The organism is Clostridium fallax (assembly GCF_900129365.1).
GTDB lineage: Bacteria > Bacillota > Clostridia > Clostridiales > Clostridiaceae > Clostridium_AH > Clostridium_AH fallax.
The window spans coordinates 1-57,671 of the sequence record NZ_FQVM01000002.1; the positions used below are offsets into that span (position 1 = coordinate 1).

General features: G+C 26.6%; 51 protein-coding genes, 1 pseudogene, 1 riboswitch and 1 other annotated feature (1 of these 54 running past the window's edge). Of the genes and pseudogenes, 35 read left to right on the forward strand and 17 right to left on the reverse strand.

From position 1 onward, the window contains the following. Positions 1-108: 108 nt before the first annotated feature. The 3 genes and pseudogenes from BUA70_RS01315 to thrS all read left to right on the forward strand — a co-directional run. A pseudogene (locus tag BUA70_RS01315) lies at positions 109-603 on the forward strand (response regulator transcription factor); the annotation flags it as partial. Continuing rightward, on the forward strand, positions 600-1,619 hold the full coding sequence (locus BUA70_RS01320) for an ATP-binding protein (RefSeq protein WP_072892429.1): 1,020 nt from the start codon (positions 600-602) through the stop codon (positions 1,617-1,619). The pseudogene BUA70_RS01315 and the gene BUA70_RS01320, both read left to right, overlap by 4 nt. A gap of 202 nt (positions 1,620-1,821) precedes the next feature. Beyond that, positions 1,822-2,050: a binding site (T-box leader), on the forward strand. A 58-nt stretch (positions 2,051-2,108) separates the two neighbouring features. Then, positions 2,109-4,019, forward strand: coding sequence for a threonine--tRNA ligase (thrS, locus tag BUA70_RS01325; protein ID WP_083573427.1), 1,911 nt, complete (start codon positions 2,109-2,111; stop codon positions 4,017-4,019). Positions 4,020-4,258: 239 nt separating this feature from the next. Here the strand turns inward: thrS and BUA70_RS01330 are convergent, their stop codons facing one another. Next, positions 4,259-4,888, reverse strand: a complete 630-nt coding sequence (locus BUA70_RS01330; protein ID WP_072892430.1) for a GNAT family N-acetyltransferase — start codon at positions 4,886-4,888, stop codon at positions 4,259-4,261. A gap of 124 nt (positions 4,889-5,012) precedes the next feature. Between BUA70_RS01330 and BUA70_RS01335 the strand changes: the two genes are divergently transcribed. The 6 genes from BUA70_RS01335 (at position 5,013) to BUA70_RS01360 (ending at position 10,676) form a co-directional block, all read left to right on the forward strand. Further along, on the forward strand, positions 5,013-5,825 hold the full coding sequence (locus tag BUA70_RS01335; RefSeq protein WP_244277563.1) for a MerR family DNA-binding transcriptional regulator: 813 nt from the start codon (positions 5,013-5,015) through the stop codon (positions 5,823-5,825). Positions 5,826-6,145: 320 nt separating this feature from the next. After that, positions 6,146-6,487, forward strand: a complete 342-nt coding sequence (locus BUA70_RS01340; protein ID WP_072892432.1) for a zinc ribbon domain-containing protein YjdM — start codon at positions 6,146-6,148, stop codon at positions 6,485-6,487. A 503-nt stretch (positions 6,488-6,990) separates the two neighbouring features. Next, a complete protein-coding gene (gene asrA, locus BUA70_RS01345; RefSeq protein WP_072892433.1) occupies positions 6,991-8,031 on the forward strand; it encodes an anaerobic sulfite reductase subunit AsrA in 1,041 nt (346 codons plus the stop codon). Continuing rightward, complete coding sequence (gene asrB, locus BUA70_RS01350) at positions 8,024-8,818, forward strand: anaerobic sulfite reductase subunit AsrB (protein WP_072892434.1); 795 nt, start codon at positions 8,024-8,026, stop codon at positions 8,816-8,818. The genes asrA and asrB overlap by 8 nt, the downstream gene beginning before the upstream one ends. Positions 8,819-8,832: 14 nt before the next feature. Further along, complete coding sequence (asrC, locus tag BUA70_RS01355) at positions 8,833-9,879, forward strand: sulfite reductase subunit C (protein WP_072892435.1); 1,047 nt, start codon at positions 8,833-8,835, stop codon at positions 9,877-9,879. Between the two features lie 338 nt (positions 9,880-10,217). Continuing rightward, the gene (locus BUA70_RS01360) at positions 10,218-10,676 is read left to right on the forward strand and encodes a peroxiredoxin (protein ID WP_072892436.1); all 459 of its coding nucleotides are present in this window, start codon (positions 10,218-10,220) and stop codon (positions 10,674-10,676) included. 306 nt (positions 10,677-10,982) lie between these two features. On the opposite strand, the gene BUA70_RS01365 is transcribed toward BUA70_RS01360, so the two are convergent. The 3 genes from BUA70_RS01365 to BUA70_RS01375 form a co-directional block, all read right to left on the reverse strand. Further along, positions 10,983-11,540, reverse strand: coding sequence for a hypothetical protein (locus BUA70_RS01365; RefSeq protein WP_242977363.1), 558 nt, complete (start codon positions 11,538-11,540; stop codon positions 10,983-10,985). 58 nt (positions 11,541-11,598) lie between these two features. Further along, positions 11,599-12,195, reverse strand: a complete 597-nt coding sequence (gene rpsD, locus BUA70_RS01370) for a 30S ribosomal protein S4 (protein WP_072892437.1) — start codon at positions 12,193-12,195, stop codon at positions 11,599-11,601. A 499-nt stretch (positions 12,196-12,694) separates the two neighbouring features. Continuing rightward, complete coding sequence (locus tag BUA70_RS01375) at positions 12,695-14,434, reverse strand: DUF4091 domain-containing protein (RefSeq protein WP_072892438.1); 1,740 nt, start codon at positions 14,432-14,434, stop codon at positions 12,695-12,697. Between the two features lie 848 nt (positions 14,435-15,282). Here BUA70_RS01375 and BUA70_RS01380 point away from each other — a divergent pair. Continuing rightward, a complete protein-coding gene (locus BUA70_RS01380) occupies positions 15,283-16,152 on the forward strand; it encodes a methionyl aminopeptidase (protein ID WP_072892439.1) in 870 nt (289 codons plus the stop codon). Between the two features lie 94 nt (positions 16,153-16,246). Next, positions 16,247-17,194 carry an L-lactate dehydrogenase gene (locus BUA70_RS01385; protein ID WP_072892440.1) on the forward strand — a complete coding sequence of 316 codons (948 nt, stop codon included), beginning with the start codon at positions 16,247-16,249 and terminating at the stop codon, positions 17,192-17,194. Positions 17,195-17,390: 196 nt separating this feature from the next. On the opposite strand, the gene BUA70_RS01390 is transcribed toward BUA70_RS01385, so the two are convergent. The 6 genes from BUA70_RS01390 to BUA70_RS01410 all read right to left on the reverse strand — a co-directional run bounded on the left by BUA70_RS01390 (position 17,391) and on the right by BUA70_RS01410 (position 21,191). Next, positions 17,391-18,407: an ABC transporter substrate-binding protein gene (locus BUA70_RS01390; protein WP_072892441.1), complete on the reverse strand. Its 1,017-nt coding sequence runs from the start codon at positions 18,405-18,407 to the stop codon at positions 17,391-17,393. Further along, positions 18,407-19,150, reverse strand: coding sequence for an ABC transporter permease (locus BUA70_RS01395; RefSeq protein ID WP_072892442.1), 744 nt, complete (start codon positions 19,148-19,150; stop codon positions 18,407-18,409). The genes BUA70_RS01390 and BUA70_RS01395 overlap by 1 nt, the downstream gene beginning before the upstream one ends. Further along, positions 19,147-19,317 carry a hypothetical protein gene (locus BUA70_RS13355; protein WP_341457280.1) on the reverse strand — a complete coding sequence of 57 codons (171 nt, stop codon included), beginning with the start codon at positions 19,315-19,317 and terminating at the stop codon, positions 19,147-19,149. Before BUA70_RS13355 ends, BUA70_RS01395 begins: the two co-directional genes overlap by 4 nt. 54 nt (positions 19,318-19,371) lie before the next feature. Continuing rightward, the gene (locus tag BUA70_RS12950) at positions 19,372-19,899 is read right to left on the reverse strand and encodes an ABC transporter ATP-binding protein (protein WP_341457281.1); all 528 of its coding nucleotides are present in this window, start codon (positions 19,897-19,899) and stop codon (positions 19,372-19,374) included. A 6-nt stretch (positions 19,900-19,905) separates the two neighbouring features. Further along, a complete protein-coding gene (gene tenA, locus BUA70_RS12955; protein ID WP_072892443.1) occupies positions 19,906-20,565 on the reverse strand; it encodes a thiaminase II in 660 nt (219 codons plus the stop codon). A gap of 101 nt (positions 20,566-20,666) precedes the next feature. Continuing rightward, positions 20,667-20,754: riboswitch (TPP riboswitch) on the reverse strand. Positions 20,755-20,822: 68 nt separating this feature from the next. Next, positions 20,823-21,191 carry an HsmA family protein gene (locus BUA70_RS01410; RefSeq protein WP_072892444.1) on the reverse strand — a complete coding sequence of 123 codons (369 nt, stop codon included), beginning with the start codon at positions 21,189-21,191 and terminating at the stop codon, positions 20,823-20,825. Positions 21,192-21,399: 208 nt separating this feature from the next. Between BUA70_RS01410 and BUA70_RS01415 the strand changes: the two genes are divergently transcribed. From BUA70_RS01415 to BUA70_RS01450, 8 genes are all read left to right on the forward strand, one after another. Beyond that, positions 21,400-21,702 carry a hypothetical protein gene (locus tag BUA70_RS01415; RefSeq protein WP_072892445.1) on the forward strand — a complete coding sequence of 101 codons (303 nt, stop codon included), beginning with the start codon at positions 21,400-21,402 and terminating at the stop codon, positions 21,700-21,702. A 214-nt stretch (positions 21,703-21,916) separates the two neighbouring features. Next, positions 21,917-23,218 carry a uracil permease gene (gene uraA / locus BUA70_RS01420; RefSeq protein WP_072892446.1) on the forward strand — a complete coding sequence of 434 codons (1,302 nt, stop codon included), beginning with the start codon at positions 21,917-21,919 and terminating at the stop codon, positions 23,216-23,218. Between the two features lie 199 nt (positions 23,219-23,417). Continuing rightward, positions 23,418-25,196, forward strand: a complete 1,779-nt coding sequence (locus BUA70_RS01425) for an aminopeptidase P family protein (RefSeq protein ID WP_072892447.1) — start codon at positions 23,418-23,420, stop codon at positions 25,194-25,196. Between the two features lie 210 nt (positions 25,197-25,406). Then, positions 25,407-26,456, forward strand: a complete 1,050-nt coding sequence (locus tag BUA70_RS01430; RefSeq protein WP_072892448.1) for an ABC transporter substrate-binding protein — start codon at positions 25,407-25,409, stop codon at positions 26,454-26,456. 23 nt (positions 26,457-26,479) lie between these two features. After that, a complete protein-coding gene (locus tag BUA70_RS01435) occupies positions 26,480-27,367 on the forward strand; it encodes a LysR family transcriptional regulator (protein WP_072892449.1) in 888 nt (295 codons plus the stop codon). 216 nt (positions 27,368-27,583) lie between these two features. Continuing rightward, positions 27,584-28,450 (forward strand): SDR family oxidoreductase, encoded by an 867-nt coding sequence (locus BUA70_RS01440; protein WP_072892450.1) that lies wholly within the window; start codon positions 27,584-27,586, stop codon positions 28,448-28,450. A 151-nt stretch (positions 28,451-28,601) separates the two neighbouring features. Continuing rightward, positions 28,602-29,051, forward strand: coding sequence for a GNAT family N-acetyltransferase (locus BUA70_RS01445; protein ID WP_072892451.1), 450 nt, complete (start codon positions 28,602-28,604; stop codon positions 29,049-29,051). 7 nt (positions 29,052-29,058) lie between these two features. Beyond that, entirely contained in the window at positions 29,059-29,832 is a 774-nt protein-coding gene (locus BUA70_RS01450; protein ID WP_072892579.1) for an SDR family NAD(P)-dependent oxidoreductase, read from the forward strand. A 96-nt stretch (positions 29,833-29,928) separates the two neighbouring features. On the opposite strand, the gene BUA70_RS01455 is transcribed toward BUA70_RS01450, so the two are convergent. Continuing rightward, positions 29,929-30,570, reverse strand: coding sequence for a macro domain-containing protein (locus BUA70_RS01455; RefSeq protein WP_072892452.1), 642 nt, complete (start codon positions 30,568-30,570; stop codon positions 29,929-29,931). A 400-nt stretch (positions 30,571-30,970) separates the two neighbouring features. Here BUA70_RS01455 and BUA70_RS01460 point away from each other — a divergent pair, with 400 nt between their 5' ends. Beyond that, the gene (locus BUA70_RS01460) at positions 30,971-31,579 is read left to right on the forward strand and encodes a DNA-3-methyladenine glycosylase (protein ID WP_072892453.1); all 609 of its coding nucleotides are present in this window, start codon (positions 30,971-30,973) and stop codon (positions 31,577-31,579) included. 85 nt (positions 31,580-31,664) lie between these two features. Next, positions 31,665-31,847, forward strand: coding sequence for a hypothetical protein (locus BUA70_RS01465; RefSeq protein WP_072892454.1), 183 nt, complete (start codon positions 31,665-31,667; stop codon positions 31,845-31,847). Positions 31,848-31,962: 115 nt separating this feature from the next. Here the strand turns inward: BUA70_RS01465 and BUA70_RS01470 are convergent, their stop codons facing one another. The 4 genes from BUA70_RS01470 to BUA70_RS01485 form a co-directional block, all read right to left on the reverse strand. Further along, on the reverse strand, positions 31,963-32,784 hold the full coding sequence (locus BUA70_RS01470) for an ABC transporter permease (protein ID WP_072892455.1): 822 nt from the start codon (positions 32,782-32,784) through the stop codon (positions 31,963-31,965). Next, entirely contained in the window at positions 32,785-33,747 is a 963-nt protein-coding gene (locus BUA70_RS01475; protein WP_072892456.1) for an ABC transporter permease, read from the reverse strand. 47 nt (positions 33,748-33,794) lie between these two features. Next, positions 33,795-35,360, reverse strand: a complete 1,566-nt coding sequence (locus BUA70_RS01480) for an ABC transporter substrate-binding protein (RefSeq protein ID WP_072892457.1) — start codon at positions 35,358-35,360, stop codon at positions 33,795-33,797. A 251-nt stretch (positions 35,361-35,611) separates the two neighbouring features. Further along, a complete protein-coding gene (locus BUA70_RS01485) occupies positions 35,612-36,094 on the reverse strand; it encodes a hypothetical protein (RefSeq protein ID WP_072892458.1) in 483 nt (160 codons plus the stop codon). A 610-nt stretch (positions 36,095-36,704) separates the two neighbouring features. Between BUA70_RS01485 and BUA70_RS01490 the strand changes: the two genes are divergently transcribed. The 5 genes from BUA70_RS01490 to BUA70_RS01510 all read left to right on the forward strand — a co-directional run bounded on the left by BUA70_RS01490 (position 36,705) and on the right by BUA70_RS01510 (position 43,275). After that, positions 36,705-37,031: a DUF1904 domain-containing protein gene (locus BUA70_RS01490; RefSeq protein ID WP_072892459.1), complete on the forward strand. Its 327-nt coding sequence runs from the start codon at positions 36,705-36,707 to the stop codon at positions 37,029-37,031. Between the two features lie 99 nt (positions 37,032-37,130). Next, positions 37,131-38,090 carry a DMT family transporter gene (locus BUA70_RS01495; RefSeq protein ID WP_072892460.1) on the forward strand — a complete coding sequence of 320 codons (960 nt, stop codon included), beginning with the start codon at positions 37,131-37,133 and terminating at the stop codon, positions 38,088-38,090. 334 nt (positions 38,091-38,424) lie between these two features. Continuing rightward, on the forward strand, positions 38,425-39,474 hold the full coding sequence (locus BUA70_RS01500) for a carbamoyl phosphate synthase small subunit (protein ID WP_072892461.1): 1,050 nt from the start codon (positions 38,425-38,427) through the stop codon (positions 39,472-39,474). A gap of 12 nt (positions 39,475-39,486) precedes the next feature. After that, complete coding sequence (carB, locus tag BUA70_RS01505; RefSeq protein WP_072892462.1) at positions 39,487-42,699, forward strand: carbamoyl-phosphate synthase large subunit; 3,213 nt, start codon at positions 39,487-39,489, stop codon at positions 42,697-42,699. Between the two features lie 300 nt (positions 42,700-42,999). Further along, on the forward strand, positions 43,000-43,275 hold the full coding sequence (locus BUA70_RS01510; RefSeq protein ID WP_072892463.1) for a hypothetical protein: 276 nt from the start codon (positions 43,000-43,002) through the stop codon (positions 43,273-43,275). A 37-nt stretch (positions 43,276-43,312) separates the two neighbouring features. Here the strand turns inward: BUA70_RS01510 and BUA70_RS01515 are convergent, their stop codons facing one another. Together BUA70_RS01515 and BUA70_RS01520 are read right to left on the reverse strand one after the other, a co-directional pair. After that, on the reverse strand, positions 43,313-44,425 hold the full coding sequence (locus BUA70_RS01515) for an HD-GYP domain-containing protein (RefSeq protein WP_072892464.1): 1,113 nt from the start codon (positions 44,423-44,425) through the stop codon (positions 43,313-43,315). Positions 44,426-44,641: 216 nt separating this feature from the next. Next, positions 44,642-46,543: a type I glutamate--ammonia ligase gene (locus tag BUA70_RS01520; protein WP_072892465.1), complete on the reverse strand. Its 1,902-nt coding sequence runs from the start codon at positions 46,541-46,543 to the stop codon at positions 44,642-44,644. A 326-nt stretch (positions 46,544-46,869) separates the two neighbouring features. Here BUA70_RS01520 and murI point away from each other — a divergent pair, with 326 nt between their 5' ends. The 9 genes from murI to BUA70_RS01565 all read left to right on the forward strand — a co-directional run. Next, complete coding sequence (murI, locus tag BUA70_RS01525; RefSeq protein ID WP_072892466.1) at positions 46,870-47,649, forward strand: glutamate racemase; 780 nt, start codon at positions 46,870-46,872, stop codon at positions 47,647-47,649. Between the two features lie 242 nt (positions 47,650-47,891). After that, positions 47,892-48,161: an STAS-like domain-containing protein gene (locus tag BUA70_RS01530; RefSeq protein ID WP_072892467.1), complete on the forward strand. Its 270-nt coding sequence runs from the start codon at positions 47,892-47,894 to the stop codon at positions 48,159-48,161. Between the two features lie 282 nt (positions 48,162-48,443). Beyond that, on the forward strand, positions 48,444-48,956 hold the full coding sequence (locus BUA70_RS01535; RefSeq protein WP_072892468.1) for a peptidylprolyl isomerase: 513 nt from the start codon (positions 48,444-48,446) through the stop codon (positions 48,954-48,956). A gap of 22 nt (positions 48,957-48,978) precedes the next feature. Next, complete coding sequence (locus BUA70_RS01540; RefSeq protein ID WP_072892469.1) at positions 48,979-49,344, forward strand: DUF3783 domain-containing protein; 366 nt, start codon at positions 48,979-48,981, stop codon at positions 49,342-49,344. A gap of 2 nt (positions 49,345-49,346) precedes the next feature. Continuing rightward, positions 49,347-50,027, forward strand: coding sequence for a helix-turn-helix domain-containing protein (locus BUA70_RS01545; RefSeq protein WP_072892470.1), 681 nt, complete (start codon positions 49,347-49,349; stop codon positions 50,025-50,027). Between the two features lie 282 nt (positions 50,028-50,309). Then, positions 50,310-53,837: a S8 family peptidase gene (locus BUA70_RS01550; RefSeq protein WP_278337222.1), complete on the forward strand. Its 3,528-nt coding sequence runs from the start codon at positions 50,310-50,312 to the stop codon at positions 53,835-53,837. Between the two features lie 66 nt (positions 53,838-53,903). Then, positions 53,904-55,253, forward strand: a complete 1,350-nt coding sequence (locus BUA70_RS01555; RefSeq protein ID WP_072892472.1) for a peptidoglycan-binding domain-containing protein — start codon at positions 53,904-53,906, stop codon at positions 55,251-55,253. 255 nt (positions 55,254-55,508) lie between these two features. Beyond that, positions 55,509-56,207, forward strand: coding sequence for a response regulator transcription factor (locus BUA70_RS01560; RefSeq protein WP_072892473.1), 699 nt, complete (start codon positions 55,509-55,511; stop codon positions 56,205-56,207). Further along, positions 56,182-57,671, forward strand: the 5' portion of a protein-coding gene (locus tag BUA70_RS01565) for a HAMP domain-containing sensor histidine kinase (protein ID WP_072892474.1). Its footprint extends 721 nt past the window's final position; the window shows 1,490 of its 2,211 coding nt (coding positions 1-1,490); its start codon is at positions 56,182-56,184; its stop codon lies off the right edge, out of view. Before BUA70_RS01560 ends, BUA70_RS01565 begins: the two co-directional genes overlap by 26 nt.

A 57,671-nucleotide genomic window follows, 5' to 3' on the forward strand; every position in this document is an offset into this window, starting at 1 on the left:
TCTTGATCATATCTTCTGCCCTTACTCATAATGGACACATCCTTTCTTAACTAAATATTATTTTACTTAGTTCGACTTAATGTGTCCACTACTTTATACTAACACCATGGTTATTATATATGTAGAGAGATACGTAAAAGATCAGATGTTCCAATCATAATAGTTACAAGCAGGGATAGTGAGGTAGACGAATTAATTAGTATGAATTTAGGAGCAGATGATTTTATTACAAAGCCTTATAACCTAGAAATATTATTATCTAGAATAACTAATATATTAAAAAGAATATATGGAAACCTAAAAACTAACAGCATATTAAATTATAAAGATTTTAAATTAAACCTTTCAAACGCAACAGTTATATATATGAATAAATCTTTAGAACTAACTAAAAATGAGGTTAAGATTCTTTGTTGTCTAATAAATAATAAGGGAAATATAGTAAAAAGGGATTCTCTTATGGAGTATTTATGGAAATCAGATTATTTTGTAGATGATAGTACTTTAACGGTTAATATTAATAGATTAAGAAAAAAACTTAAAGAGATAGGAATAGAAAATGCAATAGAAACAAGAAGAGGATTAGGTTATATAATGCCATGAATATAAGAGAATTTACTAAAGATAAAGAGCTGTTCTTAATAGCTAACATATTAATATTTATTGTGTTAACAATTATTTTGATTATTATTAATATCAAATTTATTATAATTTTATTTATATTTTGTATTTGGTTTTTGCCACTAATTTCATATATGGTTTTAGAATTTATTAAATGTAAAAGCTATTATAATGAAATTAATAGTATATTACAATCTTTAGATAGAAAGTATTTACTTCCAGAGTTAATAAAGGAGACCAATTTTATTCATGGTGAGAAAATTAACCATATACTTAAAGAAGTAAGTAGAGATATGCATGAAAACATAAAGTATTATAAGGACATGCAAATGGATTATAGAGAATACATAGAAACATGGATACACGAAATTAAAACACCAATAGCCTCTACAAAACTAGTAATTGCGAATAATGAAAATGAAGTAACTAATAAAATTGACTTTCAGCTTGATAGAATTGAGAGGTTTGTAGATCAGGTGCTTTATTATTCTCGAAGCAATAATGTTAGTAAGGATTATATTATAAAAAAAAATAATCTTGATGATTTAGTAAGAAATGTAGTAAAAAAAAATTATAGAGATTTTATTTATAAAAAAATAAAAGTGGACATAAAAGATATTAGTGAATTTATATATAGTGATGGAAAATGGGTTGAGTTTATTCTTAATCAGATAATAGGAAACTCTATAAAGTATTCAGCTAATAGAAATCCAATAATAATTATAGATTCAGTTAAAACAACTAATTCAGTACTGTTAACTATAAGTGATAACGGAGTAGGAATAGTAGATAAAGATATTAATAGAGTTTTTGAGAAGGGCTTTACCGGTGAAAATGGAAGGATATTTGGGAAAAGTACAGGAATAGGTTTGTATCTATGTGAAAAGCTTTGTTTTAAACTAGGATTAAAAATAAGTATTAAATCTGAGATTAATAAAGGAACTAAAGTTACATTAATATTTCCTTTGTCAGGTATGGAAACCTTTATAGATTACTAAGTATGGGGAAATTTACATATTTAAATATTAAAGTTAGGCAATTTAAAAGTTGTGGTTAAAATTAGCTTTCAGGAATATTTTGCAAATAATTAAATTTTTAATAAATTCATATAATTCAAATAAATATGTTTACAATATATTGTAAAAACTATATAATAAGTATTAATTAAGTTATTTTTATATATCTTTAAAATTTTATATGAAATTAGTAAAGAAGGGGAAGAGTATTATAGAATACAGTTTTTAGAGAGGGAATACCGTAGGCTGCAAGTATTTCTAAATATGACTATAAGAAAACTATCCTGGAGCTATGATTAATTAGCTATATTTAGTGAAATATCATCGGCGAAAGTCGTTAAGAATATAGAGAAGAATTGAATTGATTTAATTCAATTTGGGTGGAACCACGGATATTTGCATCCGTCCCAAGCTTTTGGGATGGGTGCTTTTTTTTATAAAAAACTTTAAATTTTAATAGGAGGTAGAAAAATGAGTATAAATATAAAACTTAATGATGGATCAATAAGAGAAATCAATGATAATTCAAGTGTTCTTGATCTTGCTAATTCAATAAGTAGAAACTTAGGCAAATCTGCAATAGTTGGGGAAGTTAATAAAACCTTAGTTGACTTAAATTATAAGTTAAAAAATAATGATGAGGTAAATATTATAACAAGGGATGATGAGAAAGCAGCTGAAGTTATTAGACACTCTACCTCTCATATTTTGGCACAGGCTGTAAAAAGAATATATAAAGATGCAAAACTTGCTATAGGACCAGCAATAGATAATGGATTTTATTATGATTTTGATATTGAAACTCCATTAACTACAGAGGATATAGAAAAAATTGAAAAAGAAATGAATAATATAGTAAGTGAAAATTTGAAATTTGAAAGAATAGATGTTTCAAGAGAAGAAGCAATCAAAATTATGAAAGAAAAAAATGAAGATTACAAAATAGAGTTAATAATGGATTTACCAGAGGGGCAAAATATTTCATTATATAAACAAGGAGATTTTATTGATCTTTGTAGAGGGCCACATATTCTATCTACAAAATATGCAAAAGCTTTTAAACTTATAAGTGTAGCTGGAGCATATTGGAGAGGAAATGAAAAAAATAAAATGCTTCAAAGGGTATATGGAGTGGCATTTGGAGACAAAAAACAATTAGAAACTCATCTTCATAATTTAGAAGAAGCTAAAAAAAGAGATCATAGAAAATTAGGAAAAGAATTAAAGTTATTTTCATTTATGCCTGAAGGACCAGGATTTCCATTATTTTTACCTAAAGGTGTAGTGCTTAAAAATACTTTAATTGATCTATGGAGACAACTTCATTCTGAAGCAGGGTATGTTGAGGTTGAAACACCAATAATGCTTAATAAAAAATTATGGGAAACTTCTGGGCATTGGTATCATTATAAAGAAAATATGTATACTTCAATAATTGATGAAGAGGAATTTGCACTTAAACCAATGAATTGTCCTGGTGGAATGTTAGTTTACAAATCAGAAACTCACTCATATAGAGATTTTCCAATGAGAGTAGGAGAAATTGGAAGGGTTCATAGACATGAGCTTTCTGGTGCATTGCATGGCCTTATGAGAGTTAGAGCATTTACTCAAGACGATGCGCATATATTTATGCTTCCAAATCAAATAAAATCAGAAATCAAAGGTGTAGTAGACCTTATTGATAAAGTATATTCTATATTTGGATTTAAATATAATATTGAGTTATCTACAAGACCGGAAGACTCTATGGGTAGTGATGAAGATTGGAATTTAGCAGAACAATCTTTAAAAGATGCTTTAGATGAACTTAATTTAGATTACAAAATAAATGAAGGTGATGGAGCTTTTTATGGTCCTAAAATAGATTTTCATCTTGAAGATAGCTTAGGAAGAACATGGCAATGTGGAACAATCCAATTAGATTTCCAATTACCTCAAAGATTTGAATTAGAATATATAGGTAGTGATGGAGAAAAGCATAGACCAATAGTTATTCATAGGGTAATATTTGGAAGTATAGAAAGATTTATAGGAATATTAATTGAACACTTTGCAGGAAAATTCCCAACATGGCTTGCTCCGGTTCAGGTAAAAGTATTACCTATATCAGATAAATTTAATTCTTACTCAGAAGAGGTAGTAAAAAAATTAAAATCAAATGGAATAAGAACTGAAATAGATGATAGAAATGAAAAAATAGGTTACAAGATAAGAGAAGCTAGAAATGAAAGAGTTCCATATATTATCGTCATTGGAGAAAAAGAAGAAAATGAAAAGAATATTTCATTACGTAGCAGAAAAAATGGCGATGAAGGAAGTACACAATTAGAAGATTTAATTGAAAGAATTTCTAAGGAAGTTACAAATAGAGATTTATAAATTATTTAAAAATCTAATTTATACAATTTTTAATTTTATAATAAAGAAATTATATAAAAATTCTTTATATAGAATGAAAAAGTATATTATTTAGATAAAGGAAGGCTTTTAAAAGCCTTCCTTTATATTTAGTTAATATAAATTTTTAAAATTATATAAGTATTTAATTTTAATCCTAGTAACTAATATAAGGATTCTAATATAAAGCTTTTAAGAATTTTTTTAATATATATTATTAATTAAAAGTTATAACTGTATAAAAATACATCAAGCTTTGCTTTTATTGAATTAAAACAAATTTCCTTTGTATCTAGTCGATTAAATTTTTGACTATCGTAAAATCCATAGTTACATCTAGTATCTGTATATAAGTATAAAGATTTTACATCCATATCTTTCATGTAATTAAATAAATGATTAATTAAGGTTTTTCCTATACCTAAGCCCCTAGATTCTTTAGACACAATAAATAATTGTATACAACCTTGAAAATAATCCTCTCTTCCTTTTATTATTTCTTTATAAGTATCTTTGATTTTTGAAAATTCCTTAAGAGCAATTATATTTTCTTTATCAGTCATGATTGATTTAATTTCAGTATAATCTTTATCCAGCATATTATTATATTTTTCTAAATGATTTTTATCTTTTTTTGCATTTCCTAAAATAATGCCTATGACTTTATTATTTTTTTCTGCTACTTTGCTAAATGAACTTTCATCAATACAGTCTTTTAGATAGAAATCTAAAGCTAAATTTAAAAGTTCTTTATCTTTAATGAAATTCTTGAAGCCAAATGCTTCACAAATTAATTCTTTAATTGTTTCATAATCTTTTTTTTCTAAATTCCTATATATAACTTTATCCATATTTACACCTATCCCTTCATAATTTTAACATTATATTTAGTATTTTTTGTAAATACATTATAATGATAATAATGTATACCCTAAGGGGAGAGTCAAGTATAATATTATAAAAAATATAAAGGAAATGATTAAAATGAAAAATTTATTTTCTATTGGTGAGGTTGCTAAAATTAAGAAAATTTCAATAAAGGCTTTAAGATATTATCATAAAATGGGGATTCTCATTCCGAGGTATATTGATAAATATACAGGTTATAGATATTATTCTATAGATCAATTTATTTATATAGATATTATAAAAGGTTGTAGAGCGTTAGGAACAAGTATAGTAGAACTTCAACAAATTTTTAAGGATTGTAACACAGACAAATTACTAAAATTTTTGAAATTAAAAAGAAGTGAAGCAGAAGAAAATATAACAAAAATGAATGAAATAATTAAAAATATTGATATATTAAATATAAGCGTTGAAAATTCTAAAAATATATTGAAAAATAATAAAATAACCATTAAATTTTTTGAGCAGCGTTATGTAATTACAGCTCCATGTAAAGAAGCAGGGAGTTTAAAAGAATTACTTTACTATTCAGATTTAGAAAAAACTATTGAAGATAATAATTTGAGAATATCTTTAGAGAGAGGAATTATATATAAGATTAATTCAGATGGTGATATAGAACCAAGATATGTTTTTAGTGGACTTGAAGAAAGTAGCAATATAAAAGTTAAAAATAATATAAAAATACTACCTAAGGGTAAATATCTAACTTTAGTTTATAATAGCAAAAATGAGGATGAACGTATAAGAAAAATGATAGACTATGCAAAAGAAAATAATTTAAAGATTAAAAGTTTTATAGAGGTAGAATTATTTAATGATTTATTTAATGTAGAATCATATAATTGTCAAATTCAAATGCTTGTAGAAGATTATTAATTATATATAGTAGAGTATTTTATATGAATAAATAATATAAAAATATACATATAAAATATATTTTTATATGGTAATAAATTTTGTAAGTAAAGTTATTAAAACCTTATAAATCAGTATAAGTAAATTTAATAAATTATACTTTGATCAAGCTTATAAAGAAGGTTTGCTAATATAATAATACTATGATATATTATATTAGCATATAAGGAAAAGATTATGTTGTATGAGTTTTAAACTTATAATTATATCTTATTAAACTTTAAAAGGAATTTCATAATAATTCTTATAAATTAAAATGAACAAATGGAGGAAATAAAATAATGATAAAGCTACCAAACTGTCCAAAATGTAATTCAGAGTATACTTATGAGGATGAAAATCTTTTAATATGTCCAGAATGTGCTCATGAATGGACTTTAGAATCAGAAAGTCAAAATGATGAAGAACAGTTAGTTGTAAAAGATTCAAATGGAAATATATTAAACGATGGGGATTCTGTAACAATAATTAAGGATCTTAAGGTAAAAGGAGCTTCATCTGCATTAAAAAAAGGAACAAAGGTAAAAAATATACGTTTAGTTGATGGGGATCACAATATTGATTGTAAAATTGATGGTTTTGGAGCTATGCAACTAAAATCTGAATTTGTTAAAAAATTATAAAAATCTTTTTATAAATCATAGTAGAATTTATAAATATATAAAATCACTAATATTAACATATATAAATTTTTTATAAAATTATTAGCAACAAAAAAGGTCAAGATATAATCTTGACCTTTTTATATTTATAGTTAATAAGTTAATCTTTTAGTTGTATAAAAGTTTTTTATACTTATAATAAACTTTATGTTTTATAAAAGTAATAACAATATCTCTAGATAACTATATATGGTCATTGATAAGGGCTATCAGTGGTTTTTGATTTTCTAAGTGGTTTTTAAATAATAGTTATTGTTTTAATGGAATTTTATATAGAAATACACTTAAAAAATTAGGAGTATTTTAATTTTATATATAACTAAATGCTTATTATTTATATAAATATTTTGAATTGGAATTATATAAAAAATAGGAGTAACATCAAGACATAGAGTCTATAAAGTTGTTAAAAAAAACACAATAAAGTTTATTTAGAAATTAATAAAAATTTTGGAGGTATTAACATGGGATATAAGTTAAAATTCCAAGAAGTTAACGATTTGTTTAAGGAACTTAAAAAAGAGTATAAAATTTATGCACCAAAAAGATTTACTAAACAAGGTAGATATTCAGATACAGATATAATAAAATACGATGAAATAAATTTAATAGAAGAAATAGTATATAAAGAGAAATCTACATATCCAGCAAAAGAAGTAGTTACACCAATAAATCAAACTTTATATTATTTTACAGAAGATGAATTCCGTGAAAGTAAAATGCCCCACAATAAAAAGATATTAATATTTGCAAGACCCTGTGATATAAATGCTCAAGAAAGACAAGATAAAATTTATTTAAGTAATGGTAATTTTCAAGATGAATTTTATAAAAGAGTTAGAGATAGAGTAAAATTTGTATGTATGGAATGTGTTGAAGGCTGGGACACTTGCTTTTGTGCATCAATGGGAAGTAATAAAACTAATAACTATAGTTTAGCAGTTAGATTCTCAGATGATTCTCTATTATTTAATGTAAATGATGATTCTTTTAAGAATTACTTTAATGATTCAGAAAAAGCAGACTTTACTCTTCAATTTATAAAAGAAAATAAGGCAAAAGTTACTATTCCTGAGATAAAAGATAAAGAGGTACTTGAAAAATTAAAGAAACATCCTATGTGGGAAGAATATAACAAGAGATGTATAGGATGTGGAAGTTGTACGATAGCTTGTAGTACATGTACATGCTTTACAACTAAAGATATAGCTTATAGTGAAAATGGAAAAGTTGGAGAAAGAAGAAGAGTAGCAGCTTCATGTCATGTAGACGGATTTGATGAAATGGCAGGAGGACACAAATTTAGAAATACCTTAGGTGATAGAATGAGATATAAGGTACTTCATAAAATACATGATTATAAAAAAACTTTTGGAGATAATCATATGTGTGTTGGTTGTGGAAGATGTACAGATAGATGTCCTGAAAATATTTCGATTACAGCAACTATTAATAAGGTAACTAAAGCAGTAGAAGAAATTTGTGGAGGGAATAATAATGAGTAAGAATGTATTAACACCAAAACCATGTAAAATTATTGATATAACAAAAGAAAGCAATATAGAACGTACATTTAGAGTAGAAACTGACATAGTTCCAAAACATGGTCAATTTTTACAAATATCTATACCAAGATTTGGAGAAGCTCCAATATCAGTTAGTGGAATTGGAGATGGATATTTAGATTTTACTATTCGTGCTGTAGGTAAAGTTACGGATGAATTATTTAAATTAGAGCCAGAGGATACTATTTTCTTAAGAGGACCTTATGGTATTGGTTGGCCTTTAGAAAAATTTAAGGGAAAAAATGTTGTTATAATAGCTGGTGGTACAGGAGTTGCTCCAGTTAGAAGTATGATAAATAAATTTTATGATGATCCAAGTTACGTTAAGAACTTAGATTTAATTTTTGGATTTAAAAATGAAAGTGGAATATTATTTCATAAAGAATTAGAAAAATGGAAAGAAAGATTTAATACAATATATACTTTAGATAACGGTGAAAAAGAAGGATGGGAAACTGGAGTAGTTACTGCCCATTTAGAAAAATTGCCTTTTAAAGATTTTGGAGATAATTATGAAGTAATTATAGTTGGACCTCCAATAATGATGCATTTCACAGCTTTAGATTTATTAAAATTGGGAGTTACAGAAGAAAAAATATGGGTTTCTTTTGAAAGAAAGATGTCTTGTGCAGTTGGAAAATGTGGACATTGCAGAATAGATGAAACTTATGTTTGTCTTGAAGGACCTGTATTTAATTATACTAAGGCAAAAACATTATTAGATTAGAAGGGGTGTTATGTATGAATCATGATATAGATATTAAAAAGGTAAGAACTAATTGTTATCGTCAATCTAAAGTGCCAGGAGAATTTATGCTTCAAATGCGTGTACCTGGGGGTACAACCAATGCTAAATATCTTGGAACAGTTCAAGAAATAGCTGAGAGATGGGGAAATGGTACATTTCATATTGGAATGAGACAAACTTTTAATATCCCAGGAATAAAATATGAAAAAATAGAAGAAGTAAATGCTTTTATTAAAGACTACTTAGAAGAAGTAGAGGTAGAGGAATGTGATTGTAATATGAAGCCTGATGATAACGGATATCCGACAATTGGTGCTAGAAATATTATGGCTTGTATAGGAAACACTCACTGTATAAAAGCTAATGTAAATACAAAGGAACTTGCTAAAAAAATAGAGAAAATAATATTTCCTTCAAATTATCATATAAAGGTTTCTGTATCAGGATGTCCAAATGATTGTGGTAAGGGGCATTTCCAAGATTTTGGGGTTATTGGACAAGCTAGAATGGTATATCATCCAGAAAGATGTATAGGTTGTGGAGCTTGTGTTAGGGCTTGTCAACACCATGCAACTAGGGTATTAAGCTTAAATGATAGAGGAACAATTGATAAGGATGCTTGTTGTTGTGTTGGTTGCGGAGAATGTGTTCTTGCATGTCCAACAAGTGCTTGGACTAGAAAGCCTGAAAAATATTATAGAATAGTTTTAGGTGGTAGAACAGGTAAACAAACTCCAAGAATGGGTAAAACATTTATAAATTTTGCAACTGAGGAAGTGGTATTGGGTGTATTTGGTAATTGGCAAAAATTCTCTCAATGGGCATTAGATTATAAACCAGAATATTTACATGGAGGACACTTAATAGATAGGGCCGGATACCATAAGTTTAAAGAAATAATTTTAGATGGAGTAAAACTTAATCCAGAAGCGCTAGTTGCAGATAATATATTCTGGGCAGAAACAGAATATAGATCAAACTTTAATGTTAAGCCTATAGGTATGCATAAAAGTATAGAATCAACTAGGGAAATTAGATAATAAGTTTATAAAATTAATTTGTTTAAACATATAAAAAGTAAAAAATCAATATTTATTTTAAAAGTTAATATAAAATTTTGGTAATGATTTTATATAATTATTGTAATAATTTATATTATATAAAATTCTATTATAAATATTAATAAATTCAAATTTCTAAATTACTATATTTAAAATCAATTATAAAATATTCTCTTTAAATAAGCTAATCACTTATTATCTATTATAATAAATGATTGGCTTATTTTGCTTTTATTAAAATTTATAGTAAAATTGAATTATAAAATAATTTATTATATAATAATAGTTATTATATAGAAGGTGTAGAAGGTGGTATTGTGGAAAATATAATTTTAGAAAAAGGAATGTTAGCTCCAGATTTTACTCTAATGGGTTCTGATGACAAGGAACACAAATTAAGTGATTATAGGGGTAAAAGGGTGATTTTATATTTTTATCCTAAAGATAATACTCCAGGGTGTTCCCTTGAAGCTCAGGATTTTAAAAATAATTATGAAAAATTTTTAGATAATAATACTATTATACTAGGAGTAAGTAGAGATTCTTTAAAATCACATGATAAATTTATAAATAAATACGAATTACCATTTATTTTACTATCAGATGAAAATCAAGAAGTTTGTAAACTTTATGATGTGTTGAAGGAGAAGAATATGTTTGGAAAAAAAGTACTTGGAATAGAAAGAAGTACTTTTGTCATTGATGAAGAAGGGAAAATAGAAGATATATATAGAAAAGTTAAGGTTAAAGGTCATGTAGAAAGTTTAATAAAATAAAAATTTATTTTAAAATTTAAGATAATAAATTTAATTCTTAGTATTTTTATATTAAATATCTGCATAATAAGTTAGAGCCATCTTTATAAAAGATGGCTCTTTATAATTAGGAAGATAAAATTTAATATGTAAATATAATAATTATATCGTAGAGTTTGTGAAAAAATTAAAATAATATAGGAATATTATTATTCAATATATTAATAAAGTTTTTGTTTAATAGCGGTGAATTAATAGAGTTTTCACAAGTGAATTTAAGTGTTTCTAAGCTCATTGAGATTTCTTCTTCTATAAATTCTTCAAATCTCAAAGTAAAGAATCCTTTATAAAATTAAAGATATCTGATGGGTGATTAAAAACCTTTATAAATAACTTTTTATTTGGATCATCATCCCATTTTGCATTAAATTCTTTGCAAAATTTATTAAGTTTTAAAGTAATAGATTCCTTATCAAAATTCCATAAACTATCTAAAAACTTATAATCATTCTCCATTTCTATTATAGAAGATTCTTTTGAATCAATATATTTTTTTACTTCATTAACGACTATTGTAAAACTTGAAAGAGGTATAGAAAAATCACTATAAGAATTATCAAACCATGTAAAAAAGGCTGTAGGTAGGAAAACGTGCTGTATAAAACCTAAAAGAGTATATATATTAGGATAAACAGCCCATCCATGTTTTAAAATGTTTTTATTAGTATCTAATATTCCTGTGTATATAAATTTAGAGTTTGTGGTTATATGAATATTATTAAAATGTCCCTTCCATAACGGAGATTCTTTAATGATTTTATTTTCCCAAAAATAATATTCTTTATAAAGCTTTTTTGCATAGTCATCTTTTGTTATTTGATTCAAGATTAGAGCCTCCTTTATTTTAGAAAAATCACGTTATATATATAACGTGATTTTAATTTTAAAGTTTTGAGTAAAACTCTACAACTAAGACATCATTGATTTCAATTGGAATTTCATCTCTTTTTGGATATCTTAAAAGTGTTCCAGAAAAAGTATTTTCATCCTTAGATATATAAGGATATTGATTTAATAAATTTAAAGAAAAATTATCTTTAAACATTGTATTTTTTTGAGATCTTTCTTTTAAAGAAATTATATCTCCTATATTTACGCTATAGGAAGGAATATCTACCTTCTGCCCATTAACTAAAATATGACCATGAACAACCATTTGACGTGCCTGTCTTATTGAGTTAGCAAAACCTAATCTATAAGTAAGGTTATCAAGTCTACATTCTAATTTTTTTATTAAGGCATAACCAGTTTGGTCTTTTTCCTTCATAGCTTTTTTCACGTAATTTCTAAATTGTTTTTCCATTACTCCGTAATATGCTTTTAATCTTTGCTTTTCAAGCAATTGAGTTCCATAAGCAGATAGTTTTTTATCACTTCTAGCAGTACCTGGAGTAGATCTTTTCATAGCCTTTGGGTGGCCAACCACATTTAATCCTAATCTTCTACATAATTTAAATCTAGGACCCATCATTTTTGACATAATTATCATCTCCTTATAAGATTGCCGCGATAAATTAAGCCTAAAAATAATATAGCATATAAGAATCAAAATGTAAATGAAAATCATTATCAATTTAATATTTTTTTGAATTTAATAAAATAAATAATTTTTTCTATAAGAAATTGCTATTTTTATATGTACATTTTTTGAAATATTATTAAAGCTAGATAAAAAGATTAAATATATAAAATAGATTTAATTTTATATTTTAAATACTAATAAAGAAAAAAATTGTATAGGGAGATTATATAAATCTTTCCATACAATTTTTAAAGGAAATAAAAAATGATTATTAAAATTTACAAGATGTAGGACAGGTACTACAGCAATTATTATATTTTAATGTTTCTTCCTTTACCTATCCCTAAAATAAAAGCAGTTGATTTAACTGGAGTTATCATATAAAAATCATTAAGAATTATTTTTTTTTATAAATTTAATACCTCTTTGAGGATTATAAATTTTTATAATTAGAAATCTATAATTTATTAAGGCTTTTTATTAAGTTATTTCTAAGATTAATATAATTTTCACCATCTAAGGAATAATTAAAGTCTATTTGCCTATTTTCAAGACATTTCATATCTTCTTTATTTCCTAACAAAGAACCTAGTTGATTTCTTATATAATCACTATTTAACCCTTTTTGTTCCATAATTTTTAAAATCATATAATCCTGGATACCGAACTTAAGATTTTCCCATCTTACTGAAGAAATAGGTTTCATATTTTTACCAGGATAAACAAAGAACATATCTCCAGCTGTCCAATTAGGATATTTATAACTAACTTCTTTAAATGGATTACTAGGCCAGATAGCGTAAGCCCATCTTAAAAATCCATGAAAGTTTATATAATAAGTAAACCAAGGTATTAATCTACTTTCTAGTAGTGGTGATTCTAAGAAAGTATTTAATTTTTTAGGAAAACAACAACTATACCAAGTGGCTTTTCCGTTTTTTGAAGAAAGTTTATCACCTAAATCTTTTATAGAAGTTATATTATTGATTATTTCATATGTGTTTAATGAAATATCTTGAATATTTTCGTTAAATTTTTCATAAAATTCTTGATTATGAATAGCGCATTTAAATTTTATGTTTTTATTTAAAGCACATTTATCAATAAAATTAACCCATTCTTTAAATAAATCGGAATTATTAGGTTCATCACTAATTATTCTAACTTTATCAAATATATTTAACTTATATAGATGATTGAATAATTGAGTTAAGTATTCTTTTAAATCATCTTTACAATCTATATAGGAATAAGCTTTTTCATTTTCATCATAATAAGAAATTCTTATAGGATCTTTATAGTCTTTTAATGGATTACCAAAACTAAAATTATCCCAGTTACCTATAATTCCAAATATATCTATTTCAGCATCTATTCCATACTTAAAACAAAGTTTTAAATATTTATCTAAGTTAGTAAAATCACAATAAATATGATTATCATTGCCTTTATAAACATTTACTATATTTAATTCAAATAAATTAGAAGGATTTTTAAACTCTTTATAGCAACCTTGCCCTGCCCAAGAATAATCAGAAACTATTAAGGTTATAACTTTAGCTCCTGATGAGGCTAGTTCTTTTAGGTTATTTTCTATAATAAACCAATGGTCGTCAGAAAAGTATTCAACATCATACATTCTTGCCCAGTTGCTTGGATGCTGCCATAAGTCTAGAAAAAAATCACTTTCAGAAATTTTAGGGATAGAAATGTTTAATATTTCTATATTAACCTTTATAGATGAAAGAATTTTCTCTTTCAAATAATCCTTGCTCTCATAAATGTCTATTTCTAAAGTAGTGTTACTTATATTTGAATCATTAGGAACAAATCCTTCTACCCAAATGGATTGATATTCATTTTTATTAATTAACAATGTTTTATTATTTAATATAGGATCAGATAGTAAATTTTTATTATCATCTTCTACATAACCTAAAAAAGATAGTTTTATATTTTTTAAGTAGCTATTATCTTTTACGGAAAATCTTAAACTATTAATTAAACCCTTATAACTTATATCCATTGAATTGCCAAGTTTACAGCAAAAATCCTCATCACAACTAATTAAGATTTGAAAAGCAAATTTTTCACCTTTACAAAGAGATAAACCCAAATTTTTACTAAATGTTACCATATTTTCTTTATGCTTGTAATGCTTAAAATAGGAATTAAATAGTCCATATTTAAAATTCATATAAATTCTCCTATTCAATAGAAATACTTAATATTTATTGAAATTCTTAATATGATTAAAATTAATGTATAGTATATTAAATTACTATAAAAAGTTTATATAAGTAGCAATATATAAATATATACTTAATATATATAAAATAATTATAAATCACTTAGTTATTAAGGTATATAAATCATATTTTAATTATAAGAAAAGTGTTTAAGGATTAAAAATAGGCAAAATCTATAGATTAATTTTTATTAATAGATATTGCCTATAGTATGTTGCATTTAGATAAAAATTAGTTAATTAAAATGTAACAAAAGTATTTTTGTAATCTTTTAAAATTATATTCTTATTTTTGTATTAGTTAGATGTGAATTTAGTGTAAATAGAAAAGATAAATGAAGATTCTTTTGAATAATTAATAATATAAAAAATATCAAACATATTGGAATAAATTTATGTCATAATCAGTAATTGCATAATTACCTGTAGTTATTTTATTTATATTAATTCAGAAATATTTAATAAAAGGACTATATTTTGGTGCAGTTAAAGAATAAAGGTTTTTTTATTATTAAGATTATATTTAAATAGAACTATTGCATTAAAAATAAATACTATAATATATTGGTTTTAATTTTAAATTTACTAATTAATATATTATATGTAGATCTTTTAGTAATTTAGTTTTATCTTTTTTAAATAACTTATTTAGATAATAATTATAAATATAGTATAAAATTTATTATAGAAACTATATTATAATATTTATAATTGAACAATACTATTTATAAAGGTATATAATATAGGTATATTAAAGTTTTTATAAATATAGCTAATTATGATAAGGAGCGATTTAAATGAAATTAAGTAGAAATGATGAATGCTGGTGTGGAAGTGGATTAAAGTACAAAAAATGCCACATGGAAATGGATGAAAAATTAGCTTTATTAAAAGCTCAAGGTATTGAGGTACCTTCAAGAGATATAATAAAAAATAAAGAACAAATTGAGGGAATAAAAAAGAGTGCTGCTATTAACAATGCAGTTTTAGACTTAGTTGCTGAAAATATAAAGGAAGGAATGACAACTGAGGAAATAGATAAGCTAGTTTATGATTATACAGTAGCTCAAGGTGCTATACCAGCTCCTTTAAATTATTGTGGATTCCCTAAAAGTGTATGTACTTCAATTAACGAGGAGGTATGTCATGGAATACCTAGTGAAGATATAGTACTTCAAGATGGAGATATTATAAATGTAGATGTATCAACTATTTATAATGGTTATTATTCTGATGCTTCAAGAATGTTTATGATCGGAAATGTAAGTGATGAAGCTAAAAGATTAGTTGAAGTTACTAAAGAATGTTTATATAAAGGAATAGAGCAAGTAAAACCATGGGGATATATAGGTGATATAGGAGAAGCTATACAAGAACATGCAGAAAAAAATGGATACTCTGTAGTTAGAGATTTTGGAGGTCATGGTGTAGGGCTTAAGTTCCATGAGGATCCTTTTGTTTATCATTTTGGTAAAAGAGGAGAAGGTATGGTTTTAGTTCCTGGAATGGTATTTACTATAGAGCCTATGATAAATCAAGGAGAATATCAAGTATTTGTAGATGCAGATAATGAATGGACTGCTTTTACTGGCGATGGATCTTTATCAGCACAATGGGAGCATATGATTTTAGTTACTGAAGATGGTTGTGAAATATTATCTAAATAATATTTTTATTAAAAACTTATATAGTTGAAGAATAAAATAGCCAAGTATATAACTTATTAAATTTAATATAGTAATTTAATAAAGGAGTGATTTTATGTCAGTTAAGGCTAGAAAAGTTGCAATAGTTGGATGTGGATTAGTAGGATCTAGCTGCGCATATGCTTTGGTAAATCAATGTGTATGTGAAGAAATACTTATGATAGATATAAATGAAGAAAAGGCTAAAGGTGAAGCTTTAGATTTAACTCAATCTGTAGAATATATGCCTTTAAGGACTAAAATAAATGTAGGTACATATAAGGATTGTAAGGATGTAGATGTTGTTATAATTACAGCAGGACCACCTCCAAAAGCAGGTCAAACAAGATTAGATACTTTAGAAGTAAGTATTAAAATATGTGATTCTATAGTAAACCCTATTATGGAATCAGGATTTAATGGTTTCTTTATATTAGTTTCTAATCCTGTAGATATAATATCTTATTATGTATGGAAAATATCTGGATTGCCAAAGCAAAGAGTAATAGGTACAGGAACAGCTATAGATACTGTTAGGTTAAAAAACATACTTTCAAGATATTTAAATAATATAGACACAAGATCTATACAAGGATTTTCTTTAGGTGAACATGGAGACTCACAAATGGTACCATGGTCAAAAATTACTATAGCAGGTAAGTCATTTTTATCTTTAAAGGAAGAAAATCCTATTTTATCTAAATTAGATTTAGACTCCATTGTAAAGGAAACTGCTAAAGCAGGATGGGAAATATATAAGAGAAAAGGAACAACATATTATGGTATAGCAGGTGCTGCAGTTGGAATAATTAAATCAATATTCCATGATGAAAATAAAGTAATTCCTGTTTCAACTTTATTAGAAGGGGAATATGGACAAAATGATATATATATGGGTGTTCCAGCTATAATTGGGAAAAATGGAGTAGAATCTATTATAGATTTAGATTTAAAAGATGAAGAAAAAGAAAAATTTAATAAGTCAGCGTTAATTTTAAGAGAATATATATCTAAGATAAAATAAAAACATTACTATTAAAAAATAAAATATTTTAATATATATTTTATAAATATTATTAAAAAATAGAGAACTATAAAAGAAAGGTTAAATTTCTTTATAGTTCTTTTTATAATATGGAATCTATTTTGAAAGATTATTTAATTATATAAACTAAAAGGTAATTGTTAAAAAGCTAATTTTATAGTTTTTTATTTATATATTATTGATCAGTTTCAACATTTATAAAAACATCATCTACAGAAATTTTATTTTTTATAAATCCTTTATCATAAAGCCAATCTATATTTTGTTGCCAAACATCTGAAGATTGTGAAAGGAATTTTGAATTCTCATTTTCCATTTTAGGTAATAATATATTCATGCTCTCCTCTTCTATTTCCTTTGTTAATGGGAAGTTATCTTTTTGGTGATTATTTAATAATAAATCAAGGGAAGTATTTGGGCAATTTTTCATATAGTCAAAACCTTTTTTAGAAGCTTTTAAAAATTTCTTTATAATATCAGGATTTTTATCTATTGTATTATTGTTAGCTACAAATACTAATTCATATGAGTTTGGAACTCCATAGTCACAAGGGTAGAAGTAATTAACATCAAAGCCTTTATTAATCATTACAGGTACTTCATGATTAACCATTCCACCTGTAGTAGCATTTACTCTTTTAGTAGACATAGATGATATTATATCAAAACCTATATCAACTAAATTTATTCCATTAGGATCACCATTATCATTCTTTATCATATCCTTAATTACAGCTTCAGTTAATGGGTCCCCAGAGGATCCTATGGTTTTATTTTCTAAATCTTTTGGCCTATTTATATTTTGATCTTTTAAAGATATAACAACATTTAATTGAGATTGAATTATAGCTCCAACAGATTTAACAGGAACACCTTCATTTGCTATTGCGTTAATTAAATGTTGAGGATAATATATTCCTAAAGTTGCTTTACCTGCTCCAGTTAAGGCAAGTGGATCCGAAGAATTAGAAGGAAATTTTATATTAACTTTTAATCCTTCATTTTTGTAATAATCTTTTTCTATAGCATTATATATAAAACTATGTACTGCATTAGGATACCAATCTAAAACTAAATCTACCTCTTTCAGATTATCTTTTGAATTAACTTTCTTATCATCTTTATTACAAGATACAAGAGTTAAAGAAATTAGTAATATAAATGCCATAACTAAGTATTTTAAATTTTTCATTAGATTTCGCTCCTCAATTTTATTAGATTATTTTCTAATATATTTACTATAAAAACTAATACTATTGCTATAAGTGAAAGAATTAAAATCGGAGCAAAAACACCAGCTCCATTAAGTTGAGTCATCATTCTTTTACTAAAGTAACCAAGGCCTGCTTGAGCACCTAACCATTCACCAATAGCTGCTCCAATTAAACTTATAGGCACTGTCATTTTTAATGCAGAAAAAAAATAAGGTAATGATGATGGAAGTTTTAATTTAATAAATATGTCTTTTTTAGAAGCTCCATAAGTTAATAAAAGCTCTTCCATCTCTCTTTTTGTAGACTTAAAGCCATCATAAACGTTAACTGTAATTGGGAAAAAAGTAATTAAAACTGTAACTATTACCTTACTCCAAATTCCATAGCCAAACCATAATACAAATAATGGAGCTAAAGCAGTGATTGGAACAGTTTGAGTAGCTACAACTAATGGGTATAAAGCTCTTTCTAAAGATTTATTTAAATCCATAGATATTGCCAACCCAACACCTAAAATTACTGCAATAAATAATCCTATTATTGTAACTGATAAAGTTGCTTTTAAATGAACTGTAAATAATACATTTCTAAATTTTATTGTTTCTTCAATTATTTTTGAAGGAGAAGGTAATATATACATAGCATTAATATATCTAGCTAATACTTCCCAAACTAATAATAAAACTATTGAAATTATTATTGCTGGTGTATACTTTTTCATAAAATCACCTTCTGTTTTAATTCTTCTATAAGATTATCTTTTAGTAATAAAAATTCTTCTGCCTCGAGCATTTTTCTATTTCTAGGATATTGAAGAGGGATATTTATTTCTTTTAAATTTGTTATAGGATTATTATTTACAACAAATATTTTATTAGATAAAAACATAGCCTCTTCAACATCATGAGTTATAAATAAAATGGTTTTATTATATTTATACCATTAATCTAGTATCCATTCTTGTAGAGATAATCTTGTTATTGCATCTAAAGCACTAAAGGGTTCATCTAAAAGTAACACTTGAGAACCTGTTAGAAGTGTTCTTATAAAAGAAATTCTTTGTTTCATACCTCCAGATAAATCTTTAGGATATTTATCTTTATATTCATAAAGGGAAAATTTATCTAAAAGTTCTTCGGCTTGTTTTTTAGCTTGTTTTTTAGAGATTCTTTTTACTTCTAATGGAAGACAGGTATTTTCTAAAATTGTTCTCCAAGGAAGAAGTAAATCTTTTTGAGGCATATAGCCTATAGGAGATTTTAGATTTTTTATATCTTCATTATTTATGTAAATGCTTCCAGTAGAAGGTTGTTCTAAAGATGATATTAATCTAAAAATAGTACTTTTTCCACAGCCACTAGAGCCTATAATACTTATAAAATCACCTTTATTTATTTTAAAAGATAAATCCTTAATTATGTCTTTTTTACTATTAGAGTATTTAAAAGTGACTTTGTTGAATGTTAACATAATTTATTACATCTCCTTTTTGTAAGCCATATCCCAAAACATGTATTCATATTTGCTTGTTATTATGAATATTTCTTTTAAGATTTCAAGTTGTTCTTTTGGACAGTTTTCTGTTATTTGGTCTAATAAGTTTATATTCCAAATAACTGTATCCTTATATGATTTAGATGTATATCCTTTAATCCAATCACCATAAAATTCATGTTCAGTAGACCCTGGAATCTTACTTAATCTTTCTCCGATAATTTGATAACTCCATCCACAGGATAATACAGTTACTGCTATTTCAGCTAAGGAACCAGTTGTAGCCTTTGACAGCATATAGCTTGTATAAGATGTGTTTGACAGTGAAGGTTTAGAATTTTTCAGTTCTTCTTTTGTTATATTTAATTTTTTCATATAACCATTATGTATACTCATTTCATTATTTAGTATGTCGTTTACCATGTTTGAGAATTCTCTCATGGTTTCTTCATTTGTTGATTTTATAATACCCATAGCAAAAACTTTGGCATAGTCTAAAAGATATAAGTAATCTTGAACTGTGTAAAATCTAAATTTATCTATATCTAAAGTTCCATGACCAATGCCTTGAACAAAAGGATGATTACAACAATCTTCCCAGATATCTTTTACACTTTCATATAAGTATTGTGATGTTTTCATAAATAATCCCCCTAAAATTTAAAATATAAAAAACCACTTTCAAAAGAAAGTGGTTTAAATAACAAAAAATATAAAATTTCTAATAAAATTAATATAATCTATGCTATATAAAGCCACTTCCCTACGCTAGTATTAACTAGATCAGGTTATAAGGGTAATTCTCAGCATTACGCACCCCTAGTAGCATAATATTCAATTAACAAATATTATTATAACATTACTTTTTAGAAATAGTTACATTTTTTTATTTTATATTATTAGGCAACATGGACTAATGCCCCAGATAAAAATGGTATTAACCAAATAATCCATACTATAATACTAAATTTATGAAAGTTAATCATCATTTTAGTATTTTTCTTAGCTAAAACTATACCTGCCCATATAGCATGTATTAACATTAGAATTATAGCTAGTCCTCCAGTGATTGCGTGAAAATTAATACCTATATTGCCTGAAGAAGCTATTTGACCCATTAGATATGTTCCGGTTGTATCGCAAATAAGTCCTAGTAAAAAGAATATTAAATGCCAAAGTTTTAATGTACCTTGAATTTTTTCGCTCCAAACTCCTATAGTATAAAATACTAAAGCTGATGTAATAAATATAATTGCATAAATAAGCATATATAAGACCTCCTCTGAAAAAGTATATTTTTATGAACCATGTTCATATTATATCAGCATGAAATTTAAAATTCAATAGAAAATTTAGACATTGTTAAATAATAATGATTTTTAATTGTAGTAAAATTATTATTATAATTTATAGAGAATTAATTTATTTTGGCTTATAATAATCAATAAATATATAATAGAATAAGAGGTGAATTATATGGGAAAAAGAAATAGCGCTAATAATAACTTATTAAGAACATATAAGGATAAAACATCTCCTAAAGTATATGCAATTTTAGTTAAGTTAGTTAATGAAGATAAAGAAAATTTAGCAGAGGATGTACTTAAAGTTGATTATTTAATTACTTATGCTAATACTAGTATAAAAGCAAAGGATTTTAGGGAAGCTAGGGAAGTCTTAGCTAGAGTAGAGGAAAGATTAAAAAAATTAGATGACAATGAAGTTGATATAAGTCATTTAGAATATCTTTATAATAACTTAAAAAAGCAGTGTAAATAATATTATCAAAAAATACCTTGAAACAAAAATGTGTTATGATATAATTAAAGAAATGAAAAAAGACCTTTAAACTAGTCCAGAGAGGCTGTAAGGAGAGATTTAGTTATAATATTTGTATCTGTTTATGCAGACTTCTTACAGTTGTAAGAAGTCTTTTTTTATAATAAATATAAACTTTTAAACTAGTCCAGTGAGACTAAAAAGGGGGATACATATGCAATTAACAGCAAAAACATCTAGGGAACAATCTTTAAATCAAACAAAGGATTTTATTAGTATAGAGGACAAAGTTCCTTTAGGAAAAGCAATACCTTTAAGCATTCAACATTTATTTGCAATGTTTGGAGCTTCAGTTTTAGTACCAATTCTTTTAAACATCGATCCAGCCACTGTTCTTTTCTTTAATGGTATAGGAACATTATTATATGCCATCATAACTAAAAGAAAAATCCCAGCTTATTTAGGTTCAAGTTTTGCATTTATAGCACCAACAGCATTATTAATTAGTAATGGATATGGATTTCAATATGCTCAAGGTGGTTTTGTAATTTCTGGTGTTGTATTTTCAGCAGTAGCATTATTAGTAGGTGTATTAGGAATAGGATGGATAAATAAATTATTTCCACCAGCAGCTATGGGAGCTATAGTTACAATAATAGGATTAGAATTAGCACCAACAGCGGCAGATATGGCAGGTTTAACAGCATCTACAATAGACCCTAAGGCTATATTAGTATCTATGATTACATTAACAGCAGTAATATTATCATCAGTTTTATTAAGAGGATTTTTAAAGGTAATTCCTGTACTAATAGGTGTTACAATTGGATACTTAACTGCTTGGGCAGTAGGTATGGTAAATTTTTCAGAATTTAATAGTGCTAACTTTTTTGTGTTACCACAGTTTCATATAGCTAAGTTTGATATTAATTCAATAATGATTATACTTCCAGCAACTTTTGTTGTAATAGCAGAACATATTGGACATTTAGCTGTAACAAGCAATGTAGTAGGAAGAGATTTATCAAAAAATCCAGGACTTAATAAATCACTTTTAGGAGATGGATGTTCAACTATTATATCAGGATTCTTTGGATCAGTTCCTACAACTACTTATGGTGAAAATATAGGGGTAATGGCTATAACTAAGGTATATAGTACATATGTAATATGCGGAGCAGGAGTATTGTCAATAATACTAGGCTTCTCTGGAAAATTATCTGCACTTATAAGAAGTATTCCGAATCCGGTAATTGGTGGTGTTTCAATATTATTATTTGGAACAATAGCAACATCAGGATTAAGAACCTTTATAGATCAAAAGGTGGATTTTTCAAAATCAAGAAATCTTATATTAACATCAGTAATTTTAATAATAGGCTTAAGTGGAGTTAAGCTATCTTTACCAGGAACGGCTTTTGAGCTTAAAGGAATGGCTTTAGCTTCAGTAGTAGCAATAGCTTTAAACTTAGTATTTATAATATTTGATAAATTAGGAATAATGAATGGAAAATAATAAATATTAAAACTATAAAATGTGTTGATTATGAGTTTTCATAATTAACACATTTTTATTTTGAAATTTAAAGTTAGAAATACTTAAAGAATACAATAGATTAGGGGTTATTTATATAAAAGTATTAGTAAAGCTTTTAATAAGTAGTATAAAAACGTATAATAATATTAATGGAATATTTTACTAAGGGGGTTAAAGTATGAATATAAATGAAAGGATAAGTAAACTAAGAGATCTAATGAAAGAAAAGGGATTAGATGCTTTTATAATCCCAAGTAGTGATAATCACTTAAGTGAATATGTAGGTAATTATTTTAAATGTAGGGAATGGATATCTGGATTTACCGGATCAGCAGGTACTGTAGTTATAACAGATAAAGAAGCTCATTTATGGGTAGATGGAAGATATCATATACAAGCAGATAAACAAACTAAAGGAACTGAATATATAGTAGAAAAGTGGGGCGTTCCAGGAGTAGATAATTTTTCCTGTTGGATAAGTAAAAATTTAAAAAAAGATGATATAGTAGGGTTTAATGGAAAAGTTATATCCTATAAAACCTTTGAAGAATTAAAAGAAAAATTTGAAGCTAAGGGAATAAAAATAAAAGTTCAAGATGACTTAATAGATAAAATATGGAAGGATAGACCTTCTATGCCTTGCAGTAAATTATTTATTCATGATGTTAAGTATTCCGGAAAAGCGGCTAAAGAAAAAATTCAAGAGGTTAGGGAAAGGTTAAAAGAAGAAGGATTAACAGATTATTTATTGGCTTCTTTAGATGACATAGCTTGGCTTTTAAATTTAAGAGGAGATGATGTACCTCATAATCCAGTTTTCTTAAGTTATTTATTAATGTCAATGGATAATTGTACTTTATATATAGATAAAAGAAAAATAGATGATACTATAATTAACTATTTAAAAGAAAATGGAGTAGATGTAAAAGACTACGATGATATAAAAAATGATTTAGAGACCCTTAATAAAGATGGAAAGATAACTTTTGATGGAGCAAAAACTAATGTTTGGCTAGAAGAATCCATTCCAGACGGATTAAAAATAAAGGATAGAAGAAATATTACAACAGAATTAAAAGCTATAAAGAATAAAGTAGAGTTAGAGAATTTAGAAAATTGTCAAGTTAAAGATGGCGTAGCTATGGTTAAATTTATCTATTGGTTAACTTCTAATATAGGTAAGATTCCAATGGATGAACTTTTAGTATCAGATAAGCTAGAAGAAATAAGAAGGTCTATGGATAAAAATCTAGGTATAAGTTTTGATAGCATATCAGCCTATGGAGCTAATGCTGCAATGATGCACTATAAAGCAACAGAAGAAAATAAAACTAATTTAGAGCCAAGAAGTTTTTATCTAATAGATTCAGGTGGACAATATTTAGATGGAACTACTGATATAACTAGAACAATAGTATTGGGAGATTTAACAGAAGAAGAAAAAATGGATTTCACTTCAGTTTTAAAGGGAAATATAGATTTATCCTTAGCTGTATTCCTTTATGGAACTACTGGTTCTAATTTAGATGTTCTTGCAAGAAAACCTATTTGGGAGAGAGGATTGGATTATAGATGTGGTACAGGTCATGGTGTAGGATTTCTTTTAAATGTTCATGAAGGACCTCAAAGTTTTAGTATGATACCTAATACAGTTAAATTAGAAGAAGGAATGGTTATTACAAATGAGCCAGGAATTTATAAAGAGGGAAGACATGGCATAAGAACAGAGAATATGTTAGTAGTAAGAAAACACAACGAAACAGAATTTGGCACATTTTTAGAGTTTGAGCCTATAACCTATTGTCCTATAGATTTAAGAGGAATTAAAGTTAATATGTTAACAGACGAAGAAAAAAATTGGTTAAATGAATATCACAGTATAGTCTATAAGAAACTAAGTTCTCATTTAGATGGACAAGAATTAGACTGGTTAAAGGAAGCAACAAGGGGAATATAATAATAGATAATATATAATAATAAAGTTTATTATAAAGCACTAGATTTATTAAGCTTTAAAGCAGAAGAAAAGGTTGTTTTACTTCTTTTATGGCTAAAGAATCTAGTGCTTTTACTTCTAAATATAAATTAATTTTATTTGTTAATGGAATTATATACAGTGTTTATTTATAATATAAGGAGAAATTAACAATTTATTTAGGAGGAATTTATGAAAAAATTAACTAGAAGCTTATTTCTGTTAATATGCACAATTTTAGTAATAAATATTTTCATATCTTGCAATAAAAGTGAAGGTATAACCTTAGAAGTTTTTAACTGGGGAGAAAATATAGATATGGATTTACTAAAAGAATTTAAAAACAAATATGGTATAGACATAAATTATACAACTTATGATACTAATGAAGACATGTATATTGCAGTTAAATCTGGTAAAAGTAATTATGATATAGTAGTGCCATCTGACTATATGTTAGAAAGAATGGCTAACGAAGATTTACTACTTAAATTAGACAAATCTAATATACCTAACATAAACAAAATAGATGGTGATTTTTTAAATAGACCTTTTGACCCAGAAAATCAATATTCAGTTCCTTATATGTCAGGAACTATAGGCATTCTTTATAATAAAGATTTGGTAAAAGAACCTGTAGATAGTTGGAACATATTATGGGATGAGAAATATTCAAAACAAATATTTATTCTAGATGCACAAAGAGATGCTTTAGGAATGGCACTAAAAAAATTAGGGTACTCTTTAAATACAACAGATGATAAGGAATTACAGGAAGCAAAAGATGAACTTATAAAACAAAAACCTTTAGTTTTAGCTTATGTGCAAGATGAAGTGAAGGATAGGATGATAGCTGGAGAAGGGGCTTTAGCTGTTATTTGGTCTGGAGAAGGATTAAATCTTCAAGATGAATATCCATATCTTCAATATGTAGTACCAAAGGAAGGTACAAACTTTTGGGTAGATTCATTAGCAATACCTAAAACTTCAAAGCATAAAAAGGAAGCTGAACTATTTATAAATTTTTTATGTGAAAAGGATCCATCCCTTAGAAACTCTAAGCTTGTTGGATATACAACTCCTCAAATGGAAGCTAAAGAAGCTCAAGACGAACATATAAAAAATAATAAAAATGCATATTTATCTAAAGATATATTCAAAAAGTGTGAGAATTATAAGGATTTAGGAGAAAATATTAAAAAATATGATTATATATGGACAGAAGTTAAATCTGTCCAATAATAATATTGTATTAGGAGAGAACAATGAACGAAAGAAAGTTAAAAATATATTATGAAGTTGCAACATCTTTAAATATGACAAAGGTTGCAGAGAGAATGTTTATAAGTCAACCGTCTATTTCCCAAGCAATAAAAGAGATTGAAGAGGAAATGGATTGTATATTTTTTGAACGCTTAGGAAAAAAATTATATTTAACATATGAAGGTGAGGTATTTTTAAGCTATGCAAGAAGAATACTAAATCTTATGGAGGAAAGTAAATGTAGAATAAAAAGCTTTAAAAATATAGAAGCAGGATATATATCTATAGGAGCAAGTACAACCATAGGAGTGCATCTTCTACCAAGTATAGTAAGAAATTTTTCTAAAGAATATCCTATGGTTGATATATCTTTGGAGATAAAAAATACAGATGAAATAGTAAATATGATATTAGATAATACTATAGATTTGGGATTGATTGAAGGAGAAGTAAATTTAGATGAACTTATAATAAATGATTTTTATATAGATGAATTAGTTTTTATAGCTCCTTTAGAGCATCATTGGAAGGATAAAAAGTACTTAGATAAAACTGATTTTAATGATGAGACTCTTATTTTAAGAGAAAATGGTAGCGGAACTAGAATGATAGTTGAAAGAGCTTTAAAAAACAAGGGTATAATATACAATACTCATATGGAAATAGGCCATAATGAAGCTATAAAGAAATTGGTTAAGAATGGTTTTGGAGTATCTTGTATATCTAAACTTTGTATAGAAAAGGATGAAGAAAAAGATTTTATAATTAGAAGAATGAAAGATGGGAAAATCATTAGAAACTTTTACTTAGTTTATCATAAGGATAAATTTATAAGTAAATTACTTAATATATTTTTACAATATGTTAAAGAAAAAAGTTTATTTATTTAAAGAATAAAAATATATTATTATTTTATATGATTTTACCTAATAAGAAAGTCCTAACTTAAAATTTTAAGTTAGGACTTTCTTATTTTTAAACTTTAATCAAATTTAAGATTTTATAAAATGTATTTATTAGTTTAAGCAATATATTTGGATAAAAAAGAATTGAGATGGAATAATAATAAAGAATTTTAATGAAATTTATATTAAGGAGGTATTTTAATGAATAATAATTTTCCTAAAAGTTTTCCAGATCAATATCAGGATAAACATCCAGGAATAGAAAGTATTATGAACCCTAATCCTATATTTCAAATGGATGGATATAATATAAGTTCAAATAGATTAAAGGATAAAGTAGCAATAATAACTGGTGGAGATAGTGGAATAGGTAGAGCAGTATCTATTGCATATGCTAAAGAAGGAGCAAAAGTAGCTATAGTATACTATGATGAAAAAGAGGATGCTAAAGAAACAAAAGATATAATAGAAAAGGCTGGAGGTAATTGTCTTTTAATAGAAGGTGATATTTCTAAAGAAAATTTTTGCTGTAATGCAATAAAAGAAGTAATAAATTCTTATGGTGGTATAGATATATTAGTAAATAATGCAGCTGTTCAATATTGCAGAGAAAATATTCAAGATATTCCATCTGAGCAGTTTGTTAAAACTTTTAATATAAATGTATTTGGAACTTTTTATATGGTTAAAGCAGCATTACCATATTTAAAAGAAGGCTCTTCAATAATAAATACTACTTCTGTGGTGGCGTATCATGGTCATAAAAAATTAATTGACTATTCTTCAAGTAAGGGCGCATTAACTACCTTAACAAGATCTTTAGCTATAAATTTAGCTGATAAAGGAATAAGAGTTAATGCTGTAGCACCAGGACCTATATGGACTCCTCTAATAGTTTCAAGTTTTAAAGGAACAGATATAACAGAGTTTGGAGTTAATACCCCTTTAGGAAGGGCTGGTCAACCTGTAGAATTATCAGGAGCATATGTATTTTTAGCTTCTAAAGATGCATCATATATAACAGGAGAAACAATTCATGTTAATGGTGGAGAAATAATAAACGGATAAAATCAATTATATTTAAAATAAATTGTTATAAAAATTAGCTATTTTATAAAATAGCTAATTTTTTGTTTTTAATCAATGATTTAGTCTTATATAATTTTAAGATATAATTATAAATATAATAATAAATATTTGATTTTTATGAGGTAAGCATATGTATTTTGTGATAAAACATTTTAAAGAATTATCAATAAATGAATTATATGAGATAGTAAAATCTAGATTTGAGGTTTTTGTTTCTGAACAAAAAATAGTAGAGCAAGATTTTGATGATGTAGATAAGGAAAGTTATCATTTATTTGCTATTAAAGATAAACGAGTAATTGCTTATTGTAGGGTGATACCTTTGTCTAAGGAATATAATACTCCATCTATAGGTAGAGTTTTGGTTTTAAAAGAATATAGAAGAAAAAAACTAGCTTTTAATATTATGACAGAAGCGATAAGTTTTATAAAAGATAATTTAAAGAAAGAGGAAGTAACTTTATCAGCTCAAGAATATATAGTAGATTTTTATAAATCATTAGGATTTGTAGAAGCATCTAATAAATATATAGAGGCTGGAATACCTCACATAAAAATGAAGTTAAAACTTTTAATATGAGGTGAGAATTTTGGAGATAACATTAATAACTGGAGCCACTTCTGGGATAGGATATGAGTTAGCTAAATTATTTGCAAGAGATGGTAATAATCTTTTGCTAATAGGAAGAAATAAAAATAAGATGAAGGAAATAAAAGAAAGTTTAGAAGAAAATTATAAAATAAATGTCTTTACTTTAATAAAAGATTTAAAAAAAGAACAATCTGGGGAAGAAATATATAATTATGTGGAGAAAAACAATTTAATTGTGGACAATCTAATAAATAATGCTGGCTTTGGAAGTTTTGGATGCTTTAATGATATTGATAGAATTTGGGATTTAGATATGATTAAGGTAAATATATTTGCATTAACAAATCTAACAAAGTTATTTTTACCTAATATGATGAAAAGAAATAAGGGTGGAATATTAAATGTAGCTTCTACAGCGGCTTTTCAGGGAGGCCCTTTAATGGCGGTTTATTATGGAACTAAAGCTTATGTTTTGTCTATATCTGAAGCTTTGGCAGAAGAATTAGTAAATACAAATATTAAAGTAAGTGTTTTATGCCCTGGACCAGTGGATACATCTTTTCAAAGTGTTGCAAAGGTTAAAAAGTCTTCATTTGCAAAAGGTTATATGATGGAGGCTAAGTTTGTTGCTAAGAAAGGTTATGATGGATTTAGAAAAGGGAAAACTATAATTATTCCAGGATTTAAAAATAAATTACTAATACAAGGATTAAGAATATTACCGAGAAAATTAGTTAGTAAGGTAATTAAAAGGGTTAATAATGGTTAAATTATATAAAGGTAACTTTCAATATAAAAAGCTAATTTAGACTTTAATTTTCTAAATTAGCTTTTTATAACTAATAACTTATATTTAAATTAGTAATTAATCATTATCAACTAATGAATTATAGACATTAAATGTTTTTTCATCATAACAAACTATAATAACTTCATCCAAGCTATTATTTTTTTCTAAGAAAGATTTTATTGTATCAATGGCGATAGAAGCAGCTTCTTTTAATGGATAATTATATGCACCAGTGCTTATAGATGGAAATGCCACTGTTTTTAATGGGTTTTTTTCAATAATATTAAGTGCTTTTTTCTCGCAATTTTCTAGAGATAAATTATGACAACCATTAAATCTATGAAGTTTATTTTTTACTAAGTTAATACATTGATTTACGTATTCTTCCTTATAATTAGCGCAAAGTTTTAATGAATTTTCATAGGCATTTTTTAATTTAACGCTTTCATTAAAATTTCCACCTCTCCAAATAGGGCCAACAGCATGTATTATCCATTTTACACCATTAGAAGATAAATTATATGATTTTGTAATTTTTGCTTCTCCAGTCTTACAGCCATTTAAAGCTCTGCATTCATCTAAAAGTTCGCTTCCGGCAGCTTTATGTATAGCTCCATCTACTCCACCACCTCCTAAAAGAGATGTATTTGCTGCATTTACAATAGCGTCACAATTTTGTTTAGTTATATCACCTAATATAACAGAAATTTTAGACATGTAATCACCTCAAATATTTATTCTAACCAATATTATATAATACTTTTAAGAGGAAGTGTAACTAATGCAGGTTTTATTTTTCAATAAAAAAGACTATCTTAGGAGAGATAGTTTTAAGATAATCTTTTTTAAAAAAATTATGTATAGTAAGTTATCTATTAATGTGATCTTGTTTTTTGCTTTTTAAGATTTTTAAAATATTTGGTAGATAAGAATCATAATTTGATATTAACCAAGTTATAATAACAATAAATGAAACGAAAACTATGATAGACATATATTACATCCCTTCAAATTATTTACAAATATAATTATAATATTATAATATTTAAAAAGGATAACAAATTTATTAAATATTTCTAAAATATAACTTAATTTTAAGAGAGGAGATATTTTATTTATGAAGCTTGATAGAAAGTTTTTTGAAAGAGATACACTAATAGTAGCAAAGGAATTACTAGGCAAAATATTAGTGAGAAATAAAAATAATGAAATAATAAAATGTAGGATAGTTGAGACAGAAGCCTATATAGGGCCAATTGATAAGGCTTGTCATGCTTATGGCGGTAAAAAAACAGACAGAGTAAAACCTTTATATGGTAAAGCAGCAGTAGCATATGTTTATTTTATTTATGGATTGTATCATTGTATTAATATAACAACAGGACAAGAAGGTTCACCGGAATGTGTTTTAATAAGGGCTGTAGAACCAATACAGGGAATAGATTATATGAGTTTAAATAGATACAATGAACCATACGATAAAATTAATAGATATAAAAGAAAAAATTTATGTAATGGACCATCAAAAATGACTATGGCTTGTAATATTACAAAAGAAGATAATTGGGTTGATTTAACAGAAAGTGAAGATCTTTATATAGAAAATGATGAAAGTAAGTTTAATATAATAGAAGCCAAAAGAATAGGAATAGATTATGCGGAAGAGGCTAAGGATTTTCTTTGGAGGTTTTATATAGAGGGGAATCAATATATATCTAAAAAATAAAGATTAATTTATATAGCATTTAACTAGTTTTATATATATTTATTCTATTAAAGAATAAATATACTTATACAAGGAGATTACATATATGAGTATGTTATTAGTAACAATATTTCTTATTTTTATGTTTGGAAGGATAATATATGTAGATATGTATTTAGAAGATAAAGAGGAAGATATTAATTTAAGTGAATTTAAGTTTATGTATAAAGAAAAAGAGAACATAATAATATATTTTGATAAAGTAACTGGATACATATATGAATATTAAATAATTAAAAATTTACATATATATATTTAATAAAATTTTTAAAAGTTGATGGTAATTATAAATTAATTATCATCAACTTTTAAATAATATATAGGAATTAAAATATTTATATAAATTAGTTTATATTTAAGTTATCATTTAATTTATCACTTATAATAGTTAAGCTTAATATTGTAAGAAATATTAATAAACCGGGGAAAATAGCAAGATACAGATTATCAAATATATGCTTTTGAGCATCCTGAAGCATATTTCCCCAAGAAGCTAAAGGCAACTGAATTCCTAAGCCTAAGAAGCTTAAAGCGGATTCTGTTAAAATAGCATTGGCCACATTTAATGATGCAGATACTAATATAACACTTTTTAAGTTATATATTACATATTTAAATATTACAGTTATAGGTTTTAGTCCTAAAGCTTCTGCTGCCAAAAAGTATTCATTTTGTTTAATATTTATAGTTTCTCCACGCACTATTCTGGCTACATTCATCCAACTTAATAAGCCTATGATTATAATTATTGTAGAAATACTAGGTTTAAGATAACTATTTAAAACTATTAGAACTAAAAAGCTAGGAATACTCATTAGAAAGTCCAATAATCTCATTAAAAAGTTATCAAGTTTACCACCAATATAGCCACTTAACACCCCCACTAATGTACCTAAAACTATAGAGATAATCATTGAAACTATTCCTATGGTTAAAGAGATTCTTCCACCATAAAGAGCTCTAGAAAAATAATCTCTACCCAAATCATCTGTACCAAATATATGTGAAATAGTTGGTTTTTCCAATTTATTATATATATTTATTTTATTTGGGTCTGTAGAAATAAAACATGATGCAATTATAAGTAATACTATTAATGTTATAGTAATTATAGCGAAGGCGAAAAATTTATCTTTTTTTAATTGTAAATAAATTTTATTAAACATTTAAAATCCTCCTTTACTATTAACATTGATTTTAGGATTTAATATTATATATAAAGTATCAGATATTAAGTTTCCAATTATTAAAAATAAAGAGGAAAATAGTGTTATTGCCATTATTATAGGATAGTCTCTTGAAAATATAGAATCTATCATTAATCTTCCCATACCAGGCCATGAAAAGATTACTTCTGTAACAAAGGCTCCTGTAACTAATCTTTGTATGCTCATTCCTAGGATGGTTACAATAGGCGTAAGAGAATTTTTAAGTACGTGTTTAAAGAAAATTTTTTTATTAGATAATCCTTTTGATTTAGCAGTAGTTACATACTGTTTTCTCAATTCCTTATAAACACTACTTCTTGTATACCTTGTAAATACAGAAATATTATAGAGGCTTAATGTTAATAATGGTAATATGAGATGTTTTAAAAAATCTATTGGTGAATTATTGCCTATGCTATTCATTCCACTAGAAGGAAGAAGTTTAAGCTTTACAGAAAATATTGCTATAAGCATCATTCCTATCCAAAATGATGGAAGAGATAAACCAACGTAATTTAACACAGTGATTAATCTATCTATTAATGAATTCCTTTTTATTGAGCTAAATATACCTAAAGGTATAGAAATTATTACTGATAATATTAAAGAAGTTCCGACTAATAGAAGAGTGTTGTATAGTCGTTCCAATATTTGGGGTAATACTGGCATATGATTTATTAGAGAATATCCAAAATTACCAGTAAAAACACTTTTTAACCAAGAAAAATATCTAATAAAAATACTTTGGTTTAATCCCATATTATTTTTTAAATTTTCTATATCATCAAAAGACATAAGTGGAGTTATATAAGCATCTGAAGGATCACCAGGAGCTAATTCTAAAAGCATAAATGAAACTATAGAAATAAATAAAAGCATAGGAATTAAGCTTTTAATTCTTTTAAATATAATTTTTATCATAAAGTACCTCATTTAAAAGAGGGGAATAAAGTATCCCCAAAAAATTATTATTCAATATATAATTTTGACCAATCTTCAAACATGTTAGCGCTTATTGGTTTTGCATCGTCTATACCTTTTAAGTTCTTATTTGCAATCATTAAGTTTTGTTCATAATCAATAGTATATACAGGAGCATCTTGTGATATTAATTGTTGAAGCTTTATATAAATATTTTTTCTTTTTTCTGTATCTAACTCCTCTGCACCTTTTTCCCATAGAGAATCTACTACTTCATTACTATAATTAGTTTGATTGTGGAATCTACCAGTTTGATACATTCCTCTATAAGGGTTAGGTTCTAAACCCCATGCATATCCGTTAACTAAAATGTCATTATCTGTATTATCACTAAATAGAACTTTAAAAAAAGCTTTGCTTTCATAAGGAACTACTTCTGCATCTATACCAATATCTTTTAGTTGCTGTTGAGCAACAAGTGCATAATTTTTATGGGCAAATCGTCCAGTATTATATGCAATTTTTAGTTTATCTATATTAACGCCACTTTCAGCCAATAATTTTTTGGCTGTATCAATATTATGATCATAACCTTCTACATTTTCTTCAGCATAGAAATCTGCCCCAGGAACTAATATTGATTTTGCTTCTTGTGAATCTGTAGATCCATAAGCTGATTTTATCATTTCCTTCCTATCTAAGGCATATGAAATAGCCTTTCTAAATTTGTCATTTTTCATATAATCCTTATTTTGATTAAATACCATATAGTTTAATCTATCTTCGCTATAGGTATAGGTTTGAAAATTTTTATTATTTTTGGCTTTATCAAATAGTTCTACACTACCTTTCATAAATGTAATTTCTCCATTGTTTAATGCTGCCTCTTGAGATGCTTCATTTGGAATTATTTTTACTGCAATTTTATTAGCTTTAGGAGAACCATTGAAATAATCATTATATTTTTCAAATATTATTTTTTCACCTTTTTTCCATTCCTTAAATTTAAAAGGTCCAGAACCTATTGGTTCATTATTTTTTTCAGATTTTGCAATAGAATCTTCACCTTCATAAATATGTTTTGGTATAGGAGTTAATTTTGACATACTATATAAAAATGATGAACTAGGAACAGGTAAAGTTACCTTAGTTGTAAGATTATTTATTTTTTCTGCTGCAACAGGTTGTCCTTCTATTAGTAGGGTTTCTCTTTGACTAGAATTTTGCTTTTCATCTAATATGGTGTTAATTGTAAATACTATATCATCTGAAGTAATAGGTTGACCATCGTGCCATTTTAAGTCTTTTTTAAGGGTTATAATTAATTCTTTATTGTTATTAAAATCTATATTATCAGCTAGATAATATGTGATTTCTCCTTTCTTATAGGTATAAAGTGGTGAGTACATAATATTTGATACTGCTGTTGCTTCTCTTACATTTGTAAAAGCAGGATTTATTGTATCTGGATCACTAGGAATGGCAAAAACTATTGTATTATTTTCATTGTTATTTGAATTAGTAGAATCTTTTTGACCACAACCTACTAATACTGTCATTGATGCTACTATTAATCCTATGGTTAACATGTTTTTTATTTTTTTAAAATTCATAAAATACCTCCAAGTTCATTAAAAATTCAAATTTAATTAATATATTATACATATTGCTAAATTTTTACAATAACTATTTATATTATCTATAAATTTGTAAATATGTATAGAAATGATAAATAAATAAGACAGATAAAATTAAAAAAGTGTTGAAGTATAATAAAATCAACACTTTTTTACAATTTAATATATAGTTTTGGAATAATAAAATAATATAATACTATAATTGTTTTTAAATAATTATAGTATTATTAATAGCATATAAAGGAATCGATTCTTCTTAGATCAACGCCAAAATAAACCCATCTGAAACCAATCCATCGCCAGCCGGAAATAGATCTTCTATCTATAGAAGTTAAAAAAGCCCAATAACTAAATCCATTTCTTTGCCATATATAGGTGAATCTATATAAGCAAGGCCTTAAAGAGTTACTACTTATTTTTTGTTGACTAGGAGAAGATAAATTTAATTTCTGTACTTTTTGATTATTCTTTGATGGGGTAGAAAAGGGCGGAGGTCCAGCTGGAGGAATATTTAGTTTCATATTTGTGTTGGGGTTATTAAAGGGATAAGGTCTTTTTTCATCATTAGAATTATCATTTCTTAATTCTGGGGTATAAGTAAAGGGAATGTCTACTTCATATTCTCCAACTTCATCTATTCCTTCATCATTATCATAGAACCTAAAAAATTCTTTAGAAAAGTTGAAGTTATTATAATTTAAAGAATCCATAAAAAGCTCCTAATATAAGTTTTCGTAATATATTCATATGAATATTAAAGTATTTAAGTTACAAAAATAATATTAAAGATTATTTAGTTTACTATTAAATATACCAAAGTATGCATATCATATAAGGTTAAATAATTAATTTTGGCAAAGAAGTAGTAAAATAAAGTATTTTGTAGAAATTGAAAGTATTATAGGGATAAATTTTGCTAAACTAATTGACAAATAGATATGAATAGATAATAATATAAAAGACTTCAATAGGACAAAAGAAGTTAAATATTACAAACGAATGAAATACTTTCTAAAAATGAGGTGTTTCATTCCGTAAATTTAATATTGTTTTACTTAGAATTGCAATATTGATTACATAATATTGTAAGAAAAAGTTAGACAAGACATCAATGGGAATAGACATAAAATAAATTTTAGAGATTGTAAAATCTCTAAATAAGTTATTGCCAGGGCAAGGCAAGGTTGAAATTATTAAAGGTTACATAAATATTTATGTAACCTTTAATAATTTTTACGAATAATTTTTAAATAATAGTATTAATATGATAAAATTAATGTCTAAAGTAAGTTAAATTAAGTATATATGGGAGGATTTTATATGCCACAATTACAATTTAAAAGTATTAAAAAAGATGATATCTGTGCAATAAGCACAAAGCTTATAGATGAATTGCAAAAAGTTTTAGAATGTCCTAGAGATTATTTTACCTTAGAGATTATAAATAATAGTTATATATTTGATGGAAAAGAAGTGAATAGTTACCCTATTATAGAAGTTAAGTGGTTTGATAGAGGACAAGAGGTGCAAGATAAAATCGCAAAGATTATAACTAAAAATTTAAAAGAAATAGGATATAATTCAGTAGATATTTTCTTCACCATTTTAAAAGAAAATAACTATTATGAAAATGGAGAACATTTTTAGAAAAGAATATAACAATAATTAAAGTAAAGATTTTTATAAATTATTTTATTTAGAATTTTATGAGGGAACTGTTTGGTTAATAAAAGAAAGAGGTGAATTATGGAGAAGGAAAGTTTTTTTAGGAGTAATCGAGGTTGCATTTTAACATCTCTAATTTGTACAGTACTTTGGGGAAGTGCTTTTCCAGTTTTAAAGATAACTTATTCTGAACTTAACATGATATCAACTGACTATAATGGAAAGATATTTTTGGCTGGTATTAGATTTCTTTTAGCGGCCATAATGATATTTGCATATGTTAAATTTTTTCAGAAGGAGTCTTTACGAATAAAAAGGAAAGATTTTGGATGGATACTAATTTTAGGACTTTTACAAACAACTTTTGGTTACTTCTTTTTTTATAACGGTTTAGCAAATACATCAGCTATGAAAGGAGCTATTTTAGGAACCCTTGAAAACTTCTTAGTAGTTATTATAGCTCATTTTATTTATAAGGATGATAAAATAAATCATAGAAAGGTTATAGGGCTTACAACAGGACTTTTAGGTGTAATAATAGTGAATTGGGGTGGTAAATTCTCTTTAGATTTTAAGTTTAATGGAGAAGGATTTATGATACTTTCAGCAATTTGCTCAGCAGCTGCCACTTTTTTAGCTAAGGAGAAGGGAAAGAATATAAATATATTCCTTATGAGTGCTTGGCAAATGCTTTTAGGATCTATATTAATGGTTTTATGGGGAATTCCTGTTATTAATAATGGAGGATTAAATTTTACTCCTTTAGCATTTTCACTTTTAATATATTCAGCATTATTATCAGCAGTTGCATTTTCACTTTGGTATGTACTATTAAAATATCATAAGGCAGGAGATATAAGTTTATATAAATTTATGATACCAGTTTCTGGAGCTATATTATCTGTTATGTTTATACCAGAGGAAAGTTTAACTTGGAATGTAATTTTATCTTTAATATTAGTTTCTTTAGGAATAATCTTAATTAATAAAAAAAATACAGATAAATCTAAAAGAAATGCTTTAAGTAGTAAGGTTTCATAAGATAAATAGATTTAAACTGTAAATAAGTTACAAGTTTTTCTTGACATGTAATTAAAATAAAAATACAATGTATATTAAAGAATAAATTTTAGAAATAAAATACACTTTAAATTGGTCCCGTGAGGCCAGAAAGAGGTATAATAATGATGTATGTAATTTTTATACAAACAAACAAAACAGCTTTGTTTAATAATGAAAATCCTAGCGTTATATATAAAGGACAAGAAGAGATTGAAATCTTAATTTAATCTCTTTATTGTCCTTTTATTTTTATTTATAGCTAGAAAGACCTTTTAAAAGTGTATTTTACTTCATTTTTTTAGGAGGGCTACTTATGAAAGCAAAGCTTATTTTAGAAAATGGAACTATATTTAATGGAACTACTTTTGGTTATCTTAAGGAAACTGTAGGGGAAGTAGTTTTTAATACAGGAATGACTGGTTATGAAGAAGCTTTAACAGATCCTTCGTACTATGGTCAAATTGTAACAATGACTTATCCTTTAATTGGAAACTACGGAATAAATTTAGATGATATGGAGTCTGATTCTCCAAAAGTAAAAGGATTTATAGTTAGGGAAAAGTGTAATTATCCTAATAACTTTAGATGTGAGCTAGAAATAGATACATATTTAAAGCAAAATAAAATTTTAGGATTAGAGGGTATAGATACAAGAGCTTTAACTAAAATTCTAAGAAACAATGGAACTATGAAGGGAATAATAACGTTAGATACCTTTAATGATGATGAAGTTAAGCAAAAGCTTAAAAATTTCAATAATAAAAATGCGGTAAAGAATGTTACAACAAAAACCGTTCACACAATAGAAGGCAATGGAAAGCATGTTGCTATATTAGATTTTGGAATAAAGAGCAATATAATAAAAAGTTTTGTGCAAAGAGGTTGTAAGGTTACTCTATTACCAGCTTATACTTCATCAGAAGAAATATTAAAATTAGATCCAGATTTAATCTTTTTATCAAATGGACCTGGAGATCCTGAGGATTTATTAGAGCCTATTAAAAATATAAAGAATTTAGTTGGTAAAAAACCAATAGTTGGAATTTGTTTAGGACATCAATTATTAGCATTAGCTTTAGGTGGAAAAACAGAAAAATTAAAGTTTGGACATAGAGGTTGTAATCATCCAGTAAAAGATTTAGAAGAAAATAAAGTACACATAACATCTCAAAATCATGGGTATTATGTAGCTAAAGTACCAGAAGATATGGAGATTACTCATATAAGTTTAAATGATCAGACTGTTGAAGGTATGAAACATAAGAAATTACCTATATTTTCAGTTCAATTTCATCCAGAAGCCTGTCCTGGGCCTCACGATAGTGATTATATTTTTGATAAGTTTATAAGTTATGGACTTTAGGAGGTAGAGATTATGCCATTAAATAAAGAGATTAAAAAAGTTTTAGTTATAGGGTCAGGACCAATAATTATTGGTCAAGCAGCAGAATTTGATTATTCAGGAACTCAAGCCTGTGAGTCATTAAAAGAAGAAGGCGTGGAAGTTGTTTTAGTAAATTCTAATCCAGCTACAATAATGACAGATAAGGAAATAGCAGATAAAGTATATTTAGAGCCGTTAACAGTAGAATTTTTAGAAAAAATAATAGATAAGGAAAGACCAGATTCATTACTTGCAGGAATGGGCGGACAAACAGGATTAAATCTTGCAGTTCAGCTATATGATGAAGGTATTTTGGATAAATATAATGTAAAAGTAATAGGAACTTCTATAGAAAGTATAAAAGAGGGAGAAGATAGAGAGCTTTTCCGTGAAATGATGAATAGAATAGAGGAGCCTGTTATTCAAAGTAATATAATAACTGAATTTAATAAAGGATTAGAATATGCAGCGCAAATAGGATATCCAGTAATAGTTAGACCAGCTTATACATTAGGGGGAACTGGCGGTGGAATAGCTGATAATGAAGATGAATTAAAAGAAATATTAACATCAGGATTACAGTTAAGTACAATTGGCCAAGTTCTTATAGAGAAAAGTGTTAAGGGTTGGAAAGAAGTAGAATATGAAGTCATGAGAGACAAATTAGGCAACTGTATAACAGTATGTAACATGGAAAATATAGATCCAGTTGGTATACATACAGGAGATAGTATAGTAGTTGCACCAAGCCAAACCCTTTCTGATAAGGAATATCAGATGCTAAGAAGTGCATCCTTAAAAATAATAGATGCTATAAAGATAGAAGGTGGATGTAATGTACAATTTGCATTAAATCCAAATTCATTTGAATATGCAGTTATAGAAATAAATCCTAGAGTATCTCGTTCATCAGCTTTAGCATCTAAAGCAACAGGATATCCTATAGCAAAGGTTGCTGCTAAAATAGCACTAGGCTATACATTAGATGAAATTAAAAATGCAGTAACAGGAAAAACATATGCTTGCTTTGAGCCATCATTAGACTATGTTGTAGTTAAAATTCCTAAATGGCCTTTTGATAAATTTGAAGGGGCAGACAGAGCTTTAGGAACAAAAATGATGGCTACAGGAGAGATTATGGCAATAGGTAGTAATTTTGAGGCTGCTTTTTTAAAGGGAATAAGATCATTAGAAATAGGTAAATATTCCTTAGAAAATAAAAAGTTTAGAGAACTTAGTATGAGGGAGTTAAAAAAGAGAGTAATGACTCCAGATGATGAGAGAATGTTTGCTCTAGCAGAAATGCTTAGAAGAGATTATAGACTAGATAAAATATCTAAAATTACAGGAATAGATCCTTTCTTTATAAATAAAATTAAATGGATTGTAGATGAAGAGCAAAGATTAAAATTAAGCAAACTAGATGATTTAGATAAAGAATGGCTATACAAATTAAAGAAAAAAGGATTCTCAGATAAGGGAATAGCAGACATGCTAAAAGTTTGTCCTGATGATATATATAAATTAAGAAATATATGGAACATAAATCCCGCATATAAGATGGTTGATACTTGTGCTGGCGAATTTGAAGCTTTATCACCTTACTATTATTCAACTTATGAAGAGTATGATGAAATAGAGGTATCCAATAATAAAAAGGTTGTAGTAATAGGATCAGGACCAATAAGAATAGGTCAAGGAATAGAATTTGATTATGCTTCAGTTCACTGTGTTATGGCTTTGAGAAAAATGGGAATTGAAACAATAATAATAAATAACAATCCAGAAACAGTAAGTACCGATTTTAATATATCAGATAAACTATATTTTGAACCCCTAACAGAAGAAGATGTTTTAAGCATAATTGATAAGGAGAAACCAGATGGAGTTATACTTCAATTTGGAGGACAAACAGCTATAAAACTTGCTAACTTCTTAAAGGAAAAAGGAATTAAAACTTTAGGTACTACAGCAGAGCAAATAGATATGGCAGAGGATAGAGAAAAGTTTGATGAATTATTAGAGGAGTTAAAAATAGCTAGGCCTAAAGGAAAGGGAATCTGGAGTGTAGAAGAAGGATTAAAAGAAGCTGAGAGACTAGGATTTCCTGTACTTGTAAGACCGTCTTATGTTTTAGGTGGGCAAGGAATGGAAATAACTCATGATGAAGAAGAACTTATGTATTATTTATCAAATGCTTTTGAAAAAGATAAAAAGAATCCTATTCTTATAGATAAATATTTAATGGGAAGAGAAATAGAAGTTGATGCTATATCAGATGGAGAAGATGTTCTTATACCTGGAATAATGGAGCATTTAGAAAGAGCAGGAGTTCATTCAGGGGATAGCATTACAATGTATCCAGCTCAAAACCTAAATGACAAGATTAAAAAAGATGTTCTTGATTATACAACTAAGCTTGCTTTAAAAATAGGTATAAAAGGTATGATAAATATACAGTTTATAGAATTTGAGGGCAAACTTTATGTAATAGAAGTTAATCCAAGAGCATCGAGAACAGTTCCTTATATAAGTAAGGTTAGTGGAGTTCCTATAGTAGATTTAGCAACAAAAGTTATGGTAGGACAAAAGTTAAAAGATTTGGGGTATGGAACAGGTGTATATAGAGAGCCTAAATTAGTTTCTGTTAAGGTTCCAGTATTTTCAACTCAAAAACTTCCTAATGTAGAGGTTGCTTTAGGGCCAGAAATGAAATCTACTGGTGAAGTATTAGGAGTAGGAAGAAATATTGAGGAGGCTTTATATAAAGGATTTATAGCAGCTAATATGTATACTGGAAAAAGAGAAGGTACAATATTAGCAACTATAAATAAACATGATAAAGAAGAATTTATACCTATGGCTAAAGTACTTCATGATTTAGGATTTAAGTTTATAGCTACTAAGGGAACAGCAGAACTTTTAAAAGAAGAGGGAATAGAAGCTGTAGAAGTAAGAAAAATAAAAGAAGATAAGCCTAATATTTTAGATTTTGTGAAAGAGAAAAAGGTGGACTTAGTTGTAAATACTCCAACTAAGGTAAATGATTCTAAAAGAGATGGCTTCCATATAAGAAGAGCTGCAATTGAAAGAAATATAGGAGTTATAACAGCTTTAGATACATTTAATGCAATGGTTAAAGTTAAGCAAAGTGGTGTAGAAAATAAAAATTTAGAAGTATTTGATTTAGCATCAAAAGCATAAAGAATAAAATTTAAGAATATATTAAAGTCATATCATTAATTAAATAAAAATGATATGACTTTAATTTTTTTATAATAAAATTCTGTGCAAAAAAATATTATTTTTATAAATTTTATTTAAATAAATATAAAATAAAGTGAAATTTAATAAAAATTAAATTAAAATTTGACAAAGGAATTTATGTTCGCATATAATTGATTTGGTAGAACATAAGTTCTTTTAAAGTTTTTTTATTTATGAATAAATCTCCATAAATATTAATATATTAGGGTAAGGATAAAAAAGAGGGGGAGCTTTTAAATGAAAAAAAATGTTGGTATTTTTGTTAAAATAAATTATAAATTAGATGAGGAAACTAAAAAACATTTAAAAAATACTAGTTGTAAATATAGAGAAACAAATCTTTCTAGATATCTTTTATGTGGAGGAATATATAACAAAAATGGTGGAAGCTTTATATTCCAAGCTAATAGTTTAAAAGAGGCTGAAAATATAATTAAAAATAATCCTTTTGTAAATACAGCCTATTATTCATTTGAAATATTAAGTAAAAATTATTTGTCATTAAGTAATTAATAAATAAAAAAACTAAGTCTAAATAGACTTAGTAATTTTAAACGTTATATTCAACTGAACATATGACCAAAGAAAGTTCATCAACTAAATTAACTATAGAGTCTATAGAATTTAAGTTATTACTTTTAATAATCTTTATTTTTGGTCTTAAAGGATATTCATAATTATTTTCTATTACAATTCCTATGTCGCCGTTACTTAATTTTACAATAGTACCTTCATTAAATGGAATTACTAATTTAGAAAAAACTTTAACTATTTCATACTCAAATAAAGTACTAGAGCCTGCTAATATGTATTCAAAGGCTTCATTAGGAGATAAGGCCCTTTTACAAGGAATATCAGATGTTAATATATCATAGTAGTCTGCTAAAGAAACTATTTTGGAAAGCTTATTTATTTTTTCTGAATTTAGTTTATTTGGATATCCTAATCCGTCTACCCTTTCATGATGCTGCAATATAATCATTTTAACATTAGGAGATATATAAGAGGCTCCTTTTATATAATCGTAACCTTTCTTTGGGTGAGTTTCTATTAATTGAACTTCTTTATCAGTAAGTTTTTTATCTTTAAAAATTATATCTTTAGGTATAAATACTTTACCTATATCATGCAATAATGAACCTATGCAAAGATCTAAAAGTTCTTTTTTATTTAGCTTAAGTCCGATTCCTAGCACTAAAGATAAAATTGCCACGTTTACAGAATGTTGATAAGTAAAGTTATCCATACTTTTTATGTCAACAAGGTTTACTAATATATTTTTGTTAGATAAAACTTTATCTAACAATTCTTCTGCTAGATTTCTTAATGATAATAAAGAATCTCGTTTTTCTCTTAATATTAAATTTAGATTTTTTGCAGATAAATAAGCACCGTTAATTTTCATATTTTCAACATTATCAAATAGTTCTTTAATAATCTTTATAGATTTTTGCCTTAGTTCTGGCTTTATAATATCTTCTAATTCATGGTCGCTGTACTCATCTTGAATATATATAGAATATATATGGATATCCTTAATTTTCTTTATAAGATTTGAAGTTAAAGCAACTCCAGATTTTAATAAAGGTCTTCCTTGATCGTCATAAATAGTTTTGCCTAAAAAGCAACCATCTTTAACACATTCTATTGGAACAAGTCTCATTGAATCTACCTCTTTAAAAAATATAATTACTAATAATTAATTATACTACAATATTTTCTTTTCTTTCTATGATTAAAGAATTTTTATTAATATTTATGAAGTTAATTTACAATTTTTATGCAAAATTATACAAATAAAAGACTTATCCTTTAAAAGATAAGCCTTTAAATTTTAATTGATTAGTATATTAATAATATATATTTAAATTTTTTATGACTAAATATCTAATAAATTCTTTTTATAAGTTGAATATAAGTGTGATAAAATGGTCATTTTTTCATTTAATTCTAATTGAAGATCTGAAAGTCTTTCAAAATTATTTGCATTTATAGATTCTTTAATTTTAGTAAATAAGCTTTTATTTGTATAGCTATCTTTCATTATATAATGTCTTAATTCGTTAATGGCCATCCAGTTAGTTATATCTAAATCTAAAGCTTTATCTAATGAATGAAGTGCTCTACAAGCTCTAATTTCATTTATACAATTTGGAATCATTCTACCTGAGATTTCCGCAATCCATCTATCTATAACAGATACCTTAAAGCTATTAAGCAATTTATCACTAAATACTCCATCTTTTTTTAATATTTCTAATTTGCTTGGATATTTTTCAAAAGAAATTAGATTTTCATAAACTGTTGCAGGAGCCTTACCAAAGTATTTAACTCTTTCTTCCTCTGTAAAGTCTTCAAATACATCTTCTTCAGTCCTATATGCTCTCTCTTTTTCTAAGTATTCAGAAGCTTCTCCAGGAGCCTTAGATAATTCTTTTAATAGTTCATCACCAGTTTTATTATTTTGTATTGCATAACGAATACCATCAAGCATTGCAAGATATGATACTGCTATAACTAAATAGGTATTACTATGGGGATTTGGTGATCTTAATTCAAATCTAGTAGCTAATGGGTTTTCAGGATCTCTTATTAGCCCGGCCAATACAGTTCTATTTCTTGAAGGTATTTTAGGGCTTCTACCAAGTGAAGTAACTATACATATAGGGGCTTCAAATCCTGGCTTTAATCTTTTCAGTGAATCCATTGTAGCTGAAACAAAGGGATTTATTATTTCATAGTTATTAAGAAGACCCATTATAGCTCCATAACCTATATTACTTAAAAATTCATCCTTTGAGCCATTAAATAAATTTATAAATTTACCATTTTTTAGTTTTAAACCTACTCCTAAATGAACGTGTTCACCATTACCAGCAACTTCGTCTACAGGTTTAGCTAAGAATGTTACTTCTAATCCATTAAGTCTAAAGATTTCTTTTACAATTATTCTTACAAATAGTTCATTATCAGCAGCTTCTGTAGCACAAGAATATTTCCAGTCAATTTCAAGCTGTTCCATAATATGATTGAAATTACCGGAGGAATCTAATTTTGCCTTAACGCCACCTACTTCTTTATGACCCATTTCTGGCTCAAAACCATATTGTTCCATTAATATTAAGGTTTGCTCTAAAGCAGTTCTAACAGACCCTTTTGTTCTGGTCCAATATTGTTCCTTTAAAACTTGTGAAGTACATAATTCTTCTATTTGAGTTTTTTCATTAGGTGTTTTTACCCAAAATTCTAATTCAGTTGCAGATGTTACATTAACATCTTCTATATCATCAAATTTTATACCAAATTGATTAAGATTTTCTGGATGTTCTTTTAAAAGTTTTAATATATTTTTTTTGAATGTTGATATTGCATTTTTTAAGATGTGTCTAGAATCTACAGCTTTATTTTCGTGATAAAGGAAACAAGGAATTCTAAGGGTTCCAATAGGTTTATTTAAGATAGGATTTATAAAATCTGAGTTATAGTCTACAAACCAATTACAGTTTAAGTCTGCAATCATATCTATTTTAGCGTTATTTAAGGTAGCTATTTCAGGAAGAACAACTGAAGAACCGTCAGTTTGAACAGCAGTACCATGAAGAAATGAAGACATGTCGTCTATGAAGGATTTTATAGGAATTTTTTCATCTGTATCATTTCCTGCTAAATCTATTCCCACAAAGGATACGAATCTTATTTCAGGATGGGATTCTAGTATTTTTTTTAGTGTGGTTTCATCGTGATTTTCTTTTGGAATTATAAATAATAAATCTTTAAACATTATTTGCACATCCTTTCTTTAACTTATAAGTACGAATAATACTAGTTTAATTACTTTTCATATTTCGATATAATATATCAAAATTCTATTATAAGTAAAATCTACTGTCAATGAATAACTATACAAATGGAAAATCTTTAATTATATTACAAATGAAAAGGTTTTAAATGATTAAATTGTTATGAAATGTTTAAAATTAATAAAGATGTCAAGAGGTATAGTCGTATATAACTGTTTTATTAATATAAATAGAATATTTTATCTAGATTTATTTAAACTATAGGTATAAAATATTAATTAGTTATATTTCAAATGGAGTGATATCAATGGATTTGAATAGTAAGAAAAGTGCTATAGGTTTTTTTGATTCAGGTGTAGGTGGATTAAGTGTAATGAGAGAAGCTATAAAACTTATGCCAAATGAAAATTATATATATTTCGGAGATTCTAAAAATGCTCCTTATGGAACAAAGGATGTTAATGAAGTAAGAAGGTTTTCCTTTGAGGCAATAGAGTTTTTAAGAAAAAAAGGTGCTAAAGCTGTAGTAATAGCTTGCAATACGGCAACTTCAGTAGCTATTTCTGAATTAAGAGAGTATTATGGAGATTTTCCTATAATAGGTATTGAGCCTGCGTTAAAGCCAGCAGTAGAGTATAGTAATACAGGTAAAATAATAGTAATGGCAACTCCTATGACTTTATCTGAGAAAAAATTCAAAAATTTAATGAATAGCTATGATAGAAGAGAAGATATAATACCATTACCTTGTGCAGGATTAGTTGAGTTTATTGAAAGAGGAGATCTTCAAAGTATTGAATTAGAAAAATTTTTACAAGATAAGCTTAAAGATATAAATAAAGATGAGATTTCATCAATTGTTTTAGGATGCACTCATTATCCCTTTGTAAAAAATGAGATAAAAAAAATAGTTGGAAATGATGTATATATTATTGATGGAAGTCAAGGAACTGCAAAAGAACTAAAAAGAAGATTAAATATTATAGATAGATTAAATGACTGTGAAACTAAAGGCACAATTAAAATATTTAATTCTTCAGAAGATAAAGATATAATTGATTTAAGTTATAAATTATTAGAGATATAAAAAATATTAAAAATATAAGAAAAAACTTATGTTAAAGATTTTATTAGCATAAGTTTTTTATATATTTATTTTATGAAAAGTATGTGTATTTGTATATGTAATAATTAAAATTTAAAAAAATAATTAAAAATTTCACAAAAATTATTGTTAAATTGTTGACAAAATAAATGATAATTGATATATTATAAGTGAGGAAGAAATTATCAGAAAATTTTAAAAATAACAAATTTGAGGTGGTTTATATGAAAATTAAAGTAAAAGAGTTTTTAGGAGAAAATTTTGCAACAGAAGATGCTATTGTATTAAGAGAGTATGTAGAAGAAAATTTAAATAATGGTGTAGAACTTGATTTTGATGGCATGGGAAGAATTTCAACTTGCTTTTTACAATGCTTATTTACAGATTTAATATATAAACAAGGAAGAGATTTTATAAATTCACATGTTGGTGTTAAGAATTTATCAAACTATAGGGATTATTCAAGAGTTGTAAATGGAACAACTTTTAATTAATAAAGTAAAGTTAATATTTTAACAGAATGAAGTGTTCATCACCGCAGCGAAGAAGGTGTTTAGAATTTGATAATTAATAGTTGTTAAGACGTGTATATCATAATTGATAATACACGTCTTTTGCTTTTTATTATTTTAGTATAGTAATACTTATAAATTGTGCTACTGGTAGTAGTTCACAGTAAGAGTAAAATAATATATAATCAATTTAAGAGTAAGAGGAATTTAATAAAAAGATTTTGATAATAATATTAATATTTATTTTTGGAAGGAGATAATATTATGAATCCAATAGTTACAATAAAAATGAAAAATGGTGGAGTTATAAAAGCTGAGTTATACCCAGAGATAGCTCCTAATACAGTAAAGAGTTTTGTTAGTCTAATAAAAAAAGGATTTTATGATGGACTTATATTTCATAGAGTAATTCCAGGCTTTGTTATTCAAGGAGGATGTCCTGAAGGAAATGGAATGGGAAATCCAGGATACAGAATAAAGGGAGAATTTAGAGCTAATGGTTTTGAAAATAATTTAAAGCATACAAAGGGAGTTTTATCAATGGCAAGAGCTGCACATTTAGATTCTGCAGGTAGCCAATTCTTTATTATGACAGGAGATGCACCTCATCTTGATGGACAATATGCTGCATTTGGTAAGGTTATAGAGGGAATGGATGTAGTTGATAAAATAGTTAGTGAAAAAACCGACTTTAGAGATAAACCATTAGAAGATCAAGTTATGGAAAAGGTGACAGTTGAAGGTGCTGATGATTTAGGAGAACCAGAAACTTTATAATATGATTAAATAGGAGGGTATTATGCTAAAAAATAAAAAGAGTATATTACATTATGGTCTTTGCGATGATGAAAGAAAATGTTTAACAGATGGTGGGTATAAGCTTATAGAAATAACAGATGAAATGACTAATATGAAATTAGAAGCTATATTAGATGGATATAAATTTGAAACAGTAAATGAAAATATTCCAAAAGAGAAAGTAATAATATTTAATAACCTATCTGATGAAGAACTTAAGGATATTATAAAAATAATAAGAGCTGTTATACCAGGAGTAATATTAGCAGTAGTAACACCTACTTCAGCAAAGTGGGCATTTAAAGATTTATTAGAGCATCTTGTAGAGGAGAGAAATTGGTATAAGAGTCAGCAGAAAGGAAGATAACATTGAGTAGAGTTGGAGATAAAATAAAAGATAGTAGAATGAAGGCTGGATTATCTCAAAAAGCTCTAGCAAAAAAGCTTGGAGTAGCGGAAAAGTTTGTAAATGACGTTGAACTTGGAAGAAAGATAATTAATGAGTCATTAATACAAAGAATATCAAAGGTTTTGAATGTTGATTTAAATGATGTAAACATGGTAGTTACAGATGAAGATTTAAGGAAAGAAAAAGAGAGAGAAAAAAAAGAAAGATCAAAAAAACCGGTGAAATTAGAAGAAACTGATGAAGTTTGGAATCAAGCTTTTGGATCAGTTCTAAAGAATGTTCCTATTTATGATTACTCTTTAAGCAAGGTTTATGGTTCAAGATCTATGGCTGTAACTTCAAATAAAATAGAAGGACATGGAGCTAATAAAGTATTTTATCTTATTATAGAAGATGATGATATGATGGGTTTTAGAATAGCTAAAGGGGATATAGCCTTTTGTAATGTAATAAAAGAAGTAGAAAATAATAGTATATGTCTTTTAGAATACAATGGTAAAAGAGCCATTAGACAAGTAAAGAAATTAGATAATACTAAAGCCCTTTTAATTAGCAATAAAGGTTCAGTAAGAACAGAAACAGTTAATCTAAAAGAGGTAAATCCTTTAGCAAAACTTAATAAACTAGAAATTAAACTATAAAAATCCTAATAGGACTTCTGTAATTGCTTAAATTGAAAGTTAAAGTAATTACAGAAGTTTTTTATTTTTTACAAATTAATATGGAATTTTATAAAAATGCTTTTAATAATAATAGAATAAAATATTATTAAAAGGTATTGTGTAAAAGTAAGGTGATTTCTGTGGATAAGTATGTTAATAATATGTTATTTTATGTGAAAAAATGTGCATTATATTTATATTAACATTCTTTTATAAAGTGAATATTATATTATTGGAGTAATTTTTTTAGGGTGACGGATTATTTTAGAAAGAAATAAATTAGATAATATGCTTAATTTGCTATCAAATATACCTGAGCAGATATTAAATAAGTTAGGAAAAATCAGTGAGAACGAAAAAATCAATAAAGGCAAGATAGAACTTGTGGTCTTATGTGGGGAAAATGTGGACAATGTGGATAAAACTGTGGATAACTTAGGTGGTAAGTTTGAAAACCTAGGTTATGGTTTTGGTATAGTAACATTTCCAGCAGGTGAAATAGAAAAAATAAATCAAGTGGAAGGCGTAATATATGCAGAGTTACCTAAAGTAATATTCACAACTGATTACTATAGTAATAGAGCAAGTTGTATATCAATAATTCAAGGAATAGAAGGATTAACTGGTAAGGATACTTTAGTTGGATTTATTGATACAGGAATTGACTATACCCATAAAGCTTTTATTAACAATAATGGTGAGAGTAGAATAGAATATATATATGATATTAGTGAGGGAGGAATAATATATACTAGAGAACAAATAAACGCTGCTTTAAAATCTAATAATCCTTATGATATTGTAAAATCAAGGGATACAACTGGCCATGGAACTCATGTTGCAGGAATTGCATGTGCAGGTGGTAATATAGATAGACTTAATTATGGAATAGCTTATGAAAGTGACATAATTATGGTTAAGGTTACGAGAGAGGGTAATGCTAATTTTTCATTAAGTACACAACTAATGAGAGGATTAAAGTTTCTTATAGATAAATCTAAAGAATTAAAAAAACCCTTAGTTGTAAATATAAGTATGAGTACAAATGATGGTGCTCATAATGGTAGCTCTCTTTTAGAACAATACATTGAAATTATATCTAAATTAGAAAGAGTAACTATAGTAATAGCTTCAGGAAATGAAGGAGATGCTGCCCATCATGTTGGAGGAGAACTTAGAAATAACATATCCATATCACTAGAAGTATCTACTGGAGAAAGGTCTATAAATTTGCAGCTATATAAACCTTTATTAATAGATATAACAATGAGTGTAACTAATCCAGTTGGTAGAAGTAGTGCTTATATACCAATAACTGAAGGATATAATGAGTTTTTTGTAGGTGAAGATAAGGTTTTTATTTATTCATCAGGACCTAAACCTTTTGATATAAATGGAGAAATTACAATAGCTTTAGTACCTAAGTCACAGTTTCTAACTAGTGGAGAATGGGTAGTGAATATAATAAAGACTAATGAATATGAAGGCTTTTTTGATATGTGGCTACCTATTTCAGAAGGATTAAATATTAAAACTAGATTTTTACAACCAGATGTTTACAACACATTAGGAATACCAGCAACTGTTAGAGGAGCCCTTTCTGTAGGTAGTTATAATTATAAGACTAACACATTATCCTCTTTCTCAGGAAGAGGTGGTAGAAATTCTTATAATTATATTAAGCCTGATATATTAGCACCAGGAGAAGAAATATTATCTACAGTTATAGATGGAGGATTTGATACTCTAAGTGGAACATCAATGGCAGCTCCTCATGGAGCTGGTGTATGTGCTTTATTAATGGAGTGGGGGATTGCTAAAGGAAATGATCCCTTTTTGTTTGGTGATAGGTTAAAATATTATCTTTTAAAAGGAGCTAAAAGATTTAGGAGAGATATAAAATACCCAGATTATAGTTGGGGATATGGAACTTTATGTGGAGATGGTGCTTTTGAGCTTATAAGTAATTTAAATAGGGGAAAAGATATGAATATGAGGGTTGATAATGATTTTTACTTATCTTCAGACTATACTTCTTTGTTGGTGGAGTATGTGGGAGATTTAATTAATAATGTGCAAAAGTCATATCCTTCTAGTAAAGTCTTTATTTTAGATGAAAATTATGCACTTATTTATGTAAAAAGAAGTGAATCATTAAGTCTTATAGAAGATATTAAAGAAATTGTTTATATAGATATTGGAGGAGTGTATACACTAACAGCAATATCTCCAGTTGAAGCTACAGAAGCGACTTTATTTCATGATAATATATATCTCCCTCTTAATGGTAACGGTGTAGTAGTTGGAATAGTGGATACAGGAATAGATTATTTAAATACTGAATTTATAAATGAAGATGATACTTCAAGAGTAATTAGAATATGGGATCAAACAATGATTTCAGAAAATCCTAGTAATAGATTACCTATAGGTATTGAATATAATAGGGAGCAAATAAATAATGCTATAAAGGAAAGTATGGCAGGTAGAGACCCCTATTTGATTGTTCCATCGAAGGATGATTTAGGTCATGGAACGAATATGGCAAGCATTGCTGGAGCTAGAGGTAAAAATAAAGAAATTATAGGAGCAGCTCCAAATTGTGAGTTTGCTATAGTAAAACTTAAAGAAGCAAGTCGCAGCTATTTAGAATACTTTGGATTTTATGGGAGTCCTACAGGAAAATATGAAAATACAGATATATTATTAGGCATTAGGTATTTAGCAAGCTTAGCTAAAGAGTTAAAGAAACCTATGGTTATATATATTCCAGTAGGAACTAATATAGGTGCTCATGATGGCAGCTCAATAATTGAAAGGTATATAGATGACATTTCTAAGTCTAGAGGTGTAGTGGTTGTAGCTGATACAGGGAATCAAGGAGATACAGATACTCATGTTGCTGGAGAGCTAAAGCAACCTGGAGATGTTGGAATAATAGAATTAAGAGTTGGAAAACTTGAAAGAAGGTTAATGTTTGAAATTTGGATAAGAAAACCTGATAAATATTCCCTTTCAATAATTTCTCCATCAGGTGAAATTATTGAGGAGATACCACCTAAATTAAAGCAAGAGACTAAATTAAAATTTTTATATGAAGGCACCACTGCTGAAGTACGATATTTGATACCAGAAGAGGTTACTGGAGATCAAAAAATAACGATTATATTAGATGATGTAAAGGAAGGAATATGGCAATTTAAGCTTATTGGTAATGTTGTAGTCCAAGGAAGATATGATGCTTGGCTCCCTCAGGATAAATTATTAGCTCCAGATACTAAATTTTTAAATCCAACACAATATGGAACTATAACAATCCCTGCTACTGCAAGAAGAGTTATATCTACTTCATTTTATAATCAAAATAATAATGCTACAGTAGGAACTTCTGGAAGAGGTTATACAAGAGATGGAAGAATAAAACCAGATTTAACTTCAGGTGGAATAAATGCTAAAGCAGTATCACCAGGTGGTAGTGTAGTTGAGGTATCTGGAGCTAGTGTTGCAGGTGCAGTGCTTTCTGGATGCTGTGCATTAATACTGCAATGGGGAATTATAGATGGAAATGATCCAAGTATATATTCTACAAAATTAATAACTTATTTAATAAGAGGAACTTCAAAAAGAGCCGGTGATGTTTATCCTAATCCTCAATGGGGATATGGGATGTTAAATGTTAAAGGTGTTTTTGATGCTACAAGAAGTGAAGATGAAAATATAGATGAACTTGAAGAATTTGAAAATTATTATGTAGGTTCAATGCTAATTAGGAGACCTAAAATCTATTAATTTATAATCACCGTAATTTTATAAATTCATATAATAGTAAAGAAGTAATTTTTAGGAGAATATTTGATGGCTTCAAAAGGAAGAATTAAAATTCAATGTTTCAATGGTGAAAATACTTATATACCAGTAGATAAGGCTAAAGTTACAATTACTCCTACTGGAGAGGTAGCATCTATAAATGGTAGTACTAAGGAAGTAAGCACAGATAGTTCAGGTCAAACTATAGAAATTGAGGTGGATGCACCTCCAATTCAATATTCTGAAGAGCCTAATAATAACATACCATATAGTTTTGTGGATATTAAAGTAGAGAGAGACGGATTCAATACATTATTTATACAATCAGCTCAGATATTTCCTGATAGATTAGCAATTCAAAATTGTGATTTGCAACAAAATAGATACTCAAGGCAGCCTGAAGTAATAGAAGTATTACCTAATACTTTATTAGGATCTTATCCTGCAAAAATTCCTGAAGATCCAGAGAAAATATTACCTCCACCACCTTCAGGAACAGTAGTTTTACCAAATCCTGTTATTCCGGAATTTATAATAGTACATCAAGGATCTCCAAATGACCCATCTGCTCCAAATTATAAGGTAACATTTAAAGATTATATAAAAAATGTAGCTAGCTGTGAAATATATCCTACTTGGAGTAGAAGTACTATTGCTGCTAATATTCTTTGTATAATTTCTTTTACTTTAAATAGAGTTTACACAGAATGGTATACAGGTAAAGGAAAGAATTTTACAATAACTAGTTCAACGGCTTATGATCATGCTTTTAACTATGGTAGAAATATATTTGATACAATAGATGTAGTAGTTGAAGAAATATTTTCTACGTATATTAAAAGAATAGGAAGAAAACAACCTCTTTTAGCACAGTATTGTGATGGTAAAAATGTTCAGTGTCCTGGTTGGATGACTCAATGGGGAAGTAAATATTTAGGTGATGAAGGAAAAACACCTATACAAATATTAAGAAACTTTTATGGTAGCGATATAGAACTTACTACTGCACAGAAGGTATCAGGGGTTCCAAAATCTTATCCAGGATATACTCTAGGACTTGGATCTAAGGGAGAGCCGGTAAAAACAATACAAAATTATTTAAATGTTATAGCTAGAAGTTATCCTTTAATACCAAAAGTTATAGAAGACGGAATTTATGGTTCTAAAACAAGAGAGTCAGTAAAGGTTTTTCAAAGTGTATTTGGATTACCTCAAATAGGAGTTGTAGATTATGCAACATGGTACAAAATATCTGATGTTTATGTTGGAGTAACTAAGATCGCTGAGCTTAGAGGAACATTAGAGGGAATTGAAAGAATTTTTTATCCGCCAATGACTTATGAAATGAGCCAAAGTAAAAATATACCTAGTGTAACTTATTTTGATGATTTATTTTAAGGATTTTATATAGAATATTAAAATATTAATCTAAAAATTGTAAAAGGATAAAAAAGATAAAAGAGCTACTTAAAGTAGAAATTGATTTTTACTTTAAGTAGCTTGTTTTTTATAAAAATAATTTTTGTAAGAGAAATTTAAGAATTATGATAGATATAATGAAAGATTTGATTATTATGATTCTATTATGGAATAATGGTTGGGAGATGGATATTATGGGAAATTAAGAAAAAGTAAAAATTAAGGGGGATAAAAATGACATATAAAGTTTTAGTGGTAGATGATGAAAAAGAAATTACAGATGCTATAGAAATTTATCTTAAAAATGAAGGGATGAAAGTGTTTAAGGCTTATGATGGAATACAAGCATTAGATATATTAAGTGAAGAGGAAATTCATCTTATTTTGATGGATATTATGATGCCTAAATTAGATGGAATGAGAGCTACTTTCAAGATTAGAGAAAAAAAGAATATACCAATAATAATGCTTTCTGCAAAGTCAGAAGATAGCGATAAAATATTAGGTTTAAATATGGGAGCAGATGATTATATAACTAAACCTTTTAATCCTTTAGAGCTTATAGCTAGGGTGAAGTCACAACTTAGAAGGTATGTAAGTTTAGGAAATTATAAAAATTTAAAAAACGAAAATGAGATTATACTTGGAGGTATAGTTTTAAATAAAGATGAAAAAACATTAAAAGTAGATGGAAAGAATATAAAGGTTACTCCTAGAGAATATGGCATTTTAGAACTTTTAATGGGAAGGATAGGTAAGGTTTTTACTATAGATGAAATATATGAAATGGTTTGGAATGAGCCAAGCTATAATGCAGAAAATACAGTGGCGGTTCATATAAGAAGGATTAGAGAAAAGATAGAAATAAATCCTAAAGAACCAAGATATTTAAAGGTGGTGTGGGGTATTGGATATAAAATGGAAAAACAATAAATTGTTAAAACAATTATTAGCATTAATTATTTTAAGTTTTTGTATGACATTTGCTTTGGCTGAAGGCATAACATTAGATCATAGTAAGAGATACTTTGGAGAAAAAGGATTTGCAACATATCTTAATGGTTATATAAATGAGTTTAGGCTTAATTTAGTAAATTATTTTTATGATACAAAAGAAAAAGATAGTACTATAAATAGGATAACTAAAAGTACATTTGAAGAACAAAATCAGAAATTAAAAGATTATGAGAATTCATTAGATGATGATTTTGATTATAGAATAAGAGAAGCGGAAAATAGTAATAATTTAGATCAAAAGGTTAATTTGATACATGAGAAAAATGATAAACTTAATCAGTATAAGGCGGAAAATTATATCAAATCAGAGAAAGATATAAGAGCAAACGTAGAAGAAGAAATAGAAAAAAGATATGATACAACAAAAGGTAATGTAGAGAAATATAAAAATTTAGATTATTTAATTTTAAATACTAATTCAAAACAGTATATGTCTAATTTAGAAGGAACTCTTGAAGAAGTAGAAGACAAAATAAAAAAAATAAATGAAAATCAAATAGAATTTATTTTTGATGAAGATTTAAGTGGTCGTTATAACTCTATTATAAAAATCAAAAATAAAGAAATAATAGATAATGATGGGTTAAAAGAAACCGATGGAGATATACTTAATATATATATAAGAGTTCATGAAAATATAAAGTCAGGAGATCAAATATATATCGCGAATTCATTATATAAAAAATTAATTGATAAGAGTATTGTTCAAGGTATTATACTATTAGTAAGCGTTGTTTTTGCAATTTTAACTTTATTTTATATTAACAAAAATAATTTGTGGAGTTATTGTGGAGTTTTTGAACAAAGTATAAGAAGGCTGTGGATAGAATTTAGAATTTTAGGAATAATACTTCTTTATTATTTTGGAAAACCAAGTTACAATTGGGTAGTTGATTATTATAATGGTAGATTTATAGAAAGCATGAATACTACAAAATTTATATTTATGGCTATTTGTATATTAATGACTATTTATTTAATAAGAGATATAATATATTGCAAAAAAAATAATATAAAAGTAAATAGTATTTTATATAAATTAGTTAGTAACTTATATAAATTATTTTTAAATATAAAGAAAACTTATATGAGAAAATCAATAGGTAAAAAATTTATTATTATGTTTTTAGGATTAATTATAATTGAATTTATTATTTTATGGATAATAATTTTAGATTTTTATTGTACTGAGTTCATACTTTTAGTTGCATTTATAATGATATTATTTGATATTTTAATATTTATAATAATTTATAGACCATTAAGTTATTTAGATCAGATAATAACAGATACAGAGAATATGGCAGAAGGTAATTTAGATTCTGGAATTGAAGAAAGGGGTAAAGGACAGTTATCAAAGCTTGCTCATAATATAAATAA

Coding starts and splice junctions, on each gene's coding strand:
- BUA70_RS01485 (WP_072892458.1), bottom strand. CDS start 36,094: ATGGATTCTTTAAATTATAATAACTTCAACTTTTCTAAAGAATTTTTT.
- BUA70_RS01330 (WP_072892430.1), bottom strand. CDS start 4,888: ATGGATAAAGTTATATATAGGAATTTAGAAAAAAAAGATTATGAAACA.
- BUA70_RS01515 (WP_072892464.1), bottom strand. CDS start 44,425: ATGAGACTTGTTCCAATAGAATGTGTTAAAGATGGTTGCTTTTTAGGC.
- BUA70_RS01445 (WP_072892451.1), top strand. CDS start 28,602: ATGTATTTTGTGATAAAACATTTTAAAGAATTATCAATAAATGAATTA.
- BUA70_RS13355 (WP_341457280.1), bottom strand. CDS start 19,317: ATGTTTTTATCTAATAAAATATTTGTTGTAAATAATAATCCTATAACA.
- BUA70_RS01530 (WP_072892467.1), top strand. CDS start 47,892: ATGAAAATTAAAGTAAAAGAGTTTTTAGGAGAAAATTTTGCAACAGAA.
- BUA70_RS01320 (WP_072892429.1), top strand. CDS start 600: ATGAATATAAGAGAATTTACTAAAGATAAAGAGCTGTTCTTAATAGCT.
- BUA70_RS01460 (WP_072892453.1), top strand. CDS start 30,971: ATGAAGCTTGATAGAAAGTTTTTTGAAAGAGATACACTAATAGTAGCA.
- BUA70_RS01540 (WP_072892469.1), top strand. CDS start 48,979: ATGCTAAAAAATAAAAAGAGTATATTACATTATGGTCTTTGCGATGAT.
- BUA70_RS01440 (WP_072892450.1), top strand. CDS start 27,584: ATGAATAATAATTTTCCTAAAAGTTTTCCAGATCAATATCAGGATAAA.
- BUA70_RS01390 (WP_072892441.1), bottom strand. CDS start 18,407: ATGAAAAATTTAAAATACTTAGTTATGGCATTTATATTACTAATTTCT.
- BUA70_RS01415 (WP_072892445.1), top strand. CDS start 21,400: ATGGGAAAAAGAAATAGCGCTAATAATAACTTATTAAGAACATATAAG.
- BUA70_RS01470 (WP_072892455.1), bottom strand. CDS start 32,784: ATGTTTAATAAAATTTATTTACAATTAAAAAAAGATAAATTTTTCGCC.
- BUA70_RS01535 (WP_072892468.1), top strand. CDS start 48,444: ATGAATCCAATAGTTACAATAAAAATGAAAAATGGTGGAGTTATAAAA.
- tenA (WP_072892443.1), bottom strand. CDS start 20,565: ATGAAAACATCACAATACTTATATGAAAGTGTAAAAGATATCTGGGAA.
- BUA70_RS01495 (WP_072892460.1), top strand. CDS start 37,131: ATGGAGAAGGAAAGTTTTTTTAGGAGTAATCGAGGTTGCATTTTAACA.
- BUA70_RS01500 (WP_072892461.1), top strand. CDS start 38,425: ATGAAAGCAAAGCTTATTTTAGAAAATGGAACTATATTTAATGGAACT.
- BUA70_RS01395 (WP_072892442.1), bottom strand. CDS start 19,150: ATGAAAAAGTATACACCAGCAATAATAATTTCAATAGTTTTATTATTA.
- uraA (WP_072892446.1), top strand. CDS start 21,917: ATGCAATTAACAGCAAAAACATCTAGGGAACAATCTTTAAATCAAACA.
- BUA70_RS01375 (WP_072892438.1), bottom strand. CDS start 14,434: ATGAATTTTAAATATGGACTATTTAATTCCTATTTTAAGCATTACAAG.
- BUA70_RS01435 (WP_072892449.1), top strand. CDS start 26,480: ATGAACGAAAGAAAGTTAAAAATATATTATGAAGTTGCAACATCTTTA.
- BUA70_RS01490 (WP_072892459.1), top strand. CDS start 36,705: ATGCCACAATTACAATTTAAAAGTATTAAAAAAGATGATATCTGTGCA.
- BUA70_RS01340 (WP_072892432.1), top strand. CDS start 6,146: ATGATAAAGCTACCAAACTGTCCAAAATGTAATTCAGAGTATACTTAT.
- murI (WP_072892466.1), top strand. CDS start 46,870: ATGGATTTGAATAGTAAGAAAAGTGCTATAGGTTTTTTTGATTCAGGT.
- BUA70_RS01455 (WP_072892452.1), bottom strand. CDS start 30,570: ATGTCTAAAATTTCTGTTATATTAGGTGATATAACTAAACAAAATTGT.
- BUA70_RS01560 (WP_072892473.1), top strand. CDS start 55,509: ATGACATATAAAGTTTTAGTGGTAGATGATGAAAAAGAAATTACAGAT.
- BUA70_RS01520 (WP_072892465.1), bottom strand. CDS start 46,543: ATGTTTAAAGATTTATTATTTATAATTCCAAAAGAAAATCACGATGAA.
- BUA70_RS01425 (WP_072892447.1), top strand. CDS start 23,418: ATGAATATAAATGAAAGGATAAGTAAACTAAGAGATCTAATGAAAGAA.
- BUA70_RS01385 (WP_072892440.1), top strand. CDS start 16,247: ATGTCAGTTAAGGCTAGAAAAGTTGCAATAGTTGGATGTGGATTAGTA.
- asrB (WP_072892434.1), top strand. CDS start 8,024: ATGAGTAAGAATGTATTAACACCAAAACCATGTAAAATTATTGATATA.
- BUA70_RS01480 (WP_072892457.1), bottom strand. CDS start 35,360: ATGAATTTTAAAAAAATAAAAAACATGTTAACCATAGGATTAATAGTA.
- BUA70_RS01335 (WP_244277563.1), top strand. CDS start 5,013: ATGATTAAAATGAAAAATTTATTTTCTATTGGTGAGGTTGCTAAAATT.
- BUA70_RS01510 (WP_072892463.1), top strand. CDS start 43,000: ATGAAAAAAAATGTTGGTATTTTTGTTAAAATAAATTATAAATTAGAT.
- BUA70_RS12950 (WP_341457281.1), bottom strand. CDS start 19,899: ATGTTAACATTCAACAAAGTCACTTTTAAATACTCTAATAGTAAAAAA.
- BUA70_RS01430 (WP_072892448.1), top strand. CDS start 25,407: ATGAAAAAATTAACTAGAAGCTTATTTCTGTTAATATGCACAATTTTA.
- BUA70_RS01380 (WP_072892439.1), top strand. CDS start 15,283: ATGAAATTAAGTAGAAATGATGAATGCTGGTGTGGAAGTGGATTAAAG.
- carB (WP_072892462.1), top strand. CDS start 39,487: ATGCCATTAAATAAAGAGATTAAAAAAGTTTTAGTTATAGGGTCAGGA.
- rpsD (WP_072892437.1), bottom strand. CDS start 12,195: ATGTCAAAAATGATGGGTCCTAGATTTAAATTATGTAGAAGATTAGGA.
- asrC (WP_072892435.1), top strand. CDS start 8,833: ATGAATCATGATATAGATATTAAAAAGGTAAGAACTAATTGTTATCGT.
- thrS (WP_083573427.1), top strand. CDS start 2,109: ATGAGTATAAATATAAAACTTAATGATGGATCAATAAGAGAAATCAAT.
- BUA70_RS01555 (WP_072892472.1), top strand. CDS start 53,904: ATGGCTTCAAAAGGAAGAATTAAAATTCAATGTTTCAATGGTGAAAAT.
- BUA70_RS01410 (WP_072892444.1), bottom strand. CDS start 21,191: ATGCTTATTTATGCAATTATATTTATTACATCAGCTTTAGTATTTTAT.
- BUA70_RS01465 (WP_072892454.1), top strand. CDS start 31,665: ATGAGTATGTTATTAGTAACAATATTTCTTATTTTTATGTTTGGAAGG.
- BUA70_RS01475 (WP_072892456.1), bottom strand. CDS start 33,747: ATGATAAAAATTATATTTAAAAGAATTAAAAGCTTAATTCCTATGCTT.
- asrA (WP_072892433.1), top strand. CDS start 6,991: ATGGGATATAAGTTAAAATTCCAAGAAGTTAACGATTTGTTTAAGGAA.